The organism is Sphingobium sp. LMC3-1-1.1 (genome assembly GCF_040676285.1).
In the GTDB taxonomy this organism is placed as follows: domain Bacteria; phylum Pseudomonadota; class Alphaproteobacteria; order Sphingomonadales; family Sphingomonadaceae; genus Sphingobium.
Genome location: NZ_JBEGHQ010000023.1, coordinates 511,833 through 567,356 on the forward strand (window position 1 = coordinate 511,833; position 55,524 = coordinate 567,356).

General features: G+C 64.3%; 51 protein-coding genes, 1 other RNA gene and 1 pseudogene (2 of these 53 running past the window's edge). 31 read left to right on the forward strand and 22 right to left on the reverse strand.

From position 1 onward, the window contains the following. The 3 genes from MRBLMC3_RS15795 to trxB form a co-directional block, all read left to right on the forward strand. A protein-coding gene (locus MRBLMC3_RS15795; protein WP_363737047.1) for a transglutaminase family protein crosses the window boundary here: on the forward strand, window positions 1-356 show its final stretch. The gene continues 514 nt to the left of window position 1, outside the view; the window shows 356 of its 870 coding nt (coding positions 515-870); its start codon lies beyond the left edge, outside the window; the stop codon is at window positions 354-356. A gap of 24 nt (window positions 357-380) precedes the next feature. Beyond that, the gene (locus MRBLMC3_RS15800) at window positions 381-1,118 is read left to right on the forward strand and encodes a peptidase (RefSeq protein ID WP_363737046.1); all 738 of its coding nucleotides are present in this window, start codon (window positions 381-383) and stop codon (window positions 1,116-1,118) included. A 117-nt stretch (window positions 1,119-1,235) separates the two neighbouring features. Next, window positions 1,236-2,198, forward strand: coding sequence for a thioredoxin-disulfide reductase (gene trxB, locus MRBLMC3_RS15805; RefSeq protein WP_363737045.1), 963 nt, complete (start codon window positions 1,236-1,238; stop codon window positions 2,196-2,198). A 215-nt stretch (window positions 2,199-2,413) separates the two neighbouring features. Here trxB and MRBLMC3_RS15810 read toward each other — a convergent pair whose 3' ends face one another. Next, window positions 2,414-2,704 (reverse strand): acyl carrier protein, encoded by a 291-nt coding sequence (locus MRBLMC3_RS15810; RefSeq protein ID WP_363830324.1) that lies wholly within the window; start codon window positions 2,702-2,704, stop codon window positions 2,414-2,416. Between the two features lie 28 nt (window positions 2,705-2,732). Next, window positions 2,733-3,740 carry a GNAT family N-acetyltransferase gene (locus tag MRBLMC3_RS15815; RefSeq protein ID WP_363830327.1) on the reverse strand — a complete coding sequence of 336 codons (1,008 nt, stop codon included), beginning with the start codon at window positions 3,738-3,740 and terminating at the stop codon, window positions 2,733-2,735. Between the two features lie 49 nt (window positions 3,741-3,789). On the opposite strand from MRBLMC3_RS15815, the gene MRBLMC3_RS15820 reads away from it, so the two are divergent. The 19 genes from MRBLMC3_RS15820 (at window position 3,790) to MRBLMC3_RS15910 (ending at window position 27,676) form a co-directional block, all read left to right on the forward strand. Next, on the forward strand, window positions 3,790-5,340 hold the full coding sequence (locus MRBLMC3_RS15820) for an acyl-CoA ligase (AMP-forming), exosortase A system-associated (RefSeq protein ID WP_363830328.1): 1,551 nt from the start codon (window positions 3,790-3,792) through the stop codon (window positions 5,338-5,340). After that, window positions 5,337-6,569 carry a pyridoxal-dependent decarboxylase, exosortase A system-associated gene (locus MRBLMC3_RS15825; protein ID WP_363830331.1) on the forward strand — a complete coding sequence of 411 codons (1,233 nt, stop codon included), beginning with the start codon at window positions 5,337-5,339 and terminating at the stop codon, window positions 6,567-6,569. Before MRBLMC3_RS15820 ends, MRBLMC3_RS15825 begins: the two co-directional genes overlap by 4 nt. 146 nt (window positions 6,570-6,715) lie before the next feature. Further along, a complete protein-coding gene (locus tag MRBLMC3_RS15830; RefSeq protein ID WP_133654088.1) occupies window positions 6,716-7,360 on the forward strand; it encodes an XrtA/PEP-CTERM system exopolysaccharide export protein in 645 nt (214 codons plus the stop codon). 1 nt (window position 7,361) lies between these two features. Next, the gene (locus MRBLMC3_RS15835) at window positions 7,362-8,873 is read left to right on the forward strand and encodes an XrtA system polysaccharide chain length determinant (RefSeq protein ID WP_363830334.1); all 1,512 of its coding nucleotides are present in this window, start codon (window positions 7,362-7,364) and stop codon (window positions 8,871-8,873) included. A gap of 13 nt (window positions 8,874-8,886) precedes the next feature. Continuing rightward, window positions 8,887-9,822: a P-loop NTPase gene (locus MRBLMC3_RS15840; RefSeq protein WP_363756379.1), complete on the forward strand. Its 936-nt coding sequence runs from the start codon at window positions 8,887-8,889 to the stop codon at window positions 9,820-9,822. After that, entirely contained in the window at window positions 9,819-11,405 is a 1,587-nt protein-coding gene (locus MRBLMC3_RS15845; RefSeq protein ID WP_363830336.1) for a hypothetical protein, read from the forward strand. Before MRBLMC3_RS15840 ends, MRBLMC3_RS15845 begins: the two co-directional genes overlap by 4 nt. Before the next feature lie 30 nt (window positions 11,406-11,435). Then, window positions 11,436-12,671, forward strand: coding sequence for an XrtA/PEP-CTERM system-associated ATPase (locus MRBLMC3_RS15850; protein ID WP_363830339.1), 1,236 nt, complete (start codon window positions 11,436-11,438; stop codon window positions 12,669-12,671). Window positions 12,672-12,679: 8 nt separating this feature from the next. After that, window positions 12,680-13,525 carry an XrtA system polysaccharide deacetylase gene (locus MRBLMC3_RS15855; RefSeq protein ID WP_363830341.1) on the forward strand — a complete coding sequence of 282 codons (846 nt, stop codon included), beginning with the start codon at window positions 12,680-12,682 and terminating at the stop codon, window positions 13,523-13,525. Then, complete coding sequence (locus MRBLMC3_RS15860) at window positions 13,522-14,583, forward strand: FemAB family XrtA/PEP-CTERM system-associated protein (protein ID WP_363830343.1); 1,062 nt, start codon at window positions 13,522-13,524, stop codon at window positions 14,581-14,583. The genes MRBLMC3_RS15855 and MRBLMC3_RS15860 overlap by 4 nt, the downstream gene beginning before the upstream one ends. Continuing rightward, window positions 14,580-15,809 (forward strand): TIGR03087 family PEP-CTERM/XrtA system glycosyltransferase, encoded by a 1,230-nt coding sequence (locus MRBLMC3_RS15865; protein WP_363830346.1) that lies wholly within the window; start codon window positions 14,580-14,582, stop codon window positions 15,807-15,809. The genes MRBLMC3_RS15860 and MRBLMC3_RS15865 overlap by 4 nt, the downstream gene beginning before the upstream one ends. After that, window positions 15,809-17,329: an exosortase A gene (gene xrtA / locus MRBLMC3_RS15870; protein WP_363830349.1), complete on the forward strand. Its 1,521-nt coding sequence runs from the start codon at window positions 15,809-15,811 to the stop codon at window positions 17,327-17,329. Before MRBLMC3_RS15865 ends, xrtA begins: the two co-directional genes overlap by 1 nt. 10 nt (window positions 17,330-17,339) lie before the next feature. Beyond that, the gene (locus MRBLMC3_RS15875; protein ID WP_363830352.1) at window positions 17,340-19,235 is read left to right on the forward strand and encodes an XrtA/PEP-CTERM system amidotransferase; all 1,896 of its coding nucleotides are present in this window, start codon (window positions 17,340-17,342) and stop codon (window positions 19,233-19,235) included. A gap of 175 nt (window positions 19,236-19,410) precedes the next feature. Next, complete coding sequence (locus MRBLMC3_RS15880) at window positions 19,411-20,700, forward strand: sugar transferase (protein ID WP_414714657.1); 1,290 nt, start codon at window positions 19,411-19,413, stop codon at window positions 20,698-20,700. Window positions 20,701-20,715: 15 nt separating this feature from the next. Next, complete coding sequence (locus MRBLMC3_RS15885) at window positions 20,716-21,849, forward strand: glycosyltransferase (RefSeq protein WP_363830358.1); 1,134 nt, start codon at window positions 20,716-20,718, stop codon at window positions 21,847-21,849. A gap of 134 nt (window positions 21,850-21,983) precedes the next feature. Further along, window positions 21,984-22,736, forward strand: a complete 753-nt coding sequence (locus tag MRBLMC3_RS15890) for a class I SAM-dependent methyltransferase (RefSeq protein ID WP_363830361.1) — start codon at window positions 21,984-21,986, stop codon at window positions 22,734-22,736. A 2-nt stretch (window positions 22,737-22,738) separates the two neighbouring features. Further along, window positions 22,739-24,052 (forward strand): hypothetical protein, encoded by a 1,314-nt coding sequence (locus MRBLMC3_RS15895; RefSeq protein ID WP_363830462.1) that lies wholly within the window; start codon window positions 22,739-22,741, stop codon window positions 24,050-24,052. After that, a complete protein-coding gene (locus MRBLMC3_RS15900; protein ID WP_363830364.1) occupies window positions 24,049-25,188 on the forward strand; it encodes a glycosyltransferase family 4 protein in 1,140 nt (379 codons plus the stop codon). Before MRBLMC3_RS15895 ends, MRBLMC3_RS15900 begins: the two co-directional genes overlap by 4 nt. Then, window positions 25,185-25,937, forward strand: a complete 753-nt coding sequence (locus tag MRBLMC3_RS15905; protein ID WP_363737024.1) for an FkbM family methyltransferase — start codon at window positions 25,185-25,187, stop codon at window positions 25,935-25,937. The genes MRBLMC3_RS15900 and MRBLMC3_RS15905 overlap by 4 nt, the downstream gene beginning before the upstream one ends. Further along, window positions 25,937-27,676 carry an MFS transporter gene (locus tag MRBLMC3_RS15910; protein WP_363830366.1) on the forward strand — a complete coding sequence of 580 codons (1,740 nt, stop codon included), beginning with the start codon at window positions 25,937-25,939 and terminating at the stop codon, window positions 27,674-27,676. The genes MRBLMC3_RS15905 and MRBLMC3_RS15910 overlap by 1 nt, the downstream gene beginning before the upstream one ends. A 45-nt stretch (window positions 27,677-27,721) precedes the next feature. Here the strand turns inward: MRBLMC3_RS15910 and MRBLMC3_RS15915 are convergent, their stop codons facing one another. Further along, a complete protein-coding gene (locus MRBLMC3_RS15915; protein WP_363830369.1) occupies window positions 27,722-29,479 on the reverse strand; it encodes an amidohydrolase in 1,758 nt (585 codons plus the stop codon). Continuing rightward, window positions 29,476-30,345, reverse strand: coding sequence for an NAD(P)-dependent oxidoreductase (locus MRBLMC3_RS15920; RefSeq protein ID WP_363830371.1), 870 nt, complete (start codon window positions 30,343-30,345; stop codon window positions 29,476-29,478). The genes MRBLMC3_RS15915 and MRBLMC3_RS15920 overlap by 4 nt, the downstream gene beginning before the upstream one ends. 97 nt (window positions 30,346-30,442) lie before the next feature. Between MRBLMC3_RS15920 and MRBLMC3_RS15925 the strand changes: the two genes are divergently transcribed. The 3 genes from MRBLMC3_RS15925 (at window position 30,443) to MRBLMC3_RS15935 (ending at window position 35,364) form a co-directional block, all read left to right on the forward strand. Further along, window positions 30,443-31,690, forward strand: coding sequence for a threonine ammonia-lyase (locus MRBLMC3_RS15925; protein ID WP_363737017.1), 1,248 nt, complete (start codon window positions 30,443-30,445; stop codon window positions 31,688-31,690). A 160-nt stretch (window positions 31,691-31,850) separates the two neighbouring features. Next, window positions 31,851-32,669 (forward strand): arginyltransferase, encoded by an 819-nt coding sequence (locus tag MRBLMC3_RS15930; protein WP_133654106.1) that lies wholly within the window; start codon window positions 31,851-31,853, stop codon window positions 32,667-32,669. Between the two features lie 172 nt (window positions 32,670-32,841). Continuing rightward, the gene (locus MRBLMC3_RS15935; protein ID WP_363830373.1) at window positions 32,842-35,364 is read left to right on the forward strand and encodes a sensor domain-containing protein; all 2,523 of its coding nucleotides are present in this window, start codon (window positions 32,842-32,844) and stop codon (window positions 35,362-35,364) included. A gap of 78 nt (window positions 35,365-35,442) precedes the next feature. Here MRBLMC3_RS15935 and MRBLMC3_RS15940 read toward each other — a convergent pair whose 3' ends face one another. The 4 genes from MRBLMC3_RS15940 to MRBLMC3_RS15955 form a co-directional block, all read right to left on the reverse strand. Continuing rightward, on the reverse strand, window positions 35,443-36,150 hold the full coding sequence (locus MRBLMC3_RS15940; RefSeq protein WP_363830375.1) for an RcnB family protein: 708 nt from the start codon (window positions 36,148-36,150) through the stop codon (window positions 35,443-35,445). Between the two features lie 217 nt (window positions 36,151-36,367). Beyond that, entirely contained in the window at window positions 36,368-36,853 is a 486-nt protein-coding gene (locus MRBLMC3_RS15945) for a GAF domain-containing protein (RefSeq protein ID WP_363737012.1), read from the reverse strand. A gap of 41 nt (window positions 36,854-36,894) precedes the next feature. Beyond that, the gene (gene arfB, locus MRBLMC3_RS15950) at window positions 36,895-37,320 is read right to left on the reverse strand and encodes an alternative ribosome rescue aminoacyl-tRNA hydrolase ArfB (RefSeq protein ID WP_363830377.1); all 426 of its coding nucleotides are present in this window, start codon (window positions 37,318-37,320) and stop codon (window positions 36,895-36,897) included. 5 nt (window positions 37,321-37,325) lie between these two features. Further along, window positions 37,326-38,003, reverse strand: coding sequence for an RluA family pseudouridine synthase (locus tag MRBLMC3_RS15955; protein ID WP_363830380.1), 678 nt, complete (start codon window positions 38,001-38,003; stop codon window positions 37,326-37,328). A gap of 68 nt (window positions 38,004-38,071) precedes the next feature. On the opposite strand from MRBLMC3_RS15955, the gene MRBLMC3_RS15960 reads away from it, so the two are divergent. Next, the gene (locus tag MRBLMC3_RS15960; RefSeq protein WP_363830382.1) at window positions 38,072-39,034 is read left to right on the forward strand and encodes an acyltransferase family protein; all 963 of its coding nucleotides are present in this window, start codon (window positions 38,072-38,074) and stop codon (window positions 39,032-39,034) included. 12 nt (window positions 39,035-39,046) lie between these two features. Here MRBLMC3_RS15960 and MRBLMC3_RS15965 read toward each other — a convergent pair whose 3' ends face one another. The 4 genes from MRBLMC3_RS15965 to gltX all read right to left on the reverse strand — a co-directional run bounded on the left by MRBLMC3_RS15965 (window position 39,047) and on the right by gltX (window position 43,306). Continuing rightward, a complete protein-coding gene (locus MRBLMC3_RS15965) occupies window positions 39,047-39,907 on the reverse strand; it encodes a sigma-70 family RNA polymerase sigma factor (RefSeq protein WP_363830385.1) in 861 nt (286 codons plus the stop codon). Next, window positions 39,907-40,362, reverse strand: a complete 456-nt coding sequence (locus MRBLMC3_RS15970; RefSeq protein WP_363830387.1) for a carboxymuconolactone decarboxylase family protein — start codon at window positions 40,360-40,362, stop codon at window positions 39,907-39,909. The genes MRBLMC3_RS15965 and MRBLMC3_RS15970 overlap by 1 nt, the downstream gene beginning before the upstream one ends. A gap of 185 nt (window positions 40,363-40,547) precedes the next feature. Then, window positions 40,548-41,834 (reverse strand): citrate synthase, encoded by a 1,287-nt coding sequence (locus MRBLMC3_RS15975; protein ID WP_133654114.1) that lies wholly within the window; start codon window positions 41,832-41,834, stop codon window positions 40,548-40,550. Between the two features lie 17 nt (window positions 41,835-41,851). Next, window positions 41,852-43,306 (reverse strand): glutamate--tRNA ligase, encoded by a 1,455-nt coding sequence (gene gltX / locus MRBLMC3_RS15980; protein ID WP_363830390.1) that lies wholly within the window; start codon window positions 43,304-43,306, stop codon window positions 41,852-41,854. 99 nt (window positions 43,307-43,405) lie between these two features. Here gltX and MRBLMC3_RS15985 point away from each other — a divergent pair, with 99 nt between their 5' ends. After that, window positions 43,406-44,338 carry a ComEC/Rec2 family competence protein gene (locus tag MRBLMC3_RS15985; RefSeq protein ID WP_363830393.1) on the forward strand — a complete coding sequence of 311 codons (933 nt, stop codon included), beginning with the start codon at window positions 43,406-43,408 and terminating at the stop codon, window positions 44,336-44,338. A 288-nt stretch (window positions 44,339-44,626) separates the two neighbouring features. Here MRBLMC3_RS15985 and MRBLMC3_RS15990 read toward each other — a convergent pair whose 3' ends face one another. Beyond that, window positions 44,627-45,046: a hypothetical protein gene (locus tag MRBLMC3_RS15990; protein ID WP_363830395.1), complete on the reverse strand. Its 420-nt coding sequence runs from the start codon at window positions 45,044-45,046 to the stop codon at window positions 44,627-44,629. Here MRBLMC3_RS15990 and MRBLMC3_RS15995 point away from each other — a divergent pair. Beyond that, window positions 44,976-46,184: pseudogene (locus MRBLMC3_RS15995) on the forward strand (ComEC/Rec2 family competence protein); the annotation flags it as partial. The gene MRBLMC3_RS15990 and the pseudogene MRBLMC3_RS15995 sit on opposite strands and share 71 nt — an antisense overlap. Here the strand turns inward: MRBLMC3_RS15995 and lexA are convergent. Then, window positions 46,175-46,861, reverse strand: coding sequence for a transcriptional repressor LexA (gene lexA / locus MRBLMC3_RS16000; RefSeq protein ID WP_133654116.1), 687 nt, complete (start codon window positions 46,859-46,861; stop codon window positions 46,175-46,177). The pseudogene MRBLMC3_RS15995 and the gene lexA overlap by 10 nt on opposite strands. 154 nt (window positions 46,862-47,015) lie before the next feature. On the opposite strand from lexA, the gene MRBLMC3_RS16005 reads away from it, so the two are divergent. Next, window positions 47,016-47,174, forward strand: a complete 159-nt coding sequence (locus MRBLMC3_RS16005) for a hypothetical protein (protein ID WP_363830397.1) — start codon at window positions 47,016-47,018, stop codon at window positions 47,172-47,174. 61 nt (window positions 47,175-47,235) lie between these two features. Here the strand turns inward: MRBLMC3_RS16005 and glp are convergent, their stop codons facing one another. From glp to MRBLMC3_RS16030, 5 genes are all read right to left on the reverse strand, one after another. Next, window positions 47,236-48,423 (reverse strand): gephyrin-like molybdotransferase Glp, encoded by a 1,188-nt coding sequence (glp, locus tag MRBLMC3_RS16010; protein ID WP_363830399.1) that lies wholly within the window; start codon window positions 48,421-48,423, stop codon window positions 47,236-47,238. Continuing rightward, entirely contained in the window at window positions 48,420-48,905 is a 486-nt protein-coding gene (gene moaC / locus MRBLMC3_RS16015; protein ID WP_133654120.1) for a cyclic pyranopterin monophosphate synthase MoaC, read from the reverse strand. Before moaC ends, glp begins: the two co-directional genes overlap by 4 nt. After that, window positions 48,902-49,693 (reverse strand): indole-3-glycerol phosphate synthase TrpC, encoded by a 792-nt coding sequence (gene trpC, locus MRBLMC3_RS16020; RefSeq protein WP_363830402.1) that lies wholly within the window; start codon window positions 49,691-49,693, stop codon window positions 48,902-48,904. Before trpC ends, moaC begins: the two co-directional genes overlap by 4 nt. Then, a complete protein-coding gene (gene trpD / locus MRBLMC3_RS16025) occupies window positions 49,690-50,682 on the reverse strand; it encodes an anthranilate phosphoribosyltransferase (protein WP_363830404.1) in 993 nt (330 codons plus the stop codon). The genes trpC and trpD overlap by 4 nt, the downstream gene beginning before the upstream one ends. A 195-nt stretch (window positions 50,683-50,877) precedes the next feature. Continuing rightward, a complete protein-coding gene (locus MRBLMC3_RS16030; protein ID WP_363756415.1) occupies window positions 50,878-51,468 on the reverse strand; it encodes an anthranilate synthase component II in 591 nt (196 codons plus the stop codon). Window positions 51,469-51,555: 87 nt separating this feature from the next. Here MRBLMC3_RS16030 and ssrA point away from each other — a divergent pair. Then, window positions 51,556-51,899: a transfer-messenger RNA gene (ssrA, locus tag MRBLMC3_RS16035) on the forward strand. Between the two features lie 149 nt (window positions 51,900-52,048). Here ssrA and MRBLMC3_RS16040 read toward each other — a convergent pair. Continuing rightward, window positions 52,049-52,795 (reverse strand): glutaminyl-peptide cyclotransferase, encoded by a 747-nt coding sequence (locus tag MRBLMC3_RS16040; protein ID WP_363830407.1) that lies wholly within the window; start codon window positions 52,793-52,795, stop codon window positions 52,049-52,051. Next, window positions 52,792-53,529 carry a YgfZ/GcvT domain-containing protein gene (locus MRBLMC3_RS16045; protein ID WP_363830464.1) on the reverse strand — a complete coding sequence of 246 codons (738 nt, stop codon included), beginning with the start codon at window positions 53,527-53,529 and terminating at the stop codon, window positions 52,792-52,794. The genes MRBLMC3_RS16040 and MRBLMC3_RS16045 overlap by 4 nt, the downstream gene beginning before the upstream one ends. A gap of 62 nt (window positions 53,530-53,591) precedes the next feature. Here MRBLMC3_RS16045 and MRBLMC3_RS16050 point away from each other — a divergent pair, with 62 nt between their 5' ends. After that, window positions 53,592-54,917 (forward strand): dihydroorotase, encoded by a 1,326-nt coding sequence (locus tag MRBLMC3_RS16050; RefSeq protein ID WP_363830409.1) that lies wholly within the window; start codon window positions 53,592-53,594, stop codon window positions 54,915-54,917. Here the strand turns inward: MRBLMC3_RS16050 and rarD are convergent. After that, window positions 54,914-55,524, reverse strand: partial view of an EamA family transporter RarD gene (rarD, locus tag MRBLMC3_RS16055; RefSeq protein ID WP_363830466.1) — the 3' portion only. Its footprint extends 259 nt past the window's final position; only the last 611 of its 870 coding nucleotides appear in the window; its start codon lies off the right edge, out of view; it ends in the stop codon at window positions 54,914-54,916. The genes MRBLMC3_RS16050 and rarD overlap by 4 nt on opposite strands.

Consider the following 55,524-nt stretch of genomic DNA (forward strand, 5'->3'; position numbering starts at 1 on the left):
TGTTCATCGCCGGCGCGCGGGCGATGGGCATTCCGGCGCGCTACGTGTCCGGCTATCTGCTGGCCGATGAGGGCGATGTGCTGCACGAGACCCATGGCTGGGCGGAGGCGCTGGTGCCCGAACTGGGCTGGGTGGGATTCGATCCTTCCAACCGGGTCTGCGTGACGGAGCGCTATCTGCGTCTCGCCTGCGGGCTGGATGCGGACGAGGCCGCGCCGATACGCGGTTCCGTGACTGTGGCGGGCGATATCTGGATTGACGCGGACGTCCGGATCGCGCAGGCGGAGGACGGGGTGGAGGAGCGGCAGCTCCAGCGGCAGCAGCAACAAGGTGCGCAGACCACCACGCAGGGTTGAACGACGACAGGAGCCCTTGGGGCAATGACTTATTGTGTGGCGGTGCGGGTCGACCAGGGGCTGGTCATGCTGTCCGACACCCGCACCAATGCGGGGATGGACAATATTGCCCGCTTCCGCAAGAGCTTCACCTACAGCGTGCCGGGCGAGCGCGCGATCACCATGATGTGTTCGGGCAATCTGTCGATCACCCAGGGGGTGAAGGCGATGCTGAGCCGCGCGATCAAGGATGCGGCGCTGGACCCGGACGTGGAAACGATCCTCAACTGCTCCACCATGCACCGCGTCGCGCAGATCGTGGGGGAGGCGATGTGCACGATGCAGGGTCGCTATCGCAGCACCATAGAGATGCAGGGCGCGGCGGCGGACGCCTCCATCCTGATCGCCGGCCAGCGCAGGGGTGGCAAGCCGCGGCTCTACCTCATCTATTCGGCAGGCAATTTCATCGAGGCGACGGAGGACACGCCCTTCTTCCAGATCGGCGAGCATAAATATGGCAAGCCGATCCTGGATCGCATCGTGAAGCGCGAAACCAGCCTGGAGGATGCGACCAAGGCAGTGCTGGTGTCGATGGATTCGACCCTGCGCTCCAACCTGTCGGTGGGGATGCCGCTGGACCTCACGGTGATCGAGCGGGATGCCTACGACTTCCGCGTGCGGACCCGGATCGAGGCGGACAATGAGGAATTCCAGCTTCTCTCGCACAGTTGGTCGGCCGCGCTGCGCAAGGGGTTCGAGGATTTGCCCAACGTCCTCGACTGACGGGACTGGCGCCCGCCAAGGTTCAGCTTCTCGCCCGTCAAGCAAATCCATCGCTTGCGCCTCCGGTCGCTTGGCCTATCTCATCCCGACAGACGAATCGCAGCCGGAAAGACATTCATGACCGCCACCCATTCGACCCGCATGCTGATCCTCGGTTCCGGCCCGGCCGGCCTGTCCGCCGCCATCTATGGCGCGCGCGCGGGGCTCGCGCCGATCGTGGTCCAGGGCATGCAGCCGGGTGGCCAGTTGACGATCACGACCGACGTCGAAAATTATCCGGGTTTCCGCGACGTGATCCAGGGGCCCTGGCTGATGGAACAGATGCAGGCGCAGGCGGAGCATGTCGGCGCGCAGATGATGTATGACCAGATCGTCGACGTGGACCTTTCGGAGCGGCCCTTCCGCCTGAAGGGCGACAGCGGCACGCTCTATTATGCCGACAGCCTGGTGATCGCCACCGGCGCCCAGGCCAAATGGCTGGGCACCGAGGGCGAGCAGCTCTTGCAGGGCAAGGGCGTTTCGGCCTGCGCGACCTGTGACGGTTTCTTCTATCGCGGCAAGAAGGTGGTGGTGATCGGTGGCGGCAATACCGCGGTGGAGGAGGCGCTCTACCTCACCAACCACAGCCATGACGTCACGCTGATCCACCGCCGCGACTCGTTGCGGGCGGAAAAGATCCTCCAGCAGCGCCTGTTCGCGCATCCGAACATCAAGGTGCTTTGGAACCAGGCGGTGGAGCGTTTCGTCGGCGGCGGCAATCCGGAGGGTCTGGTCGGCGTCGACCTGGTCGACACGGTGACCGGCCACAGGTCGCATATAGAGACGGATGGCGCTTTCGTCGCCATCGGCCATCAGCCCGCCACCGAGCTGTTCGTCGACAAATTGCCGATGGATGAAGGCTATCTGCTGGTGGAAAAAGGCACGACGAGGACCGCTGTTCCTGGCGTGTTCGCGGCGGGCGACGTCAGCGACAAGGTCTATCGCCAGGCCGTGACCGCCGCGGGCATGGGCTGCATGGCCGCGCTGGACGTGGAAAAGTTCCTGGCCGAAGCCGATTTTGAGGCCGTCGCGGCGGAATAGGGCGGTTCTTCCGCTGGCGGTAATTGGCCAGTTGTCGTCATGAGGCACAGCGGGCTCCTGCGAAGGCAGGAGCCCAGTTCAGACGATGCGATGATTCACTGAGGGCGGAACCGGGCTCTTACGAGCCACTCGTCTCGTTCGAATGCCTTCGCAGGAGCGGGGCGCGTTTCCATTAAATCAGGACGGCCTCCGAATTTGGCCGCCAAACCGGGAACTCAGGCCCCCGTCTTCGCCCGCGCAAAGGCAACAAGCGATCCGAACGTCTCGAACGTGTCGCCGTCTATATCCTCATCCTCGATCAGGATGCCGAAGCGGTCTTCCATTTCGGTAAGCAGGCCTGCGACGGCCATGGAATCCAGTTCCGGCAGCGCGCCGAAAAGCGGCGTGTCCGCATCGAACGCATCGACCCGCTCCTGCGACAGGGCCAGCACATCGCGCAGCAAGGCGCGCATCATCATTTCGATATCCATGGTCCGGTCGACCGGTTGTGCATTGTCCGCCCGCATGATGGGGGCCTACCTAGTCGTTCCGCCGCTAGCCTACAAGCGCGGAAATGGCCGCCCGCGCGGCGGGGAGCCAGATTGACGCCCTTCTGGGATTGAAGAAATCAAGCCGGTAGAGCGTTTCGCGCTCCTCCATCCAATCGGTCTTGTAGCCATTGTCGCCGGTTCCATAGTCGATCGTCGCGACATGATCCTGATCGATGGCGTGGCTGAACATCGCATGGCTGAGCAGGCTGCCGGGGGATGCCCCGTCGAACGCCTGGTCATGCGCCAGCTTGTGGATCAGCGCGGTGCCGTTCTCCACCGTCCAGAGCTGGGTCGCCACCGGCTGACCCTCCAGCCGGGCGAAGCCCAGGCGGAGCGTGCCCGCGTCGCTTTCCCGCTGCGCCAGCGCATGCAGAAAGCGCAGATCGGCTTCGGGCTTCTTCCAGCTTCGTTCCTGCACGGCGGCATAGTCGCGCCACAACGCCTCGGTCAGCCGGTCCGCGATGCTGAGGGTGAAGCGGCTCGCACGCTTCTTGCGCGCTATCAGCGTACGCAGGCGCCCGGGCCTCTGCGCCCAATATTCGTCGAAGGTTCGACCGTTCAGGTGCAATATATGCCGTCCGCCCATCGGCCGCCGGACGCTGAACCAGCCTGCGCGGCGAAAGGCGTCGAGCAGCATGTCCGACGCGGACGTAACGGGATAGAGGTCGACCTGGGCACTGTCCGTCAACAGGGACTGGGCGATGACTTCGACCAGGCGGCGTCGGACCGACTCGTCCGAAGGGCCAAGGAAGACCGGACGCCAGTCGAAACTGTACCAGTTGGCAAGAGCGCTCAGCCGTCCCGCGCCGGGGGAAAGCAGGAACAACCATGCCTGGCACTCCCCCTCCAACGCCTGGAAGATGCGGACGCCGGTCGTCGGAAAGCAATGCGCATGGAGCGATTCGAACCAGTCGATGCGGTCGAACAGCAACGGCGTGCAGGCGCGGTCGAGCGCTGAACCCAACGCGCGGCGCGCTTGTTCGACGCTGCGATATTCCCTTGCGACCAGCAAACCATTATCTCCCCGGCGACAGCATCGCGTTTAGGAAAAAAGTCTGGAGATGGAGTTAAGCGATTCCCCCGCGCCGATTGCGGCCCCGACGATCGACGGCGCGCAGGTCCGGCCGATCGACCATCTGCTGCTGCGCGGCGACCCGGCGCGGCCCGCGCTGGACGGCCGGTCCGGCACGCACAGCTATGCCGAGCTGGAAGCGACATTGGGGCGGCTGGCGGCATGGCTGGCCGGATTCGGACTGGAAAGGGGCGCCCGAGTCGCAAGCTGGATCGCCAAGGGCCCGGTCGCGGCGCTGATGCCGCTCGCCGCGCCCCGCGCCGGGCTCGTGCATGTGCCGGTCAACCCGCTGCTCAAACATGCGCAGGTCGCGCATATATTGGCCGATAGCGGCGCGTCGCTGCTGATCGGAACCGCCAGCCGTCTGGCGACGCTGACGCCGGACGACGTGCCGGAGGGATGCGACCTGCACCGGGAGGATGATGCGGCCTGCGCGATGAGCGGCGGGGAGATATTGGGGCCGTCCCACGCCGCGCCGGACGAACTGGCCGCGATCCTCTATACCAGCGGATCGACCGGGCGGCCCAAGGGCGTGATGCTGAGCCACTCCAATCTCTGGCTGGGGGCCGTGTCGGTGGCGGAATATCTGAAGCTGACGGCGGAGGACCGGACGCTTTGCGTGCTCCCCTTCAGCTTCGATTATGGGCAGAACCAGTTGTTTTCGACCTGGTGCGCCGGCGGGTGCGTCTTTCCGCTCGATTATCTGACGCCGCGCGACGTGGTGAAGTCGGTGGACCGGCGGGACATCACCACCTTGGCCGGGGTGCCGCCGCTCTGGGTGCAACTGGTCGAACTGGACTGGCCCGCCGATGTGGCGGTAAAGCTCAGGCGGCTCACCAATAGTGGCGGGGCGCTGACGCGGCCGTTGGTGGCGAAGCTGCGGGCGCTGTTTCCAAGGGCGGACCTCTATCCCATGTACGGGCTGACAGAGGCGTTCCGCTCCACTTATTTGCCGCCCGCGCTGGTGGCCAGCCATCCCGACAGCATGGGATCGGCGATTCCCCATGCGGAGATATTGGTCGTCCGCCCGGACGGCTCGATTGCGGGCGACGATGAGCCCGGCGAACTGGTGCATTGCGGGCCGCTGGTGGCGCAGGGCTATTGGCGCGACCCCGTGCGCACGGGGGAGCGATTCCGGCCCGCGCCGCCCGCTTCCCGCTATGGCGGCATGGCGGTATGGTCGGGCGACACGGTGCGGAGGGATGCTGGGGGCCTGCTCTATTTCGTCGGACGCGATGATGCGATGATCAAGTCGGCTGGCAACCGCATCAGCCCGACGGAGATAGAGGAAGCCGCCGTCGCCGTGGACGGCATTGCAGAGGCGGTGGCGCTGGGCGTCCGGGACGAGCGGCTGGGACAGGCTGTGTTGTTGCTGTTGCGCACCGCTTCGCCGGAGCTAAAGGCGCAGGTGGAGGGCCGGCTTCGGCAGGAGCTTCCCAATTTCATGCAACCGCGCGAGATCGTCATGCTTCCCGAATTCCCCCGCAATCCCAATGGCAAGATCGACCGCGTCGCGCTGGCGAAGGAATTTGCCGCATGAAGCCGATGGGACCGGTCCCGCCCTTCTTCACGGGCGAGGAGGGCATGTTGCTGATCGGCGGCTGCGGCGCGGGGAGCCTGGTCGGGGAGGCTGGCGACACGCCCCTGTTCGTCTATGACATGGGCATAATGGAGGGGCAGGTTCGGGCGTTCCGCGCCGCCATGCCCGCCATGCTGTCGCTCCATTATGCAGTGAAGGCCAATCCCTACCTGCCCCTGCTGGAGCGCATGGCGAAGCTGGTCGACGGCTTCGACGTGGCGTCGGGCGGGGAACTGGCGCGGGCGCTGGAGGCGGGGATGGACGCCGCCCATATCAGCTTTGCCGGACCGGGAAAGCGCGACGATGAACTGATCGCCGCCATCGACAGCGGCGCGACCATCAACCTGGAATCGGAGGGTGAGGCGCGAAGGGCCATCGCCCTTGCCGGGCAGCGCGGCAGGACGCCGAAGCTGGCGGTGCGGGTGAACCCGGATTTCGACCTCAAGGGGTCGGGCATGCGCATGGGCGGCGGCGCCAAACCCTTCGGCGTGGATGCGGAGCGGGCGGCCGCGCTGGCGCGCTGGGTGATCGATGCCGGGGGCGAATGGCGCGGCTGGCATATCTTCACCGGCAGCCAGGCTCTGGGCGCGCAGGCATTGATCGAAACGCAGGCCGCCACCATCGATCTCGCCACTCGCCTGTCCGACAGCGTGGGCGTCGCGCCGCCGCTGGTCAATCTGGGCGGCGGCTTCGGCATTCCCTATTTCCCCGGCGACGAACGGCTGGATATCCGCCCCATCGGTGATGCGCTGGCCAGGCTGCTCGACGGACGCGCGGACATATTGAAGGATAGCGCCTTCGCCATGGAACTGGGCCGATGGCTGGTGGGCGAGGCGGGTGTCTACCTCACCCGCATAGTCGATGTGAAGAAAAGCCAGGGCGAAACCTTCGTCGTCGTCGATGGGGGGCTGCATCATCAGCTCGCGGCGAGCGGCAATTTCGGTACGGTCGTCCGTCGCAACTATCCCATCGCCGTCGCCAATCGCTTCGGGGAAGCTCCGGCGGAGGAAGCCGTGACGGTCGTGGGCTGCCTGTGCACGCCCATCGACAGGCTGGGGGACAAGGTCGCGCTGCCACCGGTGGAGGAGGGCGATCTTATCGCGATCTTCCTTGCGGGCGCTTATGGTGCCTCGGCCAGCCCGGCCGCATTTCTTGGACATCCGGCGCCTTTGGAACTGCTCGTCGGCTGATTTTAATGAACTGATTTGCCAATAACTTAACTCCTAACGCTATTTTTACCCTTTGTGGGCAAGAAGGCCGTCGAAGCTGAGTGCTTGACGGTTGCCGGCGCCCCCCTTTGGCGGCTGTCGGTGTGGCCGCAAAAGGGGTTGAATCTATGCGTTTCCTGTCGGTTTCCCGCGCGATGATCGGCGTATCACTGCCGGTCCTGGCTCTTTCGGGCTGCGCTTCGGGCGGGAGCGCGCCCAATCTGCCCCCGGCGTCCTTCGTTTCGACGCAGGAGGGGCCGGGCGAGGAATATGTGATCGGGCCGCTCGACGACCTCACCATCTTCGTCTGGCGCAATCCGGACCTGGGCGCGAAGGTGCAGGTGCGACCCGACGGACGCATCACCACCCCGCTTATTTCCGACATGCCCGCGGTCGGCAAGACCCCCAGGCAACTGGCTGACGACCTGAAGGTCGCGCTCGGCAAATATATCGAAAATCCGCTGGTGTCGGTGATCGTCAACAATTTCTCCGGCACCTTCAGCCAGCAGGTGCGGATCGTCGGCGCGACGGAGAAACCCGCCTCCATCCCCTATCGCGCCAACATGACGCTGCTCGACGCGATGATCTCGGTCGGCGGCCTCAGCGAATATGCGGCGGGCAACAAGGCAAAGCTGGTCCGCTACAACAAGGAAAACGGCAAGCAGCAGGAATATCAGGTCCGCATCGGCGACCTGCTGAAGCGCGGGGACAGCAAGGCGAACGTCATGCTGGCGCCCGGCGACGTCATCATCATTCCCGAAAGCATGTTCTGACATGGCGGCGCTGGTCGACGAACTGCTGGTCATCCTGTATGGGCTCTGGCTCCGCCGCTGGCTGGCGCTGGGGGTGGCATGGGGCGTGTGCCTGCTCGGCTGGCTGGGCGTGGCGCTCATCCCCAACAGCTATGAATCCAAGGCGCGGGTCTATGTGAACACCCAGTCGCTGCTGGAGGACAAGGTGGGCATCACCCAGGTCCAGGCGCAGCAGGATCTGGATCGCCTGCGCCAGACGCTGGCCAGCACCGCCAATCTGGAACGGGTGGTCAAGGAAACGGACCTCAACCGGACGGTTGACGGGCCGCGTGACCTGGCAGCGAAGATCACCAGGCTGCGCGAGAACATCACGGTGATGGCCCAGCTTGACCCCAGCATGATCGACATCAGCGCCACCTGGGCCGACTCCGGCCTGTCGGATGGCGCAAATGCGCGCATTTCGCAGCAGATCGTGCAGAAGCTGGTCGACATCTTCCAGGAAACCAACCTTTCCTCCGACAAGGTGGAGACGAGCCAGAGCCTCGCCTTCCTCGACCAGCAACTGGCGGCGCGGGGCAAGCAGCTTGCCGCCGCCGAACAGCGCCGCGTGGACTTTGAGCAGCGCTATGCGGGCATGCTGCCGGGCGCGGGGTCGATCGGCCAGCGCATGGACGCCGCCCGGTCGGAGATCAACAGCATCGATTCGCAGCTCGTGCAGGCGCAGAGCGCGCTGGCGGCGATGAACGGGCAGCTTGCCGGCACGCCGCAGACCTTGCCGGGCGTCGGCGCTTCGGGCGGTCCTTCGGCCCTGGCGCAGGCGCAGGCGGATCTTGCGTCGATGCGGGCGCGCGGCTTCACCAACAGCCATCCCGACGTGATCGCGGCCCAGCGGCAGGTGGACCTGCTGCGCGGTCAGGGCGGCGGCAGCGTGGGCAGCACTCCCAATCCCGCCTATCTCTCGATCAGGTCAATGCAGGCGGAACGCGCCGCGACGGTGCAGGGGCTGTCCGCCCGCAAGGCGCAGTTGCAGGCCGACCTCAACGCCATGGCTTCGCGCCAGACCGATGAGCCCGGCCTCGCCGCCGAGCAGGAACGGCTCGACCGCGACTATCAGGTGCTCAAGACCCAATATGACAAGTTGCTGGCCGACCGCGAGGAAATCCGCCTGCGCGGCGATGTGAAGTCGGAAACCGGATCGGTCCAGTTCCGCGTGATCAATCCGCCCAGCCTGCCGACCGCTCCCGCCGCACCCAACCGGCCGCTGCTGTTGCTGGGGGTGCTGATCCTGGGACTGGGCGCGGGCGTCGGCACGGCCTTTGCCGTGGCCCAGCTCAAGGGCGGCTTCCCCAATGCGGCGCGGCTGGAAAAGGCGCTGGGCGTCGCCGTGATCGGATCGATCAGCCAGACCGTCAACGCGGCGCAACTCGCGATGGAAAGGCAGCGGATGAAGTGGTTCGCAGGCGCCAGCGGCGGCCTGGCGGCGCTGTGCCTGCTGCTGATCGTCATCGAATTCGTCCAGCGCGGGTTGGCCTGAGGAGGGACTGGAAATGAACAAGCACAAGTCCCTTTCCGGCGGATCGCTGATCGAGCGGGCGACCGAGATCTACGATTTCAGTGCGGCCCTGCGTGGGCGCGCGGCGCCAGCGGTCGAGGTTCCGGCGGGCGAACCGGTGGTGGAGGTCGCACAACCTGCGGCCCTTGCCGTGGACACGCCTGTCCCCGGCCATCGCGCGCCGGACTGGACCGGGCCGGTCCAGCCGATCGACCGCATCGCGCTGGTCGAGGCGGGCTATCTGCTGCCCGACGGTCCGGTTACCGCGATGAGCGAGGAATTCCGGCTGCTCAAGCGTGACCTGCTGGCGGAACTGGCGGGCAACAACCGCGGAAACCGGGTGCTGATCTGCTCCGCGCATAGTGGCGAAGGCAAGAGCTTCTGCGCGATCAATCTGGCGCTCAGCCTCGCTGCGGAGAAGGAGCGCGAGATCCTGTTGGTCGACGCCGATTTCGGCAAGCCTGCCATCCCTGAGGCGCTGGGTCTGACGGCGGGGCCGGGCCTGATGGACGCGCTGGCCGATCCGGCCATCGCCATAGAGGATATCGTGCTGCGCACCGATATCCCGTCCCTGTCCGTGCTTCCTGCCGGGCAGCGGAGCAATAACGACACCGAATATCTCGCTTCCGCGCGGACGGAAATGCTGCTCAACCGGCTGACCGAGGGACGCCCCGACCGCATCATCCTGTTCGATTCGCCCCCTTTGCTGGCCGCATCCCCGGCGGCGGTGCTGGCGAGCCACGCCGCCATCGCGCTGCTGGTCGTGCGCGCGGACAGGACGACCGAAAGCGCGCTGCGCGACGCGGCCGGTCTGCTCAAGGGCGCGTCCCAGGTGAAGCTGCTCCTGAACGGTGTGAACTTCGCCAGCGGCGGACGGCGTTTCGGTAGCTATCACGCATATGGCCATGATGCGGAGCATGGTGGCTCATGATCTCCCGCATTGCCCTTCTTCTCGCGGGGATGGCCCTGGCCTCGCCCGCGCTTGCACGCGATGAGGAGCGCAAGGTCGACGTCTCCCCCTATCTGGGTGTCGACCAGGTCGTGGTCGCGCCGATCCAGGGCGGCGGCGACGTGCTGACCTATACCAACGTCACCGCGGGCGTGACGGCCAGCGTGCAGACCCGACGGCTGGAAGCAGCGGCGGACGTGCAATATGCGCACAGCTTCGGCTGGGGCGAAAACCTCAGCGATCAGGATATCATCAGCGGTATCGTCAGTGGCCAATATGCCCTGGCGCGCGGGCTGACGCTGAATGCAGGTGGATTGGCGACGCGGGTCCGTACAGACGGGTTTTCCGGCGCTTCGGTGCGCAATAACGGCTATAGCAGCCAGGTCTATGCCGGCTATGTCGGCCCGTCCTATGTCACGCGGCTGGGCGATCTGGACGTCAGCGCCTCCTACCGGCTGGGCTATGCGCGGGTCGAGGACGACGTGAATGTCGACTTCCCCGGCGCGCCGCTGGGCAGAGGATTTGCGGAATCGACCACCCATGACCTGATGGGTTCTGTCGGCGTCGGGCCGGGGGTGTGGATGCCGCTGGGCCTTGTCGCCAGCGCCGGCTACAGCCGGGAGGATGCGAGCCAGCTCGACCAGCGGTTTGAAGATAAATGGGCGCGGCTTGACGCGACCCTGCCGGTGTCGCCCACGCTCGCCCTGATTGGCGGCGTCGGCTATGAGAAGATGGAGATAAGCCAGCATTCGCCCTTGCTGGACGCCAACGGCGTGCCGGTGATTTCCTCCGGCGGCCGCTATGTCACGGACGGCAGTTCGTCCCGCCAGCTCATCTATGATTTCGACGACATCATCTGGGATGTCGGCGTCCTCTGGCGGCCCAGCCACCGCACGTCGCTGACCGCGCGCGTGGGCGAACGCTACGGCGGCATGACCTATTCCGGCAGCTTCATCTGGCAGGGACGCGACAAGTCCTTTGCCCTGGTGGTGTTCGACGGCATCGACAGCTTCGGACGGGTCATCACCTCCGATGTGGCGGCGCTCTCGGGCAGCAACCTCAATGTCGTGCGCAATCCCTTCACGGGCGATTTCACTGGCTGCGCTTTCTCGACCACTGGCGGCGGCCAGTGCTTCAACGACGCGCTGGCGGGTATCACCGGCGCCAATTTCCGCTATCGCGGCGTCGCCGCGCAGTTCGCCGCGGAACGCGGACCCTGGGGCTTGGGCGTGGGCCTTGGCTATTCGCAACGCAAATTCGTGACGCCTTCGGGCGAAACCGTGCTGGTGCGCGGCACGAGGGACCAGAACTGGTACGGCAACGCCTCTCTCACCTACCGGATGGACAGCCATTCCAGTATCGATACGGCCGTCTACGCCAATTATTTCGACGCCAGCGGCAACCGGCTGGATGTGCTGAACCTGGGCGCCTTCGCCAGCTATTACCGGCTCGTCACGCGCAATCTTCAGGCGTCCGCCTCCGTCGGCGTGGACAGCGCCAAGGCGGACAAGCTGGACGCCGTCATCAACGCCATGGGCCAGCTTGGCCTTCGATACACATTTTAAGCCAATGCCCCGTCGGGTGGAGAGATAGATATGTACGATCAGTTCTACGGATTGCAGGGACGCCCGTTCCAGCTGACGCCGGACCCGCATTTCTATTTCGAGAGCGCGACGCACCGCAAGGCGCTGTCCTATCTGGGCTATGGCCTGGCCCAGGGGGAGGGCTTCATCGTCATCACCGGCGACATCGGCGCGGGCAAGACGACGCTGGTCGGTCACCTCATGAATACCATCGATCCTTCGCGGCTGACGGCGGTGAAGGTCGTCTCTACCCAGGTGGAGGGCGACGACATGCTGCGCCTTGCCGCGCAGAGCTTCGGCCTGGGCGTGGACGGCATGCCCAAGGCGCAGATACTGAGGCAGATCGAGGCTTTTCTCCATGCGCAGGCACGGGCCGGCAAGCGGTCGCTGCTGATCGTGGACGAAGCGCAGAATCTGCCAATCTCGGCCATTGAGGAATTGCGGATGCTCTCCAATTTCCAATTGGGTGGGCAGTCGCTGTTGCAGATTTTCCTGCTGGGCCAGCCGGAATTTCGCGATCTGCTGAAATCATCGGAACTGGAGCAGCTTCGCCAGCGCGTGATCGCCACCCATCATCTGGAACCGATGATGCGGCGGGAGGTCGAACCCTATATCCTGCATCGCCTGTCGCTGGCCGGATGGCAGGGCGACCCGCAATTCACGGCGGAGGCTTTCGCCGCCATCTATGCCGCAACGGGCGGCGTGCCTCGCCGGATCAACGTGCTGGTCAGCCGCGTTTTGCTGCTGGGCGCGCTCGACCAGCTTTCGGTGATCGATGCTGAGGTGGTATATGCGGTGGTGAATGACATGGGTGCGGACACGGACGTGACCCCCGAACCGATGGCGCGCAACGTGCTGGACGAGGCGGAGGAGCTGGCGGACATGCCTGCCGCTGCGCCTGTTGCGGCCGATCCGATCGTGTCCGAGGAGGTCGCGGCCTTGCGCGCAGAGGTCGACGCGCTGCGCGCCGCCCGGCCCGATCCGTCCATGCACCTGCTGGACGAGATCGCCTCTCTGCGAGCCGAGATCGACACGCTTCGGGCTGAGAACGACTTTGCCCGCAGCGCGCCGAGCGTCGATCCCGAAGCGCTCAAGGATTGCTTCGCCCTCGTCGAGGAACGGCTTTCCACGCTGGAATTCCGGGTGACGGAACAGGACACGGCACTGCGCCGGGTACTGACGCTGCTCGTCGAGTGGGTCGAGCGCGAGGAAAGGCTGGGCGAGGCGCAGCAAAGCGCCGCCGCCTGACCGGACTCATGCGGAACGCCCTATCCGTCGACGTCGAGGACTGGTTCCAGGTCGGCGCCTTTGAGCATACGATCCGGCGCGAGGATTGGGCCAGTCTGGCCCATCGGGTCGAGCACAATACCGATGCGGTGCTGGCGCTGTTCGAGGAGGCAGGGGTCCACGCGACCTTCTTCACGCTCGGCTGGGTGGCGGAGCGCTATCCGGCGCTGATGCGGCGCATTGTCACGGCGGGGCATGAGGTCGCCAGCCATGGCTATGACCATAAGCGGGTCTTCACCTTCGACGGAGCGCAATTCCGCGCTGATCTGCGCAGGTCGCGGGCGATATTGGAGGATGCGACCGGTCAGGCGGTGACCGGTTATCGCGCGCCCAGCTTTTCCATCGACCGGCGCAACCCCTGGGCCCATGAGGTGCTGGCGGAGGAAGGCTATACTTATTCCAGCAGCGTCGCGCCGATCCGGCATGATCATTATGGCTGGCCCGAATCGCCCCGCTTCGCCTGGAGGCCGGTCAAGGGATCGCCGCTCGTCGAATTGCCCGTGACCACCGCGAAGTTTGCCGGTCGGACGCTGGCGGCTGGCGGCGGCGGCTTCTTCCGGCTGCTACCCTATGGTTTTTCGCGCTGGGCTATCCGGCAGGTGAACCAGCGGGAAGGTCGACCGGCGATCATCTATTTTCATCCCTGGGAAATCGACCCTGACCAGCCGCGCGTCGACGGCGCGCCCTTGCGCTCGCGGGTGCGGCATTACAGCAATCTGTCGGTCATGGCGGCCAAGCTGCGCCGCCTGACGCGGGACTTTTCCTGGACCCGCGTGGATGCGCTGGCGGCGCAGGAAGTGGAGCGGGCAGCATGATGGCGGGGGAGATGCTCGTCACGACGTTGAATCTCGCCGATCCGGCGCAGCGGGCGGCAGCGGATGACTTCGTGATGGCGCATCCGGCGGGGACGCCCTTTCACCGGCCCGCCTGGTTGACGGGCGTGGAGCGGGGGACGGGCAATCGGGCACATATGCTGGCCGCCGTGGCTCCTTCCGGGGAGGTGGTCGGGCTGCTGCCGCTGCATCATGTGAAGAGCGCCCTGTTCGGCCAGGCCCTGGTGTCTTCGGGCTTTGCCGTCGATGGAGGGATTCTCGCCAGCGACCCGGCGGCAGTGCCTGCGCTGGCGGCAGCCTGCGAGGGCATGGCGCGGGACGGCGGCATCGCCTCGGTCGAAATTCGCGGCGGACCGGTGCCGGGCAGTGACTGGACGCTGCATGAGGACAGCCATCTTGGCTTTGCGCGGCCTATCGCGGCGGACGATGAGGCGGAACTGCTCGCCGTGCCGCGCAAGCATCGGGCGGAACTGCGCAAGGCGCTCGCCAACGATGCGCTGCGCGTCGAGATCGGGCGGGAAGCGCGACATCGGCAGGCGCATTACCGGGTCTATTCGGAAAGCGTGCGCAATCTCGGCACACCGGTCTTCCCGGCGCGGCTGTTCCGCGAGGTGCTGGCGGCCTTTGGCGAGGATGCCGATATATTGGTCGTTCATGACGGCGATCGGCCGGTTTCGGCGGTGCTGACCCTCTATCATCAGGGGCGGGTCATGCCCTTCTGGGGCGGGGGTATCGCGGACGCGCGGCGGCTGCGATCGAACGAACTCATGTATTACCGACTGATGGGCCATGGCCGCGCGCGGGGCATGCGCATCTTCGACTTCGGCCGTTCCAAGACAGGCAGCGGCCAGGCGGCCTGGAAGAAGAGCTTCGGCTTCGACCCTGTTCCGCTTTCCTATCATAGCTGGTCGTCCACGGGCGAGCGGCGGGACATCAATCCCAACAGCCCGCACAATCAGCGGCGGGTCGACCTCTGGAAGAAGCTGCCCTTGCCGGTCGCCAACCTCATCGGGCCGCTTATCGCGCGAGGGTTGGGATGAGGGGAGACATTCTCTTCCTCTGCCATCGCATCCCCTTCCCGCCGGACCGGGGCGACAAGATTCGGTCCTTTCATCTGCTCAAGCGGATGGCGGAGGTCGCGCCCGTCCACGTCGGCTGCTTTGCCGACGATGCGCGGGACATGGGCTTTGCCGCCGACATGGCGAAGATCGCCGCCAGCCAATATGTGCTGATGCGCGACCGCTCGCGCATCCTGGCTGGCCTCAAGGGGCTGGTGCAGCGCCAGCCCCTGCTGGTTTCATTGTTCGATCATCCCGACCTGCATCGATGGGTCGCGACGACGCTGGCGGAGCGGCCTATCGCGGCGGTGGTTACCTATTCGGCGCAGATGGCGCATTTCGTGCCGGTGCTGGCGGACGGCGTGCGCTTCGTCATGGATTTCGTGGATCTCGATTCGGCCAAATATGCCGCTTATGGCGCACAAGGCTCCGGTCCCATGGCGTGGATCAACCGGCGCGAAGGACGCATGCTGCTGAACTTCGAGCGGCAGGTGGCGGAGCGCGCCGACCTCTGCGCCTTTGTGAGCGAGGCGGAGGCGGAGCTGTTCCGGCGTGCAAGCGGTCTGGGGCCGGATCGCATCGTCGGCATCGATAATGGCGTCGCGCTGGATTTCTTCGATCCCGCAGCGGATTTCCCCGCCGTCGATCGGCCCGAGGGGCGGCTGCTCGTCTTCACCGGCCAGATGGACTATCGTCCCAATGTGGAGGCGGTGGAGAGCTTCGCCCGCGAAACCCTGCCCGCGATCCGTGCCCGCTGTCCGGAAGCGATTTTCGTCATTGTCGGCCGCAATCCGACGAAATCGGTGCAGGCGCTGGCGGCTTTGCCCGGCGTGATCGTGACCGGCGCCGTGCCTGATGTTCGCGGCTGGCTGGCGGCGGCCGACGTGGTGGTGGCGCCGCTGCGGATCGCGCGGGGTATCCAGAACAAGGTGCTGGAGGCGATGGCCATGGCGCGGCCCGTCCTCGCGTCGCCCCAGGCTGCCGAAGGGATTGACGCCCGCGATGGCGAGCATCTGCTGATTGCCGCTGACCCCGCGCAGGAAGCGGGGAAGATCCTTGCTCTGCTCGCCGATCCGGCCCATGCCGCGCGCCTCGGCCGTGCGGCACGATCGCGGATGGAGGAGCGCTACCGCTGGTCCGCGACGCTGGCGAATCTGCCGGACCTGCTGTTCGGATCGTCGGAAGCCGACGACGCGAGGGCCGCGTGATGGAAGACGCGCTTCAAATACGGCGGGAGGTAAAGCTGTCAGGCTGGCGTGGTCATCTGACCGCGCTTGCCATCATTGCCGGCACGATCCTGGCGTTGTTCCACCGCGACCTGCTGGGCATGATGGCGATCTGGTGGACCGCATCGACCTACGGGCATTGCCTGTTCATCCCCATCCTGGTCGCATGGCTGGTGCAGCAGCGTTTGCCGGGCCTGCGCCGGCTGGAGCCGTCGGCCTGGGCGCCGGGGCTGCTCTGGCTGGGGCTGGGCGTATTTTCCTGGATGCTGGGCGCTGCGGCGGGCGTGGCCGTGGTGCGCCACGGCGCGCTGATCCTGATGTTGCAGGGTTCGGTGATCGCCTTGCTGGGCCCCGCCGTGACGCGGGCGTTGCTCTTTCCGCTGTTCTACGCCTTTTTCATGGTCCCCTTCGGTGAGGAAATCGTCGCCCCTCTCCAATTGCTGACCGCGCATATCAGCATGGTCCTGCTCCATCTGACCGGCGTTCCGGCGCAGATGCAGGGCATCTTCATCACCACGCCCAATGGCTATTTCGAGGTGGCGGAGGCCTGCTCCGGCGCGAAATTCGTGATCGCCATGACGGCCTATGGCCTATTGGTCTGCAATGTCTGCTTCACCAGCTGGCGGCGACGGATCATTTTCATGGCGGGCGCGCTCTCCCTGTCCATATTGGCCAACGGGGTGCGTGCCTTCGCCACCATCTTCGTCGCTGAAGTGACCACCATCGATGCGGCGGCCGGTTTCGATCATGTGGTTTATGGCTGGCTGTTCTTCGCCATCATCATGACGATCGTGATGGCAGCCGCCTGGCCATTTTTCGACCGGCAGCCCGGCGATCCCTGGTTCGATCCCGAACGATTGCGCGGTGAAGGCCATTCTTCGCCCGGCATCCTCGCCGGCGGCGCGCTGGCCATGATCGTGGCCGCGCCGCTATGGCTGGCGACGAGCGGCATGGCCGGCGCGCCGCTTGCCAGTCCGCCCGTCATGCCGGACGTGAAGGGCTGGACGCGGGTCGATGAGCCGCCGCTTTCTTCATGGCGGCCGCGCTTCGATGGCGCCGATTATCTGGCGATGGCAAGATATGGCAACGCGGTAGGGCAGGTCGTCGATCTCGCCATCGCGACCTTCGACCGGCAGGATGAGGGGCGCGAACTGGTCGGTTTCGGTCAGGGCGCCGCCGGAGCAGATAGCGGATGGACCTGGTCGCAGCCCGCCGCGGCGCCCGACGGCGCGCGGGGTGAGCAGATCACCGGGCCCGGCCGGACGGTGCGCCATGTGGTCAGCTTCTATGTCGTGGGCAACGGCCAGCCCACGGGAAGCGCTCATCTGGTCAAGCTGGAGACGATGAAGGCGCGCATCCTGGGTCGCGACCAGCGCGCCGCCGCGGTGCTGGTTTCGGCGGAGGAACGGGCCGGGCGCCCTTCGGATGCCGCCATCGCCTCCTTCCTTCATGATTTGGGCGATGTGAAGGATTTGGCTGACCGCAGCCTCCGAACCCGCTAAGACCCGTCGAATGTGCGGAATAGCGGGCATTTTCCATCTTGAAACAGCCAAGCCGGTCGATCCGGCGCGGGTCGGGCTGATGCTGGATGCCATGCCCTGGCGCGGACCGGACGACAGCGGCATCTGGACCGCGCCGGGCATTGGGCTGGGCCATCTGCGCCTCTCGATCATCGACCTGGGCAGCGGCGCGCAACCTATGCTGACGGAGGATGACAGCTTGGCCGTCGTCTTCAACGGCGAAATCTACAATTTCCGGGAGGTGCGCGCCGAACTGGAGGCCAAGGGCCATGTCTTCCGCACGCATAGCGATACGGAAGTCATCCTGCACGGCTATCGCCAATGGGGCGAGGCCTGCGTCGAGAAGTTCAATGGCATGTTCGCCTTCGCCCTGTTCGATGCGCGGGCGCAGGCGCTCTGGCTGGTGCGCGACAGGCTTGGCGTGAAGCCGCTCCATTATGCGCTGCTGTCGGACGGCAGCCTGATCTTCGGATCGGAACTCAAGAGCCTGCTCGCCCATCCGCTTTTGCGGCGCGCTCCGGACCTGTCTGCGGTCGAGGATTATCTTGCTTTTGGCTATGTGCCCGATGACGCCTGCATGGTGGCCGGCGTGCGGAAGCTGGGCGCGGGCGAGACGCTCCGCATCGTGCGTGGCCGGCCCCTGCCGCAACCGCAGCGCTACTGGGACATCAGCTTTGCCGATCGCAGCAGCGCGAAGCCGGAGGCGCTGGAGGAGGAACTGGTCGCGCTGATGCGGCAGGCGGTGCGATCCCGCATGGTGGCGGACGTGCCGCTGGGCGCCTTCCTCTCGGGTGGGGTGGACAGCAGCAGCGTCGTCGCGCTGATGGCGGAGGCGTCGAAACAGGCGGTCAGGACCTGCACCATCGGCTTCGACGTCAAGGAACTGGATGAAACCGCCTATGCCGACAGGGTTGCGCGGCGCTTTGCCACCGATCATCGCACCCGCATCGTGTCGCCGGATGATTATGGGCTGATCGACACATTGGCGCTCCATTTCGACGAACCCTTCGCCGATGCCTCGGCGCTGCCGACCTATCGGGTGTGTGAACTGGCGCGAGAGAAGGTGACGGTGGCCCTTTCCGGAGATGGTGCGGATGAGGCCTTTGCCGGCTATCGGCGGCATCGTTTCCAGATGCAGGGGGAGCGACTGCGCGGTCTGATCCCCGCTTCGGTGCGGCAGCCCTTGTTCGGAACCCTGGGGCGCTGGTATCCCAAGGCGGACTGGGCTCCCCGGCCCCTGCGGGCCAAATCGACCCTGCTCGAACTGGCGGGGGAGGGCGGGGAAGCCTATGCCGCGTCAGTCGGGGTGACGCCCCATGCCCTGCGGCAGCGACTGTTCAGCCAGGATATGAAGACCCGCCTCGGCGCCTATCGGGCGGAGGATCGCTATATCAGGACGATGGCGCAGGCGCCGGCACGCGATCCGCTCGACCGCGCGCAATATGCGGACATGCGCATCTGGCTGCCCGGCGACATCCTGACCAAGACCGACCGGATGAGCATGGCCGTCAGCCTGGAAGCGCGGGAGCCCCTGCTGGATCACCGGCTGGTCGAGTTCGCCGCCCGCCTGCCCGTGGCGCAAAGGATTCGCGGGAACAGCGGCAAATATCTGATGAAGAAGGCGATGGAGCCCTTCCTGCCGCAGGACATACTCTATCGCCCGAAAATGGGCTTCGTGACCCCGATCAGCGCATGGTTTCGCGGCCCGCTGGCGGGTGAAGCGACGGCGATCGCGGGCGGCTCCGCTCTGGCCCGGACGGGGTGGTTCGATCCGCGGGTGCTGGGGAAGGCGGCGGCGGACCATAAATCAGGGCTGGCCGATCATGGGCGGCTGCTGTGGCAATTGCTGATGCTGGACAAGGCTTTGATGCGATTGTTCAGCCTCTGATGCGGGATCGCCCTATGACGGGGCTGCGCGCCGGGCGGGTGGCCGATCAAATCCTTGCAAGCCGTGCGAAGCAGTGCCAACGGGACGGACACGCCAAGCTGATCAGGGTCCATAAGTGACAGTCTCCAAGGAAATATTGCGGGTGCGCCTGTACCTGCTGTGTCTGCTGGGGGACATGGCGGGACTTTTCCTGTCCTTCCTGCTCGCCAATTATCTGGTGCTGGGCGCATGGCTGGGCGAACCGGGCAAGCCGCACGGCATCGTCATGTTCGCGATGATCGCGCCGATCTATGTGCTGCTGGGGGTGCAGGGCGGCGCCTATGGCATCCATATGCTGGAAAACCTGCGGCGCGGCATTTTCCAGGGGTTGATGGCCTTGGCGCAGGCGGCGATGCTGATGCTGTTGATCGTCTATCTGGGCAAGATCGCGGAGCAGCTTTCGCGTCTGACCTTCATCGTCGGGTTGGGGATATCGGCGGCCGGCGTGGCGACCGTGCGGCTCGCCATCGGGCGGCTGAGCGCCCATCTGCTGGGTGAGGTGCCGCATCTGACCGTGGTCATCATGGACGGGGTGGCGATCGATACCGGTCCGCACATGCATTTGATCGAGGCCGCCGCTGCCGGCCTGCATCCAAAGGGGCATGATGCCGACATGGCCGCCAGGCTGGCCGCCGCCGTCGGCATGGCGGAACGGGTGATCGTCGCCTGCCCGATGGATCGAATGGACGACTGGTCGGTGGCCCTGAAGTCCCTGTCCGCGCGGGGCGAGATAGTGGTGCCGGAACTGCTGCGTTTTGCCCCCGCGCGGGTGGATGAGTTCGACGGCCAGCCGACGATCATCGTCGCGGGCGGGCCGTTCCAGTTTCGCGACCGCCTCATCAAACGATTCTTCGACATCATCGTCGCGACGGCGGCAACCATTGCGCTGTCCCCGGTGCTGATCGCCGCTGCGCTGGCCGTGAAACTGACCAGTCCCGGTCCGGTCATCTTCCGCCAGCCGCGGATCGGGCGGGATGCCCGGCCGTTCAACATCTACAAATTCCGTTCGATGCGGACGGAGGCAAGCGACCGGAAGGCCGACAAGTTGACCACGCGCGACGACGATAGGGTGACGGCCGTGGGCCGTTTTCTGCGCAAGACCAGCATCGATGAGCTGCCGCAACTGTTCAATGTCCTGCGCGGCGACATGAGCATCGTCGGCCCGCGCCCTCACGCCGCCGCCGCCAAGGCCGGTGACAGCCTCTATTGGGAAGTGGACGAGCGCTATTGGGAGCGGCATTGCATCAAGCCGGGCATGACCGGGCTGGCGCAGGTGCGCGGTCATCGCGGTTCTACCGATGATCATCAGGATCTGATCGACCGGCTTCAGTCGGACCTGGAATATGTCACCAAATGGTCGATCTGGCGTGACCTGCGCATCATCGTCGCGACCATTGGCGTGCTCGTGCATCACAAGGCTTATTGAGAGGTGGGCCTATTGATGGACCGGACCGATCTGATCGCGACCCTGGCGCTGCTGTTGTCTCTGACGGCGGTGGCATGGCCGTTCCTCTTCTATCCGCTGGTTCTGCGCCTGCTGCCCACCCGGCCGGAAAAGCCGGTGGCAGGGCCGGCGCCGTCCGCCTCGCTGCTTTTCTGCGCCTATAATGAGGCAGGGGCGATGCCGGAAAAGCTGGCCAATCTGGCGATGCTGAAGGCGCGCTACCCAAAGCTTGAAATTCTCGCCTTCGACGATGGTTCCTCGGATGAGACTGCCGCGCTGATCGCGGCGCAGGGCGATCTGGTGACGTTGCTGCGCGGTCCGGGCCGCAGCGGCAAGGCGCATGGCATGAAGCTGCTGGCGGCGCGGGCGAAGGGCAATGTGCTGATCTTCACCGACGCCAATGTGACGCTGGACGCCGATGCGATTGAGAATCTGCTGGCGCGTTATGCCGATCCGGAGATCGGTGGCGTGCTGGGGTCGCTGCACTATATGGGCGATGGGGACAGCGCCACAGCTTCGGTCGGGTCGCTCTACTGGCGGATCGAGGAATGGTTGAAAGACGAGGAATCGCGCACCGGCAATGTGCTGGGGGCCGACGGCTCGATCTTCTCCATCAGGCGCACGCTTTATCCGGAATTCCCTGACAGCGTGCTGGACGATCTGACCGTGTCGATGGCGGTCGTCTTCGCGGGCAAGCGGCTGGTGAAAGCGAAGGACGTGATCGCCCGCGAAAGGCTGGTGGCGGCGCGCGGTGACGAATATCGCCGTAAGGTCCGCATTGCAGCCCGCGCCTGGCATACCCACAGCCATTTGCGGCCGCAGTTGCGACGGATGCGCGCGATCGACAGATTCAAATATGCCTCGCGCAAGATCGTGCGGTGGTTTGGCGGGATCTTTATCCTGACGGGCATCGTTGCGGCGGGAACGTTGGCGATGCGGATTTCGCCGACGCTCTACATGGTCTGCGGTCTGGCTGGCGTGTTCATCCTGTGGCGGGGGCTGCGTTCCAGGGGCGGACCGTTTGCGGCGATAGTGGATATCGTGATCGCCTATTTCGCGACATTGCAGGGCGTCGTGAAGGCGATGACGGGGCGTACCGTGACGATCTGGAATCCAGCCAAGTCGCGCTGATCGGTGCTTCCCCGCCCATTGGTGCGCCCTGCGTGGACGACGGGCCAAAGGATCAGCAGCGCACGGAATGAATCGCTCGCCAAAATGGCGGCATATTGTATAGGCCGGTGCCAACTGCTTTTTGGAGCCAAGGCGTGATCACTTTCCAGCGGGTGGCGAAAGCCGCCGGCAAGCATCTGACCCGCAGCCTGTTGGCCGTGCGCAGGGCTCTGGGCGCGCGGGCGAACCGGGGCTGCCCGGCCTGCGGGCAGGCGGTGGTGGGATTTTTCCGTTATGGTGACAATGCCGAATGGGGATGTCCGAACTGCGGCGCTTCCCCGCGCGAACGGCTGATGAACCATCTGATCGCGGGCCATGTGCTGACCGTGCCGGAACAGGGCGCTGTGCTGCACATGGCGCCGAATGAAGGCAGTCTGGTACGCCGCTTTTCCACCGCCGCCGATTATACGCCCGCGGATCTCGATCCCGGCCGCTACCATGTGCCGAACATGCAGCGCGTCGACCTGATGGCGCTTGATGCCAGCGATCGCTACGACCTCTTCTACGCCAGCCATGTGATGGAGCATGTTCCCGACGATCATGCCGTGCTGCGCAACATCCATCGCGCGCTGAAGCCCGGTGGAGAAGCCTGGTTGATCGTGCCATTATGGGACAGGCCGACCGAGGACGGCAGCTTCGACATGCCGCCGCGCGAACGCGAGCGGCGTTTTGGCCAGTGGGACCATGTGCGGCAATATGGCCTGGATTTTGCCGACCGCATCCGGGGCGCGGGCTTTGATCTGGAGGAGATCGACGCCAGCGCCATCGATGCTGATACGCGGTATTTTTATGCACTGGACGACCGGCTGTTCCGCGCCCGCAAGCCGCTCGCGACCGGCGCCCGGTGAGCATGCCGCCCGGCAGCGCGCTCGCCCGGATGGAGGGGTCGGCGCGCATCCTTGCCCTTATCAAGCTGGCCAATGTCGGGCTGACGCTGGTCTGGGGCTTTGCCGTCACCTATGTCTTCGTGCGCGCCCTGCCTCTGCGTGAGTTCCAGTCCTTCCTGCTGCTGGTCGCGTTCGGCAATTTCACCATTTCCGCCGAGTTCGGCCTCACCAGCATCATCTATGCCCGCCTGCGCCGGCATTGGCTGGGCTTGGGTCAGGATGAGGCGGGGGGCTTCCGCCTGGAGGAAATGGGCGTCCTGTTCCTTTTCCTCGGCCTGCTGATCCTCGGCGGTTTCGCGATTTTGCTGGTCGCGCTGGCGATCGGCGGATTGCACACGGGCATGCCGCTGCTTTTCCTGCTCTTCTTCCTGTCGGCCTGTCTCAACCTGCCCGCGCTGCTCGCCAAAAGGGCGCTTGCGGCGGTGGACGGCAATTTCCTCTGGGAAGCGCTGGATTGCCTGCGCCGGGTGATGACCATCGCGCTGCTGCTGTTCATCCTGCAAGGACTGGACCCGCGTGCCTCTGTTGCTCTGCAACTTTGCGTCAGTATGGTGGTGATCGGCTATGCCATCGCCCTGGTGCATCGACGCCTCGGCATGGAGACGCGGCACTGGCTGTCCTTCGGGGTCGGTGGCGGCCATGTCAGGCGCCATTATCTGCGGGACATCGGCGCCTCGGCCGCCTTCACCATTTCCGAAATCCTCGCCTATAACGCGCCTTATTTCACCATCGCCGCCGCAACCCTTGATGCACGGCCGATGCTGGTCTTCGACTTCTTCTTCAAGATGTCGCGTTCCCTTTCCATGCTGGTCAGGGCGACCGTGGAGGCCGCATTACCTCGCATCACCCGCGCCTTTCATGCGGGGGAGACAGGTCGCCTGCGACAGTTGATGGTGCGAGCGCTCGGGGTGGCATTCTTCTTTGCGTTCGGTGCTTCGGCGGCCTTGCTCCTGTTGGGCGAATGGTTGTTCGCAAAGCTGTTCGATGGCCGCGCGTCGATCGACCGGGTCGAACTGCTGCTGATCGGCGGCGCGCTGCTGGCGCTAGCCCTGATCTGCGTGTCTGTCTATGTGCAAGGCGCGCTGGGACGGTTCACGCTGTTGCTTGGCCGGTCCTTGCCCTTCCTCGCTGGTTCGCTGCTCAGCGTGCCGTTGGCCAGGATATTCGCGCCGGAACGGTTCGACCTGCTGTTCCTGATCCTCTACACGCTGACCCTGTTTGTCGCCGCGTTCATCCACGGCCTTTCCCTGCGGCATCTGCTAGGGAAGAGCGCATGAAGGTCGCGATGTGCGATCCGTCGCTTTTCACTGGACGCTATGACGACAGTCTTTGCGCGGCGCTGGCGGCGGCTGGCATGCACGTAGCCCTCCTTGGCCGTCCGATGCGGGCCACGGATGCGATTGCGCCGAACGGCTATCGTTACGAGCCGCGCTTTTTCCGTCGGAGCGAAGCTCTGCGCCTGCGCATGGGGGAAGGGCAGGCCTTCCGCCTGCTCAAGGCGGCGGAATATGGGCTGAGCTGCATGCTGGGCGACCTGACGCCGCTGACGCGTGCGGATGTCGCGCATATGCAATGGCTGCCGCTCGCGCCTGCCGACCGGATCATGCTGCGGCGGTTGAAGGGTGGCACGGCACTGGTTCACACCGTGCATAATGCCGATGCCTATCATGCCGATGCCGGGGTGCAGGGCAGGGGGTATCACGGCCTGCTCGACATGTTCGATGCACTGATCGTGCACGGGGGAACGACCAGGGAGGCGCTGGAACGTCAAGGTGTCGATCCCCGACGCATCCATATGACGCCGCACCCGCCGATGCGACTGGCAACGGCCGGGCCGCAGGATCTGGCGCAAGTACCGGACCCGGTTCTGCCGCGCCTGCTCTTTTTCGGGACTATCCGGCCGTATAAAGGCGTCGACCTGCTGCTGGAGGCGTGCCTGTCGCTCTGGCGCGCAGGGCATGGTTTCGAACTGGTTCTGGCGGGCAAGCCCTTCATGGACATCGCCCCATTGCTGGACAGCGTCCACGCTGCGGGCTTTGGCGACCGACTGATCCTCGATCTCGGCTTTCTTGCCGAACAGCGGCTCGACGCGCATATGAAAAAGGCGGACATATTGGTCTTCCCCTATCGACATATCGACAGCAGCGGCGCTTTCCTGTCGGCCCTGCACCATGGCAAGGCGATGGTCACGTCCGACGTCGGCATGTTCGCCAGCTTGCCGGAGGAAGTGGCCGTCAGAAGCCCGGCCGGCAATGCGCGCGCCCTTGCGCAAGCCCTCTTGCCCCTCGTAGAAAGCGCGACCATCAGGCAGGCTTTGGGCGCGCAGGCGCAGACCTATGGAGATTCAATGGGCAATTGGAAGGACATGGCCCTGGCCACCATCGCCATCTACCGCAGCGTGACCGGGAAATGAGCCGCTATATCCGGGAACTGCGTGATCGGGCGCTGGCGGTGCGGCTGGCGCTGGCAGGGCGGGTGCATCAATATCCGGAAATTCAGGCGCTGCGCCGTTTCCTGGGCGCCTTTGCCGTGGATTGCGTGTTCGACGTGGGCGCCAATCGCGGTCAATATGCCACGATGCTGCGCAAGGATGCGGGCTTCGGTGGCACGATATTGTCCTTTGAGCCCAATCCCGAGATATTTTCCGAACTGGAGCGGAATGCGTCATCCGACCGACAATGGCATGTGTTCAACATGGCCCTGTCGGATTTCGATGGCATGGCCAGCTTCAACATCATGGCGGCCGACCAGTTCAGTTCGCTCAGGAAGCCGGCGGGGGAACAGGACGCCATTTTCGCCGACCGCAACAGGGTGACGCGCACGGTCGACATGCAATGCCGCCGGTTGGAAAGCCTGCTGCCGGAACTGAAACGCGCCCATGGCTTTGCCCGACCCTTTCTGAAGATGGATACCCAGGGGCATGACCTGTCCGTCTGCGAAGGTGCGGGCGAAGTGCTTCGCGACATGGCTGGCGTGCAGACGGAACTCGGCGTCCGGCCGATCTATGAGGGTGGCACCAGCTATCGCGCGATGATCGACTGGGTGGCGGAGCGCGGCTTCCTCCCCTCCGCCTTCTTCGCCAACAACAAGGGGCATTTTCCCCTTCTGGTCGAGATGGACGGGATTTTCGTCAATCAGGCGCTGTTGCCGCGGGAAGGCTGATGGTCGTTCCCGCGCGCCCGGTCAGTGCCACTCGCCTGCTCCTTGCGGGGGCGATCGGGCTGACGCTTTGGCTGGGCGCAACCTTCCTCTGGCATGTGACCTACAGGCAGGGGATCAGCCTGGCGGTCATCCTGTTCCTCGACCAGGATTTTCCGGCGCTTCTTGGCGCGTTGCTGCTGCTGACGCTGGCCGCGCCCTTTGCGGAGGGTCTGGGCTGGCGCCTGCCACTGCCGCGCGCCCGGACAATGGTGCCGCTGGTGCTGGTATTCGGTCTGGTGGCATGGGCGGGCCATTACTGGCTGTTCCAGGACTATTCCATTTCCCGCGACGAGGAGGTCGCCCGCTTCGCCGCCGCTTACATGCGGGAGGGTTTCCTGGCCCGCCCGATCCCGATGGAGTGGGAGGCCTATCGCCGGGCGATCATGCCCGAATTCTTCTCTCCCTTTGGCGCGGCGGATTATTGGACGGCAGCCTATCTGCCGGTGAACAGCGCGATCCAGGCGTTGTTTTGGCAGTTGGGCGACCCCAATCTGGCCGGGCCGGTGCTGCTGATGGCCGGGCTGTTCGCGCTGTGGCGGGTGGCGCTGCACCTCTTCCCGGACAGGCCCGATGCGGTCTGGGTGACGATGCTGCTGGCGCTGTCGTCGGCTCAGCTATGGGTCACGGCGATGACGCCCTACGCCATGACCGGGCATTTCGCGCTCAACATGGTCTGGCTGGCGCTGGTGCTGCGCGGTGGGCCGATCGGTCATCTGAGCGCGGGCGCGATCGCGCTGATCGCGGCCGGCCTGCATCAATGGCACTTCCCGCCGATCTTCATCGCGCCCTTCATTCTCTGGATGCTGCTGGGCAAGCGGTGGAAGGTCGCGATATTCCACATCCTTGTGTTGGCGGCCATCGTTATCGTCTGGGCGAAGCTCTGGCCCGCCTTCCTGACCCATGTGTTGGGGCAACCCACCGACGTGCGCCCTTCTGCGGGCGTGGCGGACAAGGTGGGCAGCCTGTTCGAACGGCTGGGCGACCGCTGGCAGCCGCTGGTGAATCTCAGCCGTTTCGCCGCCTGGAACAATATATTGATGGTGCCGCTCGCCACTCTGGGCGTGTTCGCAATGCGCTGGCGCAAGGCGATCCGGGGGCAGGAGATCGCGCTGCCGTTGGCGCTGGGCTGCTTCGCGGGATGCGCGCTCGCCCTGGCGCAGGGCTATGGCTGGGGCTATCGCTATGCCCACGGCTTCATCGGGCCTTTCTGCCTGTTGGCGGGCCTTGGCTGGGCGCGCTTCCGTACCGGCGCCCTGCGACCCATATTCGTGGGAACGGCCTTGACCTTGCTCAGCAGCGCTTTTCTGGTGTGGCGGACGCACAGCTTCGTTGCGCCCTATGCGGCAAGCCACAGGATGATCGACGCATCCAGGGCCGACGTCGTGTTGGTCGATCCGCGCGGCGGGCTTTATGTGACCGACCTGGTGCGAGGACGCAATGGCGTACCGGGCAAGCCGATGGTGATGAACCTGGGCATGCTGACGCTTGAGCAGGTCGACAGTCTCTGCAGGAATTATGTGGTGGAGTTGTTCGATCGCGCTGAGTTTCGGCCGCTTGGCGTGCCGTTGGCGCGCTGGAATCTCGGACGCATGGACGCGCTGCGCGCGCACATGAAGGAAGAGGGTTGCGACAAGCCGGTGCAGCCGCCGTTGCCGGAGACGGAGGATGAGGCGTTCAACGCGGCGGGAGATGTGTTGTAAGGGCGATGCGTGCCCGTGGCCGGGCGCGCTGTTTGCAACGGCAGGCTACTGCCCCTTCACATAGACCCGCTTGCCGCCGATCCAGGTCTCCAGCACCTGTGTCCCGCGAATTTCGGCCGGACTGGACGTAGAGATATCCCGGTCGATCAGCAGGAAGTCCGCCCGCTGTCCCGGCACCAGACTGCCGAAGCGCTTTTCCGCAAAGCCCGCATAGGCCGCCGTCCTGGTGAACCCGTCCAACGCCGCCTCGAAGCTCACCCGCTGCTCCGGCATCCAGCCGCCCGCTGGCTGGCCCGACGCATCCTCCCGAGTCATGGCGGCGGCGATGCCGGGGAAGGGATTGGGACTTTCCACCGGGACGTCCGATCCGAAGGCAAGCGGCACGCGATTGTCCAGCATCGCTTTCCAGGCATAGGCGCCTTTCAACCGCGCCTCTCCCAGTCGCGCCGTGGCCATGCGCCAGTCGGAGGTCTGATGGATCGGCTGCATCGATGCGACAATGCCATATTGGCCGAAGCGCGGCAGTTCGGCCGGATCGACGATCTGCGCATGTTCGATGCGCCAGCGCCGGTCGCCCTTGTAGGTTTCGCTGAGTTCCTGCACCGCATCCAGCACTTCGCTGTTGGCCGCGTCGCCGATGGCGTGGACTGCGATCTGGAAATTGTCCATCGCCGCCCTGCTCATGATGTTGAGAAGCTGGGTCGACGGGATCATCGGCAGGCCACGCTGCCCCGGCGCATCGGCATAGTCGGCCTTGAGCCAGGCCCCCCGCGATCCGAGCGCGCCATCCAGGATCAGCTTGATCCCGCCCATGCGCAGATGGTCATCATAGAGCCAGGGCGTCGGCTCCGGTCCGGCGATCAGCACCATATTCTCAAGGCCGAGCGCATAGGACATGATCCGTACCCGCAATGCGCCGCGGTCCGCCGAACGGCGAAAGGCCTGCCAGTCGTCGATGCCGGTGCCCATGTCGGCAATGCTGGTGATGCCTTGCCGCAGCAACGCCTGCTGCGCCTTTTCCAGCGCGATGTCGCGGTCCTTGGGCGCCGGGGGAGGCACGACCCGCGTGATCAGGTCCATCGCCTTGTCGACGAATACGCCCGCCGGCTTTCCTGCGGCCATTTCGATCCGCCCGCCGGCGGGCGCCTTGGTCGCGGCGGAGACGGCCGCCGCCTTGATCGCCAGCGAATTGGCCCAGCCCGCATGTCCGTCTATCCGTTCCAGCCAGACCGGAACGTCGCTGACGGCGGCGTCCAGCTCTGCCGCCGTCGGGAAGCGGCTCAGGCCCCAAAGTTCCTGATTCCAGCCCGTGCCGATGATCCATTTCCGGCCGCTATTGGCGGCGGCATAGGCCCTGATCTTCGCCTGCGCCTCCGCGAGTGATTTCGTGTCTGACAAGTCCAGGGTGATCAGCGACAGGCCGTACCCCATCACATGCCCATGCGCGTCGATCAGGCCGGGGATCAGCGTCTTCCCGCCGGCATCCAGCTTGAAGTCGGGACGACTGGGCTGGGGCTGCTCCGGCTCGTTCTTCTTCCGCTTCCGGGGGCGCGGCTGCTCCGGTTCCTGATAGCGGTCGGGCAGCAGCCTATCCACCTTGCCCTCATCGTCGATGGTAAGCGCCCTGAAGCGGACGACATGGCCATTGGCATCCAGCGCGATGCCGTTGACATTGTCGATGATGCCGGAGGCCAGGGCAGGGAAGGGCAGGGCCAGGGCAACAGCGATTGCGATGCCGGATCGCTTGGCGTCGGGTCGTTTTTTTCTGGGGGCAAGCGCAGAGCCGGCAACGTTGCCGGTCATGCCCGCGTGATCCGCCGCACGAGCGCGCTGGTGTCCTGACGATGGCCGCCCATCGCCTGCACATCGGCGTAAAATTGGTCAATCAGCGCGGTCACCGGCAGGGTGGCGCCATTGACCCGCGCTTCCTCCAGCGCCAGCCCCAGATCCTTGCGCATCCAATCCACCGCAAAGCCGAAATCGAAACTGTCCGCCGCCATCGTCTTCCAATGCTTGTCCATCTGCCAGCTTTGCGCCGCCCCGCCGGAAATCGCTTCGAACAGCTTGCCCAAATCGAGTTCCGCCGCCTGCGCGAACCGCAGCGCCTCGGCCAGGCCCTGCACAACGCCGGCAATGCAGATCTGGTTCACCATCTTGGCGGTCTGCCCGGCGCCCGCGCGCCCGACATGGACGATGCGGGTGGTATAGGCCTGCATCACGATCTTCGCCGCAGCCACTGCCGGCTCGCTGCCGCCGCACATGATGGCCAGGCGGCCGCTTTCGGCCCCCGCCTGGCCGCCCGTGACCGGTGCATCGACGCAATGCAGCCCCCGGCTCTCCCCCTCCACGAACAATTGCCGGGCGATCCGTGCCGAAACCGTCGTATGATCGATGAACAGGCCACCCGGCTTCATGGAACGAAAGGCGCCATCCCGGCCCAGGGTGATCTGGCTAAGATCATCATCGGTGCCGACGCAGCTGATGACGATCTCCGCATCCTCGGCCGCCTTGGCTGGGTTGACCGCGACCGCCCCGCCAAAGGCCTCGGCCCAGCGCTTCGCCTTGCCGATGGAACGGTTATAGACAGTGAGCTCATGCCCCGCCTTCGCCAGATGCCCAGCAATCGGGCCGCCCATGACGCCCAGGCCGATAAACGCGATTTTAGCCATATGCCTCGATCAGTTGTATGCGCGCCCGCAAGCCATAAGCAGAGTTTTCGGTCAGTGCCAGTTCCTTCCGAAGCAATTTTAAGCTAGGTGGCGCGCCATGAACACGCTGACCAAGATCGAGAACGCCGTGCCGCTGCCCATTTCCGTCGACGACATCCTCGCGGCGCGGGTGCGAATTTCCGGTTCCGTCGTGCACACGCCGACGTTGATCAGCCAGACGCTGTCGGCCATGTTCGGCTGCAAGGTGTATCTGAAGTTCGAAAATCTCCAGTTCACCGCCGCCTATAAGGAACGGGGCGCGCTCAACCGGCTGCTGCAGTTGGACGAGGCGGCGAAGAAGAAGGGCGTGATTGCCGCCTCTGCGGGTAATCATGCGCAGGGTCTTGCCTATCATGGCAAGCGGCTGGGCGTGCCGGTCACCATCGTCATGCCCAACACGACGCCCACGGTGAAGGTCACGCAGACGCAGGGTCATGGCGCTACGGTGGTCCAATTTGGCGAGAAGTTCGATGATGCCTATGCCCATGCCCGGCTGCTTGAGGTGGAACAGGGCCTGACCTTCATCCATCCCTTCGACGAGCCGGACATCATGGCCGGACAGGGGACGGTCGCGCTGGAAATGCTGGAAGATGTGCCGGAGATTGACACGCTGATCGTGCCCATCGGCGGCGGCGGCCTGTTTTCAGGCGTGGCGACGGCGGCCAAGGCGATGAAGGCGGATATCAGGATCTATGGTGTGCAGGCGGAACTTTATCCGTCGATGTACGACCATATCAAGGGTGCGAACCTGCCCTGCGACGGCGATACGCTGGCGGAGGGTATTGCCGTTAAGGAACCGGGCGAACTCACACGCCGCTTCGTCGAGCGGCTGGCTGATGACGTCCTGCTGGTCAGTGAGCGCCATTTGGAGGAAGCGGTCAGCCTGCTGCTGCAGATCGAGAAGACGGTGGTGGAGGGTGCGGGCGCCGCTGGTCTCGCGGCGCTGCTGACCCACAAGGAGTTGTTCGCGGGGCGCAGCGTCGGGCTGATCCTGACCGGGGGCAATATCGACACGCGACTGCTGGCCAATGTGCTGCTGCGCGATCTGGCGCGGTCGGGGCGGCTGGCGCGGCTGCGCATCATCCTTCAGGATCGGCCGGGCGCATTGTTCCATGTGGCGCGCATCTTCGATCAGGAAGCGGTCAATATTCTCGAACTGTCGCACCAGCGGATCTTCACCAATCTGCCGGCCAAGGGACTCAGCCTGGACGTGGAATGCGAGACGCGGGATGGCGCCCATCTGGAACGCCTGATCGCGGCCCTGCGCGAAGTGGGCTATGAGGTCGCGCCAATCGAGGTCGCCTGACGTCCGACATCGGCCATTTCCGGGCCATCCCGTGGAGCCTCTGCCTCTTATCTGCCGCTTAACCAATTTTCGTGGTAAATAAACTTTTCACAGCGGCCCGCGAACGGCATAGTCGCCTCATGAATCAGGGGTCGGGCAACGCTGTGGGGGAGATGCGGTTGTGAGTGCGCCTTTCCGCTTTCCGCGTTTTTTCGTCACCAATCCCAGTCCCTGTCCCTATCTGCCCGGCAAAAACGAGCGGAAGGTATTTACCGAACTGAACGGCGACAATGCGTCCGAACTGAACGACGCCCTTGGCAGGATCGGTTTCCGCCGCAGCCAGAACGTTGCTTATCGCCCCAGTTGCGCGGATTGTTCCGCCTGCGTATCGGTACGCGTGGTCGCTGGCGAATTCGAACCCAACGCCACCCAGCGCAAGTTGCTGCGGCGGAATGAAGACCTGGTCATCACGGCTTGCAAGCCGTGGTCGACAGAGGAGCAGTTCGAATTGCTTCAGCGCTATTTGCGTGCCCGCCATCCTGGCGGCGGCATGACCGAAATGGACGAGATGGATTTCGCGGACATGGTCGAACAGACCCCGGTCGAAAGCCATGTCATCGAATATCGCGAGCCTGGAAAAAATGGTCGACCCGGCAAGCTGATCGGCGCCTGCCTCACCGATCGGCAGGGTGACGGTCTCTCTATGATCTACAGCTTCTTCGATACGGAACTGGAGCATCGCAAGGGGCTGGGCAATTTCATCATCATGGACCATATCCTGCGTGCGGCCAAGGCCGGCCTGCCCTATGTCTATCTGGGATATTGGGTCGAAGGATCGCAGCGGATGCAGTACAAGATCCGCTATCGCCCGCTGGAACGGTTGAGCCGCAACGGCTGGACCCGTTTCGATCCGGAGCAGCAGGTGCAGGCAACCCGGCAGGCAGAGAGCCGGGACGAACCGGCCTTGCCTCGCGAACTGGCGGCGATCTTCCGCAAATAAGGCCGCGTCGATTCCGCCTTGGATCATAAGGGCGGGTTGCGCCCTTCTCTGATCGGTGGAGGGTCATGCCATTGTGGATCATCATGCGTTACGGCGTTGGAAAGCTTATTTAACTTTTTCCGGTACTGATCGCTGATGGATTGCGGAAATGGCGATGGGTCAGGATCGGTAGATGGACCGTTTTGCTGATCGCAGATTTGGCGAATTCGCTTCTGAACTGGCTCCGAACGGGCTGGAATGGGAGGGATTTCACTATCGTAATGAACTCCTGTTCTCGCCGGTCTTTGGGCGCGTCTCGCCGCCGCTGATTCGGTGGATCGCTGACTGTCGCGGACGCATATTGTCCCGGGAGATCATGTCGAACCTCTTCGCCCGCCATTTTTCCTGCGACATCATGGGCAAGGGCTGGCGCGCCATATTGGCCAAGGCCGACTGGCGGGCCTTGGCGGAAGCGGCCAACCGCTCCGTGCAGCCCGATCCTGTCCTGGTGCGGATGCACACCCGTATCGGCGAGACGCGATCGGGCCTCGTGCGCATGACGTTGGTCCAGGAACCTGACGAAGCGCCGCTCTGGTACGGAACGATCGAGGATGTGGACGAGCGTTACGACGGTGAACGGCGGGCGCTCGCGGATGCGTTGGCGGAAAGCCGCCAGCATTACCGCTGGTCGGTCGAGCTAAGTCCGCAGGTCCCCTGGACCGCAACGGTCACGGGCGAGATCGATGAGGTTGGACCCCGCTGGCAGGAACTGACCGGGATGCCGCCGGAGCATGCACGGGGCCGGGGGTGGATCGACTCGCTGCATCCGGACGATGTCGAGCGGACATTGGCCGTCTGGACCGAAAGACTGCATACTGGCGATCCCCTCGACGTGGACTATCGGCTGCGCCTGAGCGACGGAAGCTATCGCTGGATGCGGGCGCGCGCTTCGGCGCGGCGCGACGCGAAGGGCAGGGTCGTGCGCTGGTACGGCACGCTGGAAGATATTCACGCGCAGAAAATGGCGCAGCGCGAACTGGCCGACAGCGAGGAGCGATTCCGCCTGGCGGTGCAGTCGGCGCGTCTTGGCATATGGGATTTCGACGCCGTCGCCGGGACGCGGACTTGGTCGCGGGAATTCCGGACGATGCTTGGCCTGTCCGACACTGAGCCGGCGACGAGTGAACTCGCATTGCGGCTGGTCCATCCGGAGGATCGTCCGCGCCTTGCCGCGATGCTGGACGCAGTTGCGAGCGAGCACATGCCGCCTCATTTCGAAGCCACGTTAAGGGTGCACAGGGCGGATACCGGCGCCTTGCGATGGATCAAGAGCGTCGGATGGAGCAGTTTTTCGGATTGCGGAAAGCCGCTGCGCGTCATCGTCACGTTTCAGGACGTGACGGAGGAACGGAATAGCGAGGAACGCATACGCTGGGCCGCTACCCATGATCCCATGACGCACATGCCCAACCGGGCGTTGTGGCAGACGACATTGGAGGAAATGACCGAGCAGGCGCGCCGGACAGGCGAGAGCTTCGGTCTGATCCTGGTCGATATCGACGATCTGAAGCGGACCAACGACACGCTCGGCCATGACGCGGGCGACGCGCTTCTCTGCGGCTTTGCGCAACGCTTTGCCGCCTGTGCGCCGGCCGATGCGATGATCGGGCGGCTGGGCGGTGACGAGTTTGGCATGATCGCACCCTCCCTTGCCAGCAGCGCGGCGCTTTCTGACTGGAGCGTCGAATTGCTGGGTGGGGTGCGGGCGCCCTATGTCCATAATGGCCGATCGCTCGACTATGGGATCAGCATGGGTGGCGCGGTGTTCGGCGAACATGGCGATGATGCGACGGAATTGCTGAAGGCGGCGGACCTGGCGCTCTATGCCTCCAAATCCTCTGGGCGGGGGCGGCTGACGCTGTTCCAGTCACAACTGCGTGCTGACGCGCAGCACCGCAGCTCGATGATCCATATGGCCCGCCAGGCGTTGGTGGACGACCTTGTCGTCCCTTATTATCAGCCAAAGGTGGATATGCGGACCGGCCGCGTTCTGGGGTATGAGGCGCTGCTCCGCTGGCGGCACCCTCGTACCGGCGTACATGCGCCCGACACGATCGCCGCGGCCTTCGACAATACGGAACTGGCTGTCGAGCTTACGGAAAAGATGCTGGCGAAGGTCGTTCGCGACGTCGACCGGTGGCGCCGGGCCGGCCAGGATCCTGGTCGGGTAGCCATTAATGCGTCCGCCGCCGATTTCATGCAGCATGATTTTGCGGACTATGTCCTTGCCCATCTGGCACGCTGCGCGATCCCACCGCAGCGATTCGAGATAGAGGTGACGGAGACGGTTTTCCTGGGCCGCGGCGCCGAGCAGGTGGAGCGGGCACTGCATCGCCTGTCCTTGGCGGGCGTGCGGATCGCGCTGGACGATTTCGGCACTGGCTACGCATCGCTCAGTCATTTGAAGCAATATCCGGTCGACGTGCTCAAGATCGACCGCAGCTTCATCAGCAACATCGAACAGGATCCAGGCGACGCCGTCATCGTCGACGCCATCGTGAAATTGGGCAGCAGCCTTGGCATGGAGGTGGTGGCCGAAGGCGTGGAAACCGTCGGCCAGGTCGAAATGCTGATCGCGCGCGGCTGCACAATCGGTCAGGGCTATCTGATGGGAAGGCCCCGGCCCTGGGCAGCGATCCGATCCTGCGCTGCTTAGCGGTTTCCTGGCGATCGAAACCCGTTCTGGTTCAGCTTTGGGCCGCTCCCTCCGCTTCGAAAAGCTGTTGATGCGCTCTTACCGCACTCTGCGCTTTCTCACCGGAACTTCGGTCACATAGGTCCGGGTGGTGGTGACGGCAGGCTGGACAACGACCGTGGTGGTCGTGGTGCCGGGATAATAATAGCCCCCTGAAATGAAACCCGGCGTCTGCGTCGTGGTCACAACGGGTTCCCCCGGCGCGGTACGCCGCTTCATCCGGTCCGGCGTACCCGCATAAGGCGGCGGGCTGAAATCCACGCCCGGTCCACCGTGGACCTGTCCCTCGAAGCGGCCTTCATAATCGCCGCTGAAGGTTTTTCCGTCCTTGTCACGCCATGTACCGCTCCAGCGTCCTTCATAGTCCATCGGCGGCAGGGGTGCGCCATCCCGCGCTGTAACCTCGTCATCATAGCGCAGGCCCGGCGGTGTCGGCGCGTCGCCCGCCTCCCATGCGACGCCGTTGCGATAGTCGTGCACCCGGCCGTCCCGGTCCGTCATCACCGCGTCATCATAATAGCGTGACCAGCCATAGCCGCTGGCCGGTACCGGCAAGCCGTAAGCGCCATAGTTGCGGATCTGATAGGTCGGGCTGATCCAGTAACGCGGCAGGACATAGCCCATCACCGGCCGACGATAGGCTGCCCAGCCGCCCGGCGCGTACCAACCGGCATACCAGCGGCCTTGATAACGCGGTCCCCAGCGTTGAACTGCGCTCCCTGCATGCACCGCCGACCGGGAAACCATGCTTCCACTCCTGACCGGGCCATTAGCGGACCCTGGCGTCGTCAACCCGATCGCCAGAAAGGTCCCGGCCAGGATGAAGCTCCGGATATGCATGCTCGAATCCCCGTTTTCGGCTGATATTTAAGGATTTGTTTAGCATGATGCGAAGTCGCCGACCAAGCGTCGGCATTCTGATGCCTGTCCCGAAAAGGGGCAGTAAATCCGGAAGGGTTGATCCTTAGGCTAGACGCGCCGCGATCCGTTCGACCAGTGTTTCCAGTCCCTCCTGGTCGGTCCTGTCGAAGCGCGCAGGCAGCGGACTGTCGAGGTCGAGTACAGCGACGACCCTGCCTTCGATGATCACCGGCACCACGACTTCCGAAGCGCTGGCGGCATCGCAGGCTATGTGGCCCGGAAAAGCGTGCACGTCCTCGACCAGTTGCGTCTCGCCGCTGGCGGCCGCCGCGCCGCAGACGCCCTTGCCCAGTGGAATGCGAATGCAGGCCGTCTTGCCCTGGAAGGGGCCGAGGACCAGCTCGTCTTCTGCCATCCGGTAAAAGCCTGCCCAATTGAGGTCGGGCAGGAACTGCCAGATCAGTGCCGCGACATTGGCCATATTGGCGATGGCATCGGGTTCCCCTGCCGTCAGCGCGTCGGCTGCGGAGAGCAGGTCATCGTAGAGCGTGGCTTTGTCGGCGTTGGCCGCGGGAGAAAAATCGAACATGGCCTTCATATAGGGGGCGCCGCATGTCCAGGCCAGACCGGCTAATCCAACCGCACCTTGCCACGTCCGGCCTTGACCGAGCTGCGCGCTTTCTTCGCATCGACGCGACGCGCCTTGGCGGCTTTGCCGGGTTTTGTCGCCTTGCGCGCCTTGGGCACGACCGTGGCCTCCCGGATGAGCTCGATCAGGCGAGCCAACACTTCCTGCCGGTTCAAAAGCTGCGATCGCGAGCCTTCGGAACGGAGGATCAGCACCCCGTCCGCGGTCATCCTTCGTCCGGCGATCGCCGCCAGCCTGTACTTGACCGCATCGGGCAGCGACGGGCTGTTCGCCACGTCGAAGCGCAGTTGCACCGCGCTGTCTGTCGTATTGACGTGCTGGCCGCCCGCACCCGTCGATCGGACGAAGCTCTCCGACAGTTCATCGCTGTCGATGGAGATCGACCGGGTGACGGGAATGCGCGGCAAGAGGCCTAGAGCCCGGCCTGTTCGAGCAGTTCCTGCCCGAATCCCGCCGTCACGAAGGTGGAGGGCAAGGGGGCGCTTGCTTCAGCAGGCGGCTTCTCTCCGCGCGGGATGCTGAGGAAACGGCTGTGCAGCAACATCGGGCCTTCCCCCGATCCATAGACGGGGTCGCCCGCTATGCCGAAGCCCAGGCCGTGCAACGCATGGGTACGGATCTGATGGGTCCGGCCTGTGCGGGGAGTAAAGACGATCAGCGCACGGCCATCTTTCTCTGCGATCTTGCGCCATTCGGTGAGCGCTGTCTTGCCCGCCTTTGCCGGGATCATTCGCCAGCCCTGAGTGGCTGTGCTGATCTTCTTGAGCGACAGTTCGATGGTGCCGCTGTCCTCCGCGGGAACGCCGTCGACCACCGCGACATAGCGCTTTGCGACCGTTCCGGCTTCGAAAGCTGCGGCAAAACGTTTGTGCGCCTTGGGATTGCGGGCAAGCAGCAGGCAGCCGCTGGTGTCGCGGTCCAGCCGGTGAACCGGCAGCGGCCAGCGTTGAAAGCCGAAGGTCAGCGAGGAAAGATGGTTTTCCAGCGAAAGAGATCCGTCACGCGGCGCATCGACCGGCAGGCCCGCCGGCTTGTCGAGGATGATGGCCTCGCCATCGATGAACAGGACTCGGTCATGAAGCAGGGACAAGAGGCGTTTTTCCGTGAATGAAGGCTGGCGATTGACGCGCGTGCCGCTTCCTATAGGGCGTGGAAGGGATGGAGAACAGGGGGCATGAGGCGCATCCGTCGGCGGGAGGGCGGCTGGAATGGATCGATGTCGCGCGTGGCATCGGGATCGTCGCCGTGGTGATTGGGCATGTGTGGATGCGCGGCGGGCTGCGCGATGCCATGTATAGCTTCCACATGCCGCTGTTCTTCCTGCTTTCCGGCCTGCTTTCGCGGCCGCAGCCGGCGGGACGCTTCACCCGTCGCCAGCTTCTCTCCCAGATGCGGCCTTATGCGGTTTTCCTCATCCTGTTGATCGTGGCGGACCAGCTCATCGAAAGGATGAAGGGAGGCAGGCCGATCTTCCACGACTGGCCGCTGGACCTGGTGCCGATCCTGCTGGGTGGTTCGTGGCTGCGGGGGCCGTTCACGATCTTCTGGTTCGTGCCCTGCCTGGTGCTGGCGCGTATCCTGTTCAATATGGCGCTCGTCCGCTGGCCCGATCCGCTTGATCGGCGTTGGGCGTTGCTGATGCTGCCGGTGCTGCTGATCGCCTATGGCGCGGGCCGGCTCACCAGCCTGTCGCCGATGGGCGTGTTGACCGTACCCATGGCGCTGGTCCTGCTCTGGCTAGGGGCGGCATGGCAGCTTGTACGCTGGCGAAGCTGGATGCTTCCGTTGCTGGTGCCGCTATCGCTGGCCGGGCTGATGACACTGATCCCGACGCTCAACATGAAGGCGGCTGATTATGGCTGGCCCTTTTTGTCCCTTGGCTCGGCCATGGCCACCAGCCTGCTGCTGTTCCGTCTTTCGGTGCGGATCGCGCCCTTTTCCGGTTGGATCGCTGCGATCGGCCGCGCATCGTTGGTCATCATGTATCTCCACGTCGCGGTGATCCACTATCTCTCGCCCTATGTGGCCAAGCCTTGGCTGCTGATGCAGGCGTTGCTGTTGCCGCTGGGCGCTTATTATCTGATCCGGTCCGTTCCCACCGCGCGACGCATTTTTCTTTAGGCTCAAGCCCATTCAGTGCAGGTGGCGCAGCTTGTCGGGATTGCGCATCACATAGATGCCAGTGATGTGCCCGTCCTGGATGTCGAGTGCCGTGGTCTGGAATTCGCCGTCCGCCTCCCGAGTGACGAAACCGGGAAGGCCGTTGATCAGGCCCACATGCACCAGCGTCGATCCATATTTGCCGAACAGCACGGCCAGCGCCTTGTGAACCTGCATCACCTGGCCGAAACCCAGCACGGGAACTATCGCCGCGGGACGCTTGCCGCCGCCGTCGCTGTGCAGGCTGACATCCTGGGCAAGCATGGCACCCAGCGCCGTCATGTCGCCGCTTCGCGAGGCGGCGAAGAAGGCTCCGGCGATCTCCAGCCCGCGCTGCCTTTCCACCTTGTAACGGGGCCTCGCCTCTCGCACATGGGTGCGTGCCCGGGCCGCCAGTTGGCGGCAGGCCGCCGCGTCGCGCTCGACCGTTGCGGCGATTTCCTCAAAGCCGACGCCGAAAACGTCGTGGAGCAGGAAAGCAGCCCGCTCCAGCGGCGACAATCGTTCCAGGGCCAACATCAGCGGCAGCGTGACGTCCTCTTCTTCCTCGGCCTCTTCCACCAACGGATCGGGCAGCCAGGGGCCAATATAGGTTTCACGCCTGTGCCGAGCAGATTTGAGCTGGTCCAGGCACAGCCGCGTGACCGTGCGGCGCAGGAACGCCTCCGGCTCGCGCACTGCCTCCCGGTCCGCGCTCATCCAACGGATGAAGGCCTCCTGCACCACATCCTCGGCATCCGACACCGAACCCAGCATGCGATAGGCGACGCGGACAAGTCGGGGACGCAGCGGATCGAAGCTCTCCGCCGCGTCCCCGTGCATCCCCGGCGCCATCACGCGGCCGCCTTGGCCGGTGTATCGTACCAGAGGCCGAAACCCACTGCGATGCGGTTCCAGCCGTTGATGATGTTGATCATCAGGGTCAGTTTCACCTGCTCCTCCTCCGAAAATTCGGCTGCCAGGGCCTTGTGGGCCGCTTCATGGCTGTGCCCTTCGGAGAGGCGCGTCAAGGCCTCGGTCCATTCCAGTGCGGCACGTTCGCGTGCCGTATAGCAAGGCGCCTCGCGCCAGGCGGAGAGCAGATAGATGCGCTGTTCGCTTTCGCCCTGCGCGCGGGCATCGGCGGTGTGCATGTTGAGGCAGTTGGCGCACTGGTTGATCTGCGACGCGCGGATCTTCACCAGTTCGGTGAGGCTGGGCTCAAGGCTGTCGTTAATGGCGTTGGAGGTCGCAAACCAGCTCTTCATAAGCTGGGGCGCGGCGGCAAAGGGATCTAGCTTGGCAGTCATGTCGGCACCTTTCTTTCTGGATTGTGCCTGTATGACGAGCCAGCTCCGGCTGGTGTGACATGGATGCGGAAAAAAACGCAGCTGATCACCGGGGCGACAGTCGCGTGCCTTTGGGGCTTCTGCTCAGACGAAAACGGCGCCCGCGGGGCGCCGTTTCCATATCCATATCCTGTCGAGGGTGGCGCTCAGCGCTTTTCGACGGGGACATAATCCCGCTGCGTCGGACCAGTGTAAAGCTGGCGCGGACGGCCGATCTTCTGCGCGGGATCGGAAATCATCTCGTTCCACTGAGCGACCCAGCCGACAGTGCGGGCAAGGGCGAAAAGCACGGTGAACATTTCGGTCGGGAAACCAATGGCCGAAAGGATCACGCCCGAATAGAAATCGACGTTGGGATAGAGCTTCTTTTCGATGAAATAAGGATCGTTGAGCGCGATATGCTCCAGTTCCTTGGCCACGTCGAAGATCGGATCGTCGACCCCCAGCTTGGCGAGAACCTCCTTTGCGGTCTTCTGCATCACCGTCGCGCGCGGATCGTAATTCTTGTAGACCCGGTGACCAAAGCCCATCAGGCGGAACGGATCGTCCTTGTTCTTGGCGCGGGCGATATATTCCGGAATGCGGTCCACAGTGCCGATCTCGCGCAGCATGTTGAGAGCGGCCTCGTTCGCACCGCCATGCGCCGGGCCCCACAGGCAGGCGATGCCGGCCGCGATGCATGCGAAGGGGTTGGCGCCCGACGAACCGGCGAGACGCACGGTCGATGTCGACGCATTCTGTTCATGATCGGCGTGCAGCGTGAAGATCTTGTCCATCGCGTCGACGACGACCGGATCGATCACATATTCTTCCGCCGGGACCGAGAAGGTCATGTTGAGGAAGTTGGCGGTGTAGCTGAGGTCGTTGCGCGGATAGACGAAGGGCTGACCAACCGAATATTTATAGGCCATGGCCGCGATCGTCGGCATCTTGGCGATCAGGCGATGGCTCGCGATCTTGCGCTGTTCCGGATCGTTGATGTCCGTCGAATCGTGGTAGAAGGCCGACAGCGCACCCACCACGCCGCACATGATCGCCATGGGGTGCGCATCGCGGCGGAAACCGCGGTAGAAGGTGGTGAGCTGTTCATGCACCATTGTGTGGCGCGTGATGGTGCGGGTGAAATCCTCCAGTGTCTTCTTCGACGGCAGTTCGCCGTTGAGCAGGAGGTAGGACACTTCCATGAAGCTCGACTGTTCGGCGAGCTGATCGATCGGATAGCCGCGATGGAGCAGCACGCCGGCATCGCCGTCAATATAGGTCAGCCCCGAATCGCAGCTCGCGGTCGAGGTGAAGCCGGGATCATAGGTGAACATGCCGGTGTTGGCGTAGAGCTTGCGAACGTCGATCACCTGCGGTCCGACCGTGCCGTTCAGAATGGCATAGTCCTTTGCATCGCCGCCGACGCTCAAAGTGGCATTGTTATCCGACATGGTGTTCTCCTGATACTTCAATTGGCCGATGCGTGCCTTGCAGCGGCCAATCGTTCCAAGCTCTCCGCCTTTCCCAGAAGGAAAAGGACGTCGAAAATTCCCGGCGAAACCGTGCGACCGGTCAGCGCCGCGCGCAATGGCTGCGCGACCTTTCCAAGCCCGAGGCCGGCATCCTCTGCCACGCGGCGAATGGCTTCTTCGATCGCTTCGACCGTCCAGGACTGGACGGGTGCAAGAGCGTCGGCTGTCTGTCCCAGCAGCACGCGCGCAGAATCGTCTAGCAGAGCAAGAGCCTTCTCGTCAAAATCCAGCGGGCCATTCTTGAACAGGAACTCGGCGCCTTCGGCAATTTCGTTAAGCGTCCTGGCCCGCGGCTTGAGCGAGGGCATGGCCTCTGTGAGCAGCTTCTCTCCACTCTCGGGCAGAGCCACGTTCAGCCTCGCCGCGACCCTGGGAGCAACCAGCGCGGCAAGGCGTGCATCGTCCGCCTCGCGCAGATAATGGCCATTCAGATTTTCGAGCTTCTTCATGTCGAAGCGAGAGGGCGAGCGGCCGACGCCTGTGATATCAAAGAGTTCCACGGCGCGTTCGCGAGAGATGATCTCCTCGTCGCCATGGCCCCAGCCCAGCCTCAACAGATAGTTGAGCACCGCCTCGGGGAGCATGCCCATCTCGTCGCGATAGGCGTCGACGCCCAGCGCACCATGTCGCTTCGACAGCTTTGCGCCGTCGGAACCGTGGATCAGCGGGATATGGGCGTAGACGGGTTCTTCCCAATTCATCGCCTTTATGATGCCTAGCTGGCGGAATGCATTGTTGAGGTGATCGTCACCGCGAATGACGTGGGTGACGCCCATATCATGATCGTCGACCACGACGGCCAGCATATAGGTGGGCGTCCCGTCCGACCGCAGCAGGATCATGTCGTCCAGTTCCGCATTCTGTACGACGACGCGGCCCTGCACGGCATCCTCGATCACCGTCTCGCCTTCGCGGGGCGCCTTCAGGCGGATGACGAAGGGCGCGCCTTCGGGCGCTTCCGAAGGATCGCGGTCGCGCCAGCGCCCGTCATAGCGCATAGGCTGCCTGGCGGCGCGCTGCTGTTCGCGCAGCTCGGCCAATTCCTCGGCGGTCGCATAGCAGCGATAGGCATGGCCTGCCGCAAGCATCTGGTTCGCCACTTCGGCATGGCGCGGCGCGCGTTCGAATTGGAAGACTGCTGGCTCATCCCCGCCCAGGCCGAGCCATTCCAGGCCATCGAAGATCGCAGCGACCGCCTCCTCCGTCGAACGGGTCCGGTCGGTATCCTCTATCCGCAGCAGGAACTTGCCGCCATGGTGGCGGGCGAACAGCCAGTTGAACAACGCGGTGCGCGCGCCGCCAATGTGAAGAAAACCAGTGGGCGAAGGCGCAAAACGGGTTACCACCTGCTTGTTCAATCCCGTAGAACTCACCGCTTCATTCCCTGACATTTGTCCAGATATCCACCCGGCCTATCCATGATCGCGACGCCCCCTAGCATGGCTTTCGAGCCACGACAAACCTCCGTTGCCACTTGGGTTGGAGGGAGGATGGCGCCGATCTGGCGCCCGCTGGAACTGTGGCTGGAGGAAGAGCGCGAACGGTTGCCGCTCTGGGTTCCCGTGGCCTTGGCGGCGGGCATAGCCACCTGGTTCGTTCTGCCCAACCGGCTGGATTGGCTTGCTTTCTGCTGCGTGATGCTGGGAGTCGCCTCCGCTGCGCTGCTTTTGCCATCGGGTGGCCGGACGCGGCAGGCGCTCATCGCTGGCAGCCTCCTGGCCTGCATGGGTTGCCTGCTGGTCTGGGGCAAGGCGATGTTGGTGGGATCGCCCCCGCTGGCCCGCCCTGTCATTGTTGCGCTGAAGGGAGAAGTCCAATCCGTTCAGAGATTGCCTGCTCAGCGCATGAGTCGGCTTTTGATCCGGCCGATCGGCATGCCGGCGCTGCCCGCCCTGATACGCATCAATCTTGACGAGTCTTCGACGCCGGCTGGACTGGGCGAGGGGGCCGTCGTGGCCGTCCGTACCAGGCTGATGCCGCCTGCGCCGCCCAGCTTGCCGGGCGGCTATGATTTTGCGCGCCGGGCCTATTTCGATGGTATCGGCGCAACCGGCCGTGCGCTGCCGCCCATCACGATCCTGCGACCCGCCACCACAGGTCCGCGCCTGAGAACGCGTTTGTTCGATCACATTCTGACGCGCGTTCCGGGCGAGGGGGCCGGCATTGCTGCTGCGCTGGCCACGGGTGATCAGGGTGCGATCATGCAAGCCGATGCGGAGGCGATGCGGCGGAGCGGCCTTGCGCATCTCCTGTCGATCAGCGGCCTGCATGTGACGGCACTGATCGGTGTGGTGATCTTTTTGCTGATGCGGCTGATGGCGCTCAGCCGCCGGGCAGCGCTTGATTGGCCGCTGATGCTCCTTGCGGCAGGCGGTGGAGCTTTGGCCGGCCTCGGTTATACGATCCTGACCAGTGCGTTATAGGAGTCAACACGCTAAAACCCTCAGAAATCCGTGGATCATGAAAATGTGCCCAGCGCCTTAGCCAGATATAATCATGCTCGCACCTAAGATGAGGCCAACCCCGTAGAACGCAGCAACGACCAAAAATAGAGAGGCGTTTCGTGACGGCTGGGTTCGCGCAATGGCGCTTTGATTGGCATGTTGCCTGATCGAAAGCCGAAAAGGAGACATGAGGCGAATGCCACCGCAAGAATGATCCCGATCACTTCCACTTAATTGGCTCCTGGCCTGTCAGTTTGGCGCTGCTGGCTATGTCGGGTTTGAAATGGCCTTTTCGTAATCGGCCACAAGCTGGTCGAACTTACGCTGCTCTTGACGAATTTGCCTTTTGCGCCAGTGGACGATGACCAGCATGGCGATTGCCATTAGGGCGCAAGTGGCTGCTAAATCAGGTGCCCCATCGCGGATCGCAAGCGCCGTATAAAAGAATAATATGAGCGCCAGCACCCACGCTGCGATGACGCAGAAGGTCGTGAGGCGCCAGTATAGAGGCGCTTCTGGTCGTCCGCTTTTGGGATCGAATGTGACTTTCTGTGTAAGGCTCCACATGGCCTGTGTTTGCCACAGAACACGGACACGGTGCCAGACCTGACTTTGTGGTCTTGTAGCCACTGGTGTTAACCATAACTTGCCTACCGGCGCCGAAGTGCCGACCGTGCGGTCCTGCATCGCTGCCCTGCTGGTGCTCGGAGGACTGGCGACGGGGCGGGATGCGATCACCCTCCGCCTGGTCGCGGCCGGTGCGCTGGTGGTGCTCGCCATATGGCCCGAAGCGTTGATGGGACCGAGTTTCCAGATGAGTTTCGCCGCCGTGGTCGCTCTGGTTTCACTGGGCGAGCATCCCGCTTTCCGACGCTTTGCAGCCGCGCGCGACGAGGCGGCATGGCGCCGGCTGGGGCGCAGTCTTGCGGGCATGTTGCTTACGGGTCTGGTGGTCGAACTGGTCCTCGCGCCGATCGCTCTGTTCCATTTTCACAAGGCGGGCATGCTGGGATCGGTCGCCAATCTGGTCGCCATACCCCTTACCACTCTGGTCGTCATGCCGCTGGAAGCGCTGGCCTTGCTGTTCGATCTGGGCGGGTGGGGCGCGCCCTTCTGGTGGCTTGCTGCGCGGGCGCTGGACCTGCTGCTGCTGGTGGCCCATGGCGTAGCATCCAGCCCATGGGCAGTGATGCTGACGCCCGCCCAATCCGGCGCTGTTTTCGGCCTCGTGATGCTCGGCATGCTGTGGTGCCTCCTATGGCGGAGTCACTGGCGCTGGGCGGGCCTGATGCCCGTTGCCGCAGGCGTGACCATGATCCTCGCAACCCCGATGCCTGGCATATTGATCAGCAGCGATGGCCGCCACGTCGCGGTTCGCACCGCAAGTGGCATGGCGATATTGCGGGCACGGGCTGGAAGTTACACACGCGACATGCTGGCGGAAAGCGCTGGTTACGGTGGCGCGTTGGAAGCATTGCCGGCGTTGCCCCAGGCACGTTGTTCGCTTGATCTCTGCGCCGTCCGCCTGATGGGCGGGGGACGGAAGTGGAACATTTTGCTCACCCGAAGCAATGTAAATATCGACCATGCGATATTGGCGCGGGATTGCGCCAATGCCGATATCGTCGTCAGTGACCGTAGACTGCCGGGCGCCTGCCGACCTCGCTGGTTGAAGGTGGACAGACGATTCCTCGCTCAGACCGGGGGGCTGGCCATCGATCTGGACCATGGTAGCGTGCGCAGCGCGAAAATGCGGAACGACGGGCATCCGTGGATTGCGCGACCTTCCCCTTGGCCGCGCCGGTCCGTACGCGGTCAGTTATAGCGTCGCAGCAGTCCGGCCAACTTGCCCTGAATGCGAACCTGACGCGGGTCGTAGATCTGCGGTTCATAGGCACTATTGGCAGGATCGAGTCTGACTTTGGGCCCTTCTCGCCGGAAATATTTGAGCGTCGCTTCATTTTCATCGATCAGAGCGACGACAATCTGCCCCTCCCGCGCGACTTCGGTGCGCTGGATAAGCGCGAAGTCGCCGTCGAGTATGCCTGCCTCGACCATGGAGTCCCCTGCGACTTCCAGCGCATAATGATCCCCGGTCCCAAGCAGTGCCGCGGGTACGGAGAGCATATTCTGTCCCTCCAATGCCTCTATCGGAACACCGGCCGCGATGCGGCCATGCAGGGGAATCTCCAATATGTCATTGGCGACGATCGGTGGTTTGCTCAAGGCAGGAGCAGTTGTCACCGGCGCCTTGGCAGGAACGACCAGCCTGGGCGCGCGATGCATGGCATCGGGCAGCTTGAGCACTTCAAGAGCGCGGGCACGATTGGGCAGGCGGCGGATGAAGCCGCGCTCCTCCAGCGCATTGATCAGGCGATGGATGCCGGATTTCGACCGCAGGTCCAGCGCTTCCTTCATCTCCTCGAAAGAAGGAGATACGCCTCCCTCTTCCAGCCGGATCTGGATGAAGCTCAGCAATTCCTGTTGCTTGGGTGTCAACATTTCGCCTGCCCTTCTTTGGAACGGATAGGGAACGCATAGGAAACGGAACGGGGCAAGTCAAGCGCCTAACGGTTCGCCGCGTTTATGGGAACGCGCGAGCAGCCGGGCCGTTTTCAAGCGTGCCTTCCCCGAAGAAGGTGAATAGGAGAGTAAGATGGCCAACCAGAACAACCAGGGCGGCGATCAACGTCGCGATCAGCAGGGCGGCGACCGTGCCAATCAGGGCGGACGCCAGCAACAGCAGGAAGACCAGCAGGGCCAAATGGGTGATGAGCGCCGTCAGGACAAGTCGCCCGGCAAGCAGCAGCGCTGAACAATCATCAGCTTTGCACTGGGAGGGGTCGCGTGGCGGCCCCTTTCCTTATGCAAGGGCCTTAGGCAAGGGGAAGCACCGTGACGGGATCGCCTGCCGCCGCCGGAGCGGAGCCTCCGGGGCGCAGGATGAGGCAGTCCGACATGGCCAGGGCGGCGGTGGCGGCGCTATCCTGCGACGTCACCGAAACGATGCCGGCTTCAGTGCGGAAGGCGCGAAGATAGTCGTCCCGTTCCCCCGTGGCGGGTAGTGGCGCTGCCAATGTCGCGACCGCGGTGCGCGGCAGGGGCGATGCCGCGCCCATCATGTGGCGGACCAGCGGCAGCAGGAACAGCGTCGCGGTTACGAAGGCTGATACCGGATTGCCGGGCAGGCCCAGGAAGATGGCGGAATCCAATGTCCCTGCCATCAGCGGCTTGCCCGGCCGCATGCGAATTTTCCAGAAATCGAGCGAGCCGCCAGCCTGGGCGAAGGCTGGACGGACGACATCATGGTCGCCGACCGACGCGCCGCCGGTCGAAACGATGATGTCGGCATCGGCATCGGCGGCGCGAGCAAAGGCCTGGGCCATGCCGGGCAGGTCATCTCGCACGATCCCCAGGTCGATGATGTCGCAGGGGAGGCTCGCAAGCAGGGCCGCCAGCATGGGTGCGTTAGATGACGGAAGCTGGCCTGGCTGCGTCGACGCGCCGGGCGGCACCAGTTCATTGCCGGTGGAGATCAACGCGACCCGCGCCCGGCGGGAAACGGGCAGTGCGCCATGCCCCGCCACTGCGGCAAGCGCGATCTGCGCGGGGCCAAGCGCGCTGCCGGCGGTCAGCAGGAGATCGTCCTTGCGGAAATCGGAGCCGGCCGAGCGGACATGGCGGCCCGCAGCCAGCGCCTCTTCGAGGCCGCGCAGCCTATTTCCTTCGCGGGCAGCATTTTCCTGGATCAATATGGCGTCTGCGCCCGGCGGCAAGGGCGCTCCGGTGAAGATGCGGCAAGCCTGGCCGGGCTCGATCGGCGGAGGAAGCGCCCCACCCGCCGCGCTTTCGGCAACCACCTGCCATGGCCCCGGCGATTCGGCGGCGCGAACGGCATAGCCGTCCATCGCAGAAAGGTCGGCCCAGGGCTGCTCGCGCAGTGCTGCGACATCTTCCATCAGCCAGCGTCCGGCGCAGGCGGCAACAGGCGCATGATCCGTCGGCAGCGGCCTTGCCAGCGCCATCAGGCGGTTCTGCGCCTCCGCAACGGGAAGCAGGCTCATACCGTGCCATCTTCCCTGGCTGTCCAGTCGCCGGACTTGCCGCCGCTCTTGGCCAGCAGGCGCACGTTGCTGATGATCATGCCCTTGTCCAGCGCCTTCGCCATGTCATAGACCGTCAGCAACGCGACCGATGCGGCGGTCAACGCCTCCATTTCCACGCCGGTCTGTCCGGCCGTCTTTGCGGTCGCCGTCACGGACACGCCGTTGCCGTCCAGGTCGAGGTCGACGCTGACGGAACTGAGCGCAATGGGGTGGCAGAGCGGGATCAGGTCGGAGGTCCGCTTGGCCGCCATGATACCGGCGACGCGGGCGACGGCCAGCACATCGCCCTTCTTCACCAAACCTTGCGCGATGGCCGCCGCCGCTTCGGCGCTCATGCTGATGCGGCCGCTCGCGACGGCCTTGCGCGCGGTTGTCGCCTTGGCGGAAACATCGACCATATGGGCCGATCCCTCCTCGTCCAGATGGGTGAGCTTGCTCATTGGCCGGTCAGCAGCTTGCGTGTGGCCGTTTCGACGTCCGCCTGTCTCATCAACGTTTCCCCCACCAGGAAGCAGCGGACGCCATGATCCGCCATGGCGATCAGGTCATCGTGGCTGCCGATACCACTTTCCGCGACGAAGGTGCAGCCTTCCGGAGCATAGCCGATCAATTCATATGTCCGGGCGAAATCGACGGTGAAGTCTCTAAGGTCGCGATTGTTGACGCCAATCAGGCGCGAGCGGAGTTTCATCGCCCGCTCCAGTTCCTGCGCGTCATGCACTTCGACCAGCGCGTCCATGCCCAGGCCTAACGCGGCGTCCTCTATCTCCGCCATCTGATTGTCGTCGAGCGCCGCGACGATGATCAGGATCGCGTCCGCCCCCAATGCGCGGCTTTCCAGCACCTGCCAGGGATCGATCATGAAATCCTTGCGCAGCACCGGCAGGGCGCAGGCGGCGCGGGCCGCGACCAGATAGTCGTCACGCCCCTGGAAAAAGGGCGCGTCGGTCAGCACTGACAGACAGGCTGCGCCGCCAGCCGCATAGGCGCGGGCATGGGCGGGGGGATCGAAGTCCGGGCGGATCAGGCCCTTGGACGGGCTGGCCTTCTTGACCTCGGCGATCAGGCCGAATCCGGAGCGGGCTGCGTCGTCCAGCGCCTTGCGAAAGCCGCGCGGCGGCGTCTGCTCGGCGGCGCGGGCGTGCAGCGCGGAAATGGCGGTTGCCGCCTTCCGGCTGGCGACCTCCTCTCGCTTCATATCGCAGATTTCGATCAGCTTGTTCGTCATTTATAGGCAATCCAGCAATTGAGAAGCGCATTGGCAAGGCCGCGATCGATGGTTTCGGCGGCTTCCTCCACGCCTTCGCGAAAATCGGATACGGCATCCGCCACGACAAGGGCGGCAGCAGCGTTCAGCAGTACCGCATCGCGATAGGGGCCGGCTTCGCCTTGCAACAGGGCGCGCAGGGCGGCAGCGTTAAAGGCGGGGTCGCCCCCCCGGATCGCATCGACCGGATGGGTGGAAAGGCCGAGTTCCGCAGCGGTGAGGCGACGCATCGCGACAAGGCTGCCGCCCTTCACCTCCGCCAGTACGTTGCCGCCGGCCAGCGACAATTCATCCAGTCCCTCGTCGCCGGAAACGATCATCGCGTGATCGACGCCCAGTTCCGCCAGCGCCTCTGCATAGACGGGGACATAGTCAGGGCGGGCGATGCCGACCAGCTGGCGGCGCACCCCAGCGGGATTGGCGAGCGGCCCCATCAGGTTGAAGATGGTGCGTTCCCCGATCGCCCTGCGAATGGGACCAAGCCGTTTGAGCGCGGGATGATAATTCTGCGCAAAAAGGAAGCAGATGCCAAGATCGGCCAGCGTTGCTTCTGCTGTCGTGGCTGCTCGCGCCAGGTCCAGGCCGAGCGCCTCCAGCGTATCGGCCGCGCCCGCCTTGGAGGAGGCTGCCCGGTTGCCATGCTTGGCCACGGGGACGCCGGCAGCGGCGACGACCAGCGACACCGCGGTCGAAACATTGAGGGTGTGATGCCCGTCACCGCCCGTGCCGCAGACATCGATCGTCCCCGCAGGCGCCGTGACCGGGATCATGCGCTTGCGCATGGCGCGGGCAGCGGCGGCGATTTCCGTTGCCGTCTCGCCCCGCCGGGCCATGGCGACAAGGAAACTGGCGATTTCCTCCTCCGGCAACTCGGCATCGAACAGCATGTCGAAAGCTGTTGCGGCCTGTTGCGCGTCGAGAGGCTCGCAAGGGTCGGGCAGGCGGGTCATGGTCGCTGCCTTAATCATGGGAAGGTGCCAGAGTCGAGATGGGATACGCGAAAGTCGCTATGGATGTGCAACAGAGTGGTACTGGGCGGTGCCATATCGCGCCGCCTAATTCCGGATTCGCAGGACTGACGGTGATCAATTTTCCGGCGTTGAGGAAGCAGGAGGACAGGCGGCCGGACTGCCGGGGAAAGCGGTTCAGCCCGCCACGCGTTCGCGGACCGGAATGCCGGCGATCCGCATGAAATTCGCCAGCATGTCGTGGCCATGTTCCGTGGCGATGCTTTCCGGGTGGAACTGCACCGAATGAATCGGCAGGTCACGGTGCCGGAATCCCATGACCGAACCGTCTTCGCTGGTGGCGTTGACGACAAGGCTTTCGGGAATGTTCTCGACGATCAGCGAATGATAGCGGGTGGCCGTAAAGGGCGAAGGCAGCCCCTGGAACAGCCCGGTGCCGTCATGCGTGACCGGCGATGTCTTTCCGTGCATCAGCCCGCCGCGCACGACCTGACCGCCGAAATGCTGGCCGATCGACTGATGGCCGAGGCACACCCCCAATAACGGCGCCCCGGCATCGGCGCAGGCGGCGACGAGATCAAGGCTGACGCCCGCCTCGTTGGGTGTACAGGGGCCCGGCGAGAGCAGAAATGCCTGCGCGCCGGTGGAAAGGGCCTGGCCGGCGGAAATGGCGTCGTTGCGGACGACCTCAACCTGCGCGCCCAGTTCCATGAGGTAGTGGACGAGGTTCCAGGTGAAGCTGTCATAATTGTCGATGACGAGGATCATCCCGCGGCTTTAGCGCCGGATCGGAGGCAGGGGAAGAGTCGGGATTCCGGATCGATGGGAGAACTGTCCTGGACCTGCGAACGGCGACGGCTTGATAAACCGGATGCGCCTCTCCATATAAGGCGTTGCCGGGTTCGCCCGGCTATGGTGATAAATCGTATCGTGCAATAGGCGCAGCGGACCCGGGGGCGGTACCCGGCGGCTCCACCACATTCCCCGGTTTTCGGGGCGCGTGACGGGGCCGAACTAGGATCGACGTGTGTTGAAAAGCGGTGCCTTTACCCGGCCTGAGTACGCCGTAAAAAGGTTCAAAACTCACAAGTGCCAACGATAACGAGGCTCTTGCTCTTGCTGCGTAATTGATGGCCTCACGGCCTGACATTACTCAAAAAGAACGCGGTTGAACCCACCGGGCAACAGAAGGGAATTCAGCGGCCTCCGGAGGGGCCGGGCAACAGAACCCTCCGGACCTTTTCTCCCCATCCATTTGACATGCTCGGGGCGCGGGGAGAGGGGCATTGTCCCCTGCCATGGCGGGTTCCGGCGAATTGCGCTTGGTGTTGAAGTTCACTGGCCCGCCCTATTTCTCGACCTTTATCTCGAACAATCTGGCCCAGTTCTTCCCCGTGACGAACAGACGGTCGGTCCTCGCATCATAGGCTATGCCATTGGCGACCGCCTCGCTGTCTCTGGCGCCGCTTGCCTGCAGAAGAGGGGCGATGTCGAGCCAGTCGATCACCGCGCCGGTGCGCGGATCAATCCGGGCGATATGGGTATCGTACCAGATATTGGCCCATATCTCGCCCTTCACATATTCCAGTTCATTGAGGCGGTCCACAGGACGGCCATTCCACGTCACGGTGATCCGGCGTTCCTCGGTCAGCCTTTCGGGGTCCAGAAAGCGAAGCTGCGCAGTGCCGTCGCTCATGATGAGGCTGTGCCCGTCCTGCGTCAGCCCCCAGCCTTCGCCCTCATAGCGGAACTGGGAAACCGGGGAAAAATCGCTCAGCTTCCACACGAAGCCCTGCCGATGCCGCCAGGTCAGGCTGATCAACCGGTCCTTCCAGTTGACGATGCCCTCTCCGAAATAGGGGCGGGGAATGATCCGGTGGGCCAGCGCCTTGCCGCTCTTGAGATCGACCTTCCGAATCTCTGACTCGCCCTCCAGGCCCGTGCTCTCATACAGGGCGCCATCATGGTAGAAGAGCCCCTCGGTAAAGGCGCCGGGATCGTGCGGATAGCTTCGGACGAGTTTCCAGCGCGTCTCCGCCTGCGCGGGAAAGATCAGCAGCCACGCGCCCAGCAGCGCGACGACAACGTGCCTCATTCGGCGGCCTGGTCCGCCATGGCCGCGGCAAGCCAGCCTGGCAGGGCGGCGGGATCCATATCCTCCATCCGCCGCAATTCGATGGAGAGGCCAAGATCGGCCAGCGCAGCCTTCTGCCGCTTCTCGTCGGCCTGTGCCATCGGCACCGCGACCAGGCGCCGGCTCACCTTGTTGCGATAATGCATGCGCGCGGTGTTTTCCTGCCCCACATAGCATCCCTTGTCATAATCCACGCCACTGAGTTCGCCGGCATTGGTTTCCAGCCAGAGGAGCTGGTCCTGACCGAGTTCGCCCGCGCCTTCGAATATGCCGAGCGACAATCTGTGCGCCCGGAATGCCGCGGATGCATCGCCTTCATCCGGCGCTGCGATCCAGCGGTGGCCGAGTTCCGACAGGCGCGGATCGAACGGCTTGCCGGGCGCTTCGAGAGCCCAGTGCACCGCCAGCGCATCCTCCGGCATGATTGCCACCTTGCGCCGCAACCGGTAGATCGTCAGTCGCTTCATCAGGGCATCCGCCTGAGCGCCCTCGCAATCGATGAGCACATCGTCACCCCCTGCCCAGAGGATGAAATCGAACAGCACCTTACCCTGCGGCGTCAGCAGTGCGGTCCAGCGCGGTTCCCCCTCTTTCAGTTTCAGGACGTCGCGGGTGAGCAGGCCCTGGAGGAAGCTTTTCGCATCCTCGCCGGAAATTCTGAGGAGGGCGCGGTCGGTAAGGGTGGTGCCGGTCATCGGCTTTAGGTAGGACAAACGCCCATCATATCCAAGCCCACCCCCAAGCTGGCGAGACCGACATGACTTTCGACCTCCTCCTGAAGAACGGAACCGTGCACACCCCTGGCGGCGCGGAAAGCGTGGATGTGGGCGTGAGCGGCGGCAGAATCGTCGCCATCGGCGCGTCCCTGGGCGATGCGGGCGAAGTGATCGACTGCGCAGGCCTGGACGTGCTGCCGGGCTGCATCGACAGTCAGGTCCATTTTCGCGAGCCCGGGCTGGAGCATAAGGAAGATCTGGAATCGGGCAGCCGCGCGGCAGTGCTGGGCGGCATCACCGCCGTGTTCGAGATGCCGAACACAAATCCCAACACCGACACTGCCGAGCGGGTACGGGACAAGCTGAATCGCGCCCATCATCGCATGTGGTGCGACCATGCCTTCTATGTCGGCGCCACCGCGGACAATGCCGAGCAGTTGAAGGAACTGGAGCGGATACCCGGCACCTCGGGGGTCAAGATCTTCATGGGTGCCTCCACCGGCAGCCTGCTGGTTGACGATGACGACGCATTGTCCCGTGTCCTCGCCAGCGGCACCCGACGCGTCGCCATCCATGCCGAGGACGAGGCACGGATGAACGCGCGCAAGGATCTGCGGGTGGAAGGCGATCCGTCGTCTCACCCCGTGTGGCGTGACGATGAAAGCGCGATGATCGCCACCAGGCGGATCATCGATCTTGCCCGCAAGGCGCGCCGTCGCATTCACATTCTGCATGTGACGACGCCCGCAGAACTGGAATATATCGGCCGAAACAAGGATATCGCAACCTGTGAAGTCACGCCCCAGCATCTAACCCTGGCGGCGGAGCATGCCTATCCGCGTCTTGGTACCTATGCGCAGATGAACCCCCCGATCCGCTCCGGCGCGCATCGCGACGGGTTGTGGCATTGGCTGAACCAGGGGGTGCCCGACGTTCTGGGCAGCGATCATGCGCCGCACACGATCGAGGAGAAGGCGAAATCCTATCCCGCCTCGCCCAGCGGCATGCCGGGCGTGCAGACGCTGGTCCCGCTGCTGCTCAATCACGTGGCGGAGGGGCGGCTGTCGCTCCGTCGCTTCATCGAACTGACTTCTTCGGGGCCGCAGCGCGTCTTCGGCCTGGTGGGCAAGGGCCGCATTGCGATCGGTTATGACGCCGATTTCACCGTGGTCGACCTGAAGAAGCGCTGGACGGTGGGTGGCGACTGGCTGTCCTCCCGCTGCAACTGGTCGCCCTTTGAGGGGATGGAACTGACCGGCAAGGCTGTCGGCACCATCATCCGCGGCCATCGCGTCATGTGGGAAGATGCACTGGCGAATGAGGCAGTGGGTGAGCCTGTCCGCTTCGAAGCGACCGAGTTCGCCTAAACCGATGCCAGGCGGTTGCGACGGGCGGCGCTCAGGCCGTCCGCCGCGAACACGACAAGGCTGAGCCAGATCAATCCGAAGCTAGCCATCTGTCCCATCGTCAGTTTTTCGCCGAACAGCAGGATGGCACACAGGAACTGGATGGAAGGCGCCAGATATTGCAACAGGCCAAGCGTCGCCATGGGCAATCGGTGCGCGGCGATCGCAAACAGGACCAAAGGAATGGTCGTAACTGCGCCAGCTGCGATCAGAAGGACGGTGGTCGGCATATCCTGTCCGAAGCTCGCGCCGCCGTGCATCGACAGCCAGAACAGATAGGCGACGGCCGGCGGCATCAGCAGAAAGGTCTCGACACCCAGTCCGACCATGGGGGCAACCGGCGTCATTTTCCGAATCAGTCCATAAAAGCCGAAGGAAAATGCCAGCGCCACGCTGATCCAGAGCGTCGTCAGCGCCGTTGCGGCCATGATGGCGACGCCGACCGCGGCGACCGCCACCGCCGCCAGTTGTCCCAGCCTCAGTCGCTCGCCGAGCAGCAGCATGCCCAGCCCGACGTTGACGAGCGGATTGAGGAAATAACCCAGGCTGGCGGCGATGACATGCCCCG

What these genes read in the sequence shown, in the direction of transcription:
- MRBLMC3_RS16030 (WP_363756415.1), bottom strand. Translation starts at nt 51,468, where the DNA reads ATGATCCTCGTCATCGACAATTATGACAGCTTCACCTGGAACCTCGTC.
- MRBLMC3_RS15990 (WP_363830395.1), bottom strand. Translation starts at nt 45,046, where the DNA reads ATGCAGGACCGCACGGTCGGCACTTCGGCGCCGGTAGGCAAGTTATGG.
- MRBLMC3_RS15920 (WP_363830371.1), bottom strand. Translation starts at nt 30,345, where the DNA reads ATGGCTAAAATCGCGTTTATCGGCCTGGGCGTCATGGGCGGCCCGATT.
- MRBLMC3_RS16040 (WP_363830407.1), bottom strand. Translation starts at nt 52,795, where the DNA reads ATGAGGCACGTTGTCGTCGCGCTGCTGGGCGCGTGGCTGCTGATCTTT.
- MRBLMC3_RS15880 (WP_414714657.1), top strand. Translation starts at nt 19,411, where the DNA reads ATGGCGGGACTTTTCCTGTCCTTCCTGCTCGCCAATTATCTGGTGCTG.
- gltX (WP_363830390.1), bottom strand. Translation starts at nt 43,306, where the DNA reads ATGTCAGGGAATGAAGCGGTGAGTTCTACGGGATTGAACAAGCAGGTG.
- MRBLMC3_RS16045 (WP_363830464.1), bottom strand. Translation starts at nt 53,529, where the DNA reads ATGACCGGCACCACCCTTACCGACCGCGCCCTCCTCAGAATTTCCGGC.
- MRBLMC3_RS15905 (WP_363737024.1), top strand. Translation starts at nt 25,185, where the DNA reads ATGAGCCGCTATATCCGGGAACTGCGTGATCGGGCGCTGGCGGTGCGG.
- trxB (WP_363737045.1), top strand. Translation starts at nt 1,236, where the DNA reads ATGACCGCCACCCATTCGACCCGCATGCTGATCCTCGGTTCCGGCCCG.
- MRBLMC3_RS15855 (WP_363830341.1), top strand. Translation starts at nt 12,680, where the DNA reads ATGCGGAACGCCCTATCCGTCGACGTCGAGGACTGGTTCCAGGTCGGC.
- xrtA (WP_363830349.1), top strand. Translation starts at nt 15,809, where the DNA reads ATGGAAGACGCGCTTCAAATACGGCGGGAGGTAAAGCTGTCAGGCTGG.
- MRBLMC3_RS15825 (WP_363830331.1), top strand. Translation starts at nt 5,337, where the DNA reads ATGAAGCCGATGGGACCGGTCCCGCCCTTCTTCACGGGCGAGGAGGGC.
- glp (WP_363830399.1), bottom strand. Translation starts at nt 48,423, where the DNA reads ATGAGCCTGCTTCCCGTTGCGGAGGCGCAGAACCGCCTGATGGCGCTG.
- MRBLMC3_RS15835 (WP_363830334.1), top strand. Translation starts at nt 7,362, where the DNA reads ATGGCGGCGCTGGTCGACGAACTGCTGGTCATCCTGTATGGGCTCTGG.
- MRBLMC3_RS15875 (WP_363830352.1), top strand. Translation starts at nt 17,340, where the DNA reads ATGTGCGGAATAGCGGGCATTTTCCATCTTGAAACAGCCAAGCCGGTC.
- trpD (WP_363830404.1), bottom strand. Translation starts at nt 50,682, where the DNA reads ATGACCCGCCTGCCCGACCCTTGCGAGCCTCTCGACGCGCAACAGGCC.
- MRBLMC3_RS16005 (WP_363830397.1), top strand. Translation starts at nt 47,016, where the DNA reads ATGGCCAACCAGAACAACCAGGGCGGCGATCAACGTCGCGATCAGCAG.
- MRBLMC3_RS15910 (WP_363830366.1), top strand. Translation starts at nt 25,937, where the DNA reads ATGGTCGTTCCCGCGCGCCCGGTCAGTGCCACTCGCCTGCTCCTTGCG.
- MRBLMC3_RS16050 (WP_363830409.1), top strand. Translation starts at nt 53,592, where the DNA reads ATGACTTTCGACCTCCTCCTGAAGAACGGAACCGTGCACACCCCTGGC.
- MRBLMC3_RS15960 (WP_363830382.1), top strand. Translation starts at nt 38,072, where the DNA reads ATGGAGAACAGGGGGCATGAGGCGCATCCGTCGGCGGGAGGGCGGCTG.
- MRBLMC3_RS15800 (WP_363737046.1), top strand. Translation starts at nt 381, where the DNA reads ATGACTTATTGTGTGGCGGTGCGGGTCGACCAGGGGCTGGTCATGCTG.
- trpC (WP_363830402.1), bottom strand. Translation starts at nt 49,693, where the DNA reads ATGACGAACAAGCTGATCGAAATCTGCGATATGAAGCGAGAGGAGGTC.
- MRBLMC3_RS15860 (WP_363830343.1), top strand. Translation starts at nt 13,522, where the DNA reads ATGATGGCGGGGGAGATGCTCGTCACGACGTTGAATCTCGCCGATCCG.
- MRBLMC3_RS15830 (WP_133654088.1), top strand. Translation starts at nt 6,716, where the DNA reads ATGCGTTTCCTGTCGGTTTCCCGCGCGATGATCGGCGTATCACTGCCG.
- MRBLMC3_RS15850 (WP_363830339.1), top strand. Translation starts at nt 11,436, where the DNA reads ATGTACGATCAGTTCTACGGATTGCAGGGACGCCCGTTCCAGCTGACG.
- MRBLMC3_RS15985 (WP_363830393.1), top strand. Translation starts at nt 43,406, where the DNA reads ATGGCGCCGATCTGGCGCCCGCTGGAACTGTGGCTGGAGGAAGAGCGC.
- MRBLMC3_RS15845 (WP_363830336.1), top strand. Translation starts at nt 9,819, where the DNA reads ATGATCTCCCGCATTGCCCTTCTTCTCGCGGGGATGGCCCTGGCCTCG.
- MRBLMC3_RS15865 (WP_363830346.1), top strand. Translation starts at nt 14,580, where the DNA reads ATGAGGGGAGACATTCTCTTCCTCTGCCATCGCATCCCCTTCCCGCCG.
- MRBLMC3_RS15810 (WP_363830324.1), bottom strand. Translation starts at nt 2,704, where the DNA reads ATGCGGGCGGACAATGCACAACCGGTCGACCGGACCATGGATATCGAA.
- MRBLMC3_RS15840 (WP_363756379.1), top strand. Translation starts at nt 8,887, where the DNA reads ATGAACAAGCACAAGTCCCTTTCCGGCGGATCGCTGATCGAGCGGGCG.
- MRBLMC3_RS15895 (WP_363830462.1), top strand. Translation starts at nt 22,739, where the DNA reads ATGCCGCCCGGCAGCGCGCTCGCCCGGATGGAGGGGTCGGCGCGCATC.
- MRBLMC3_RS15915 (WP_363830369.1), bottom strand. Translation starts at nt 29,479, where the DNA reads ATGACCGGCAACGTTGCCGGCTCTGCGCTTGCCCCCAGAAAAAAACGA.
- lexA (WP_133654116.1), bottom strand. Translation starts at nt 46,861, where the DNA reads ATGTTGACACCCAAGCAACAGGAATTGCTGAGCTTCATCCAGATCCGG.
- MRBLMC3_RS15900 (WP_363830364.1), top strand. Translation starts at nt 24,049, where the DNA reads ATGAAGGTCGCGATGTGCGATCCGTCGCTTTTCACTGGACGCTATGAC.
- MRBLMC3_RS15975 (WP_133654114.1), bottom strand. Translation starts at nt 41,834, where the DNA reads ATGTCGGATAACAATGCCACTTTGAGCGTCGGCGGCGATGCAAAGGAC.
- MRBLMC3_RS15940 (WP_363830375.1), bottom strand. Translation starts at nt 36,150, where the DNA reads ATGGTTTCCCGGTCGGCGGTGCATGCAGGGAGCGCAGTTCAACGCTGG.
- MRBLMC3_RS15885 (WP_363830358.1), top strand. Translation starts at nt 20,716, where the DNA reads ATGGACCGGACCGATCTGATCGCGACCCTGGCGCTGCTGTTGTCTCTG.
- MRBLMC3_RS15945 (WP_363737012.1), bottom strand. Translation starts at nt 36,853, where the DNA reads ATGTTCGATTTTTCTCCCGCGGCCAACGCCGACAAAGCCACGCTCTAC.
- MRBLMC3_RS15965 (WP_363830385.1), bottom strand. Translation starts at nt 39,907, where the DNA reads ATGGCGCCGGGGATGCACGGGGACGCGGCGGAGAGCTTCGATCCGCTG.
- MRBLMC3_RS15925 (WP_363737017.1), top strand. Translation starts at nt 30,443, where the DNA reads ATGAACACGCTGACCAAGATCGAGAACGCCGTGCCGCTGCCCATTTCC.
- moaC (WP_133654120.1), bottom strand. Translation starts at nt 48,905, where the DNA reads ATGAGCAAGCTCACCCATCTGGACGAGGAGGGATCGGCCCATATGGTC.
- MRBLMC3_RS15935 (WP_363830373.1), top strand. Translation starts at nt 32,842, where the DNA reads ATGGACCGTTTTGCTGATCGCAGATTTGGCGAATTCGCTTCTGAACTG.
- MRBLMC3_RS15970 (WP_363830387.1), bottom strand. Translation starts at nt 40,362, where the DNA reads ATGACTGCCAAGCTAGATCCCTTTGCCGCCGCGCCCCAGCTTATGAAG.
- MRBLMC3_RS15820 (WP_363830328.1), top strand. Translation starts at nt 3,790, where the DNA reads ATGGAGTTAAGCGATTCCCCCGCGCCGATTGCGGCCCCGACGATCGAC.